This window comes from Martinezella multihospitum (assembly GCF_900094585.1).
Taxonomy (GTDB): Bacteria; Pseudomonadota; Alphaproteobacteria; order Rhizobiales; family Rhizobiaceae; genus Rhizobium; species Rhizobium multihospitium.
The window spans coordinates 56,759-112,913 of sequence record NZ_FMAG01000015.1 but is presented as its reverse complement, the minus strand read 5'-3'; the positions used below and the strand labels follow the sequence as shown (position 1 = coordinate 112,913).

At 59.8% G+C, this 56,155-nt stretch carries 55 protein-coding genes (2 of these 55 cut by a window edge); 19 read left to right on the top strand and 36 right to left on the bottom strand.

Annotated features, from left to right (window positions below; all coding sequences use genetic code 11):
• A protein-coding gene (locus tag GA0061103_RS33750; protein ID WP_092720211.1) for an isocitrate lyase/PEP mutase family protein crosses the window boundary here: on the bottom strand, positions 1–580 show its 5' portion. 167 nt of this gene lie to the left of the window's left edge; 580 of the gene's 747 nt are visible here — the first part of the coding sequence; its start codon is at positions 578–580; its stop codon lies beyond the left edge, outside the window.
• Between the two features lie 662 nt (positions 581–1,242).
• Here GA0061103_RS33750 and GA0061103_RS33745 point away from each other — a divergent pair.
• Positions 1,243–2,382 carry a carbon-nitrogen hydrolase family protein gene (locus GA0061103_RS33745; RefSeq protein ID WP_092720209.1) on the top strand — a complete coding sequence of 380 codons (1,140 nt, stop codon included), beginning with the start codon at positions 1,243–1,245 and terminating at the stop codon, positions 2,380–2,382.
• 174 nt (positions 2,383–2,556) lie between these two features.
• On the opposite strand, the gene GA0061103_RS33740 is transcribed toward GA0061103_RS33745, so the two are convergent.
• A complete protein-coding gene (locus GA0061103_RS33740) occupies positions 2,557–3,198 on the bottom strand; it encodes an FMN-binding negative transcriptional regulator (RefSeq protein ID WP_092720207.1) in 642 nt (213 codons plus the stop codon).
• A 261-nt stretch (positions 3,199–3,459) separates the two neighbouring features.
• Between GA0061103_RS33740 and pdxR the strand changes: the two genes are divergently transcribed.
• Positions 3,460–4,944: a MocR-like pyridoxine biosynthesis transcription factor PdxR gene (pdxR, locus tag GA0061103_RS33730; RefSeq protein WP_092720203.1), complete on the top strand. Its 1,485-nt coding sequence runs from the start codon at positions 3,460–3,462 to the stop codon at positions 4,942–4,944.
• Positions 4,945–4,988: 44 nt separating this feature from the next.
• Here pdxR and GA0061103_RS33725 read toward each other — a convergent pair whose 3' ends face one another.
• Positions 4,989–5,417, bottom strand: coding sequence for a nuclear transport factor 2 family protein (locus GA0061103_RS33725; RefSeq protein ID WP_092720200.1), 429 nt, complete (start codon positions 5,415–5,417; stop codon positions 4,989–4,991).
• Positions 5,418–5,938: 521 nt separating this feature from the next.
• Here GA0061103_RS33725 and GA0061103_RS35520 point away from each other — a divergent pair.
• Entirely contained in the window at positions 5,939–6,124 is a 186-nt protein-coding gene (locus GA0061103_RS35520) for a hypothetical protein (RefSeq protein ID WP_092720197.1), read from the top strand.
• Between the two features lie 87 nt (positions 6,125–6,211).
• On the opposite strand, the gene GA0061103_RS33715 is transcribed toward GA0061103_RS35520, so the two are convergent.
• Positions 6,212–6,544 (bottom strand): WGR domain-containing protein, encoded by a 333-nt coding sequence (locus GA0061103_RS33715; protein WP_092720195.1) that lies wholly within the window; start codon positions 6,542–6,544, stop codon positions 6,212–6,214.
• 638 nt (positions 6,545–7,182) lie between these two features.
• On the opposite strand from GA0061103_RS33715, the gene GA0061103_RS33710 reads away from it, so the two are divergent.
• The 3 genes from GA0061103_RS33710 to GA0061103_RS33700 all read left to right on the top strand — a co-directional run bounded on the left by GA0061103_RS33710 (position 7,183) and on the right by GA0061103_RS33700 (position 9,425).
• Positions 7,183–7,497: a DUF736 domain-containing protein gene (locus tag GA0061103_RS33710; protein ID WP_092720194.1), complete on the top strand. Its 315-nt coding sequence runs from the start codon at positions 7,183–7,185 to the stop codon at positions 7,495–7,497.
• 300 nt (positions 7,498–7,797) lie between these two features.
• Positions 7,798–8,565, top strand: a complete 768-nt coding sequence (locus GA0061103_RS33705; protein ID WP_092720192.1) for a hypothetical protein — start codon at positions 7,798–7,800, stop codon at positions 8,563–8,565.
• 29 nt (positions 8,566–8,594) lie between these two features.
• Positions 8,595–9,425, top strand: a complete 831-nt coding sequence (locus GA0061103_RS33700) for a hypothetical protein (RefSeq protein WP_092720190.1) — start codon at positions 8,595–8,597, stop codon at positions 9,423–9,425.
• Positions 9,426–9,477: 52 nt separating this feature from the next.
• Here the strand turns inward: GA0061103_RS33700 and GA0061103_RS33695 are convergent, their stop codons facing one another.
• The 9 genes from GA0061103_RS33695 to GA0061103_RS33660 all read right to left on the bottom strand — a co-directional run bounded on the left by GA0061103_RS33695 (position 9,478) and on the right by GA0061103_RS33660 (position 18,110).
• Positions 9,478–9,894 (bottom strand): very short patch repair endonuclease, encoded by a 417-nt coding sequence (locus tag GA0061103_RS33695; RefSeq protein ID WP_092720188.1) that lies wholly within the window; start codon positions 9,892–9,894, stop codon positions 9,478–9,480.
• Positions 9,895–9,964: 70 nt separating this feature from the next.
• A complete protein-coding gene (locus tag GA0061103_RS33690; RefSeq protein ID WP_092720186.1) occupies positions 9,965–11,770 on the bottom strand; it encodes a response regulator receiver domain in 1,806 nt (601 codons plus the stop codon).
• Positions 11,763–14,681, bottom strand: a complete 2,919-nt coding sequence (locus GA0061103_RS33685) for an ATP-binding protein (RefSeq protein WP_092720184.1) — start codon at positions 14,679–14,681, stop codon at positions 11,763–11,765. The genes GA0061103_RS33690 and GA0061103_RS33685 overlap by 8 nt, the downstream gene beginning before the upstream one ends.
• Entirely contained in the window at positions 14,678–15,817 is a 1,140-nt protein-coding gene (locus GA0061103_RS33680; protein WP_208603609.1) for a DNA cytosine methyltransferase, read from the bottom strand. Before GA0061103_RS33680 ends, GA0061103_RS33685 begins: the two co-directional genes overlap by 4 nt.
• A complete protein-coding gene (locus tag GA0061103_RS33675) occupies positions 15,814–16,005 on the bottom strand; it encodes a hypothetical protein (protein WP_092720181.1) in 192 nt (63 codons plus the stop codon). The genes GA0061103_RS33680 and GA0061103_RS33675 overlap by 4 nt, the downstream gene beginning before the upstream one ends.
• Before the next feature lie 22 nt (positions 16,006–16,027).
• Positions 16,028–16,387 (bottom strand): helix-turn-helix domain-containing protein, encoded by a 360-nt coding sequence (locus tag GA0061103_RS35725; protein WP_425349580.1) that lies wholly within the window; start codon positions 16,385–16,387, stop codon positions 16,028–16,030.
• A 145-nt stretch (positions 16,388–16,532) separates the two neighbouring features.
• Positions 16,533–16,733: a hypothetical protein gene (locus GA0061103_RS35720; RefSeq protein WP_425349579.1), complete on the bottom strand. Its 201-nt coding sequence runs from the start codon at positions 16,731–16,733 to the stop codon at positions 16,533–16,535.
• 679 nt (positions 16,734–17,412) lie between these two features.
• A complete protein-coding gene (locus GA0061103_RS33665; RefSeq protein WP_092720179.1) occupies positions 17,413–17,847 on the bottom strand; it encodes a hypothetical protein in 435 nt (144 codons plus the stop codon).
• Positions 17,844–18,110, bottom strand: coding sequence for a type II toxin-antitoxin system prevent-host-death family antitoxin (locus tag GA0061103_RS33660; RefSeq protein WP_092720177.1), 267 nt, complete (start codon positions 18,108–18,110; stop codon positions 17,844–17,846). Before GA0061103_RS33660 ends, GA0061103_RS33665 begins: the two co-directional genes overlap by 4 nt.
• Positions 18,111–18,202: 92 nt before the next feature.
• Between GA0061103_RS33660 and GA0061103_RS33655 the strand changes: the two genes are divergently transcribed.
• The 5 genes from GA0061103_RS33655 (at position 18,203) to repC (GA0061103_RS33635) (ending at position 24,483) form a co-directional block, all read left to right on the top strand.
• Positions 18,203–19,294: a hypothetical protein gene (locus GA0061103_RS33655; protein ID WP_092720175.1), complete on the top strand. Its 1,092-nt coding sequence runs from the start codon at positions 18,203–18,205 to the stop codon at positions 19,292–19,294.
• 8 nt (positions 19,295–19,302) lie between these two features.
• Complete coding sequence (locus GA0061103_RS33650; RefSeq protein ID WP_092720172.1) at positions 19,303–20,472, top strand: site-specific integrase; 1,170 nt, start codon at positions 19,303–19,305, stop codon at positions 20,470–20,472.
• 328 nt (positions 20,473–20,800) lie between these two features.
• Positions 20,801–22,003 carry a plasmid partitioning protein RepA gene (gene repA, locus GA0061103_RS33645; RefSeq protein ID WP_092720170.1) on the top strand — a complete coding sequence of 401 codons (1,203 nt, stop codon included), beginning with the start codon at positions 20,801–20,803 and terminating at the stop codon, positions 22,001–22,003.
• Positions 22,004–22,005: 2 nt separating this feature from the next.
• Positions 22,006–23,025, top strand: a complete 1,020-nt coding sequence (repB, locus tag GA0061103_RS33640; protein WP_092720168.1) for a plasmid partitioning protein RepB — start codon at positions 22,006–22,008, stop codon at positions 23,023–23,025.
• A gap of 222 nt (positions 23,026–23,247) precedes the next feature.
• A complete protein-coding gene (repC, locus tag GA0061103_RS33635) occupies positions 23,248–24,483 on the top strand; it encodes a plasmid replication protein RepC (RefSeq protein ID WP_092720166.1) in 1,236 nt (411 codons plus the stop codon).
• 33 nt (positions 24,484–24,516) lie between these two features.
• Here repC (GA0061103_RS33635) and GA0061103_RS33630 read toward each other — a convergent pair whose 3' ends face one another.
• Both GA0061103_RS33630 and GA0061103_RS33625 read right to left on the bottom strand, forming a co-directional pair.
• Positions 24,517–24,903, bottom strand: a complete 387-nt coding sequence (locus GA0061103_RS33630) for a helix-turn-helix domain-containing protein (protein ID WP_245304956.1) — start codon at positions 24,901–24,903, stop codon at positions 24,517–24,519.
• Between the two features lie 89 nt (positions 24,904–24,992).
• Positions 24,993–25,301, bottom strand: coding sequence for a helix-turn-helix domain-containing protein (locus tag GA0061103_RS33625; RefSeq protein WP_092720162.1), 309 nt, complete (start codon positions 25,299–25,301; stop codon positions 24,993–24,995).
• Positions 25,302–25,610: 309 nt separating this feature from the next.
• Between GA0061103_RS33625 and repC (GA0061103_RS33620) the strand changes: the two genes are divergently transcribed.
• Positions 25,611–26,795 carry a plasmid replication protein RepC gene (gene repC, locus GA0061103_RS33620; RefSeq protein ID WP_092720159.1) on the top strand — a complete coding sequence of 395 codons (1,185 nt, stop codon included), beginning with the start codon at positions 25,611–25,613 and terminating at the stop codon, positions 26,793–26,795.
• Here the strand turns inward: repC (GA0061103_RS33620) and GA0061103_RS33615 are convergent, their stop codons facing one another.
• Together GA0061103_RS33615 and GA0061103_RS33610 are read right to left on the bottom strand one after the other, a co-directional pair.
• Entirely contained in the window at positions 26,796–27,218 is a 423-nt protein-coding gene (locus tag GA0061103_RS33615; RefSeq protein WP_092720156.1) for a hypothetical protein, read from the bottom strand. It lies immediately after the preceding gene.
• Positions 27,215–27,922: a ParA family protein gene (locus GA0061103_RS33610; protein ID WP_092720154.1), complete on the bottom strand. Its 708-nt coding sequence runs from the start codon at positions 27,920–27,922 to the stop codon at positions 27,215–27,217. Before GA0061103_RS33610 ends, GA0061103_RS33615 begins: the two co-directional genes overlap by 4 nt.
• A gap of 501 nt (positions 27,923–28,423) precedes the next feature.
• On the opposite strand from GA0061103_RS33610, the gene GA0061103_RS33605 reads away from it, so the two are divergent.
• The 3 genes from GA0061103_RS33605 (at position 28,424) to GA0061103_RS33595 (ending at position 31,972) form a co-directional block, all read left to right on the top strand.
• Positions 28,424–28,852 carry a hypothetical protein gene (locus GA0061103_RS33605; protein ID WP_092720152.1) on the top strand — a complete coding sequence of 143 codons (429 nt, stop codon included), beginning with the start codon at positions 28,424–28,426 and terminating at the stop codon, positions 28,850–28,852.
• Entirely contained in the window at positions 28,849–31,185 is a 2,337-nt protein-coding gene (locus GA0061103_RS33600; RefSeq protein WP_092720150.1) for a relaxase/mobilization nuclease domain-containing protein, read from the top strand. Before GA0061103_RS33605 ends, GA0061103_RS33600 begins: the two co-directional genes overlap by 4 nt.
• Before the next feature lie 181 nt (positions 31,186–31,366).
• Positions 31,367–31,972, top strand: coding sequence for a TetR/AcrR family transcriptional regulator (locus tag GA0061103_RS33595; RefSeq protein WP_208603608.1), 606 nt, complete (start codon positions 31,367–31,369; stop codon positions 31,970–31,972).
• Positions 31,973–32,029: 57 nt separating this feature from the next.
• On the opposite strand, the gene GA0061103_RS33590 is transcribed toward GA0061103_RS33595, so the two are convergent.
• A complete protein-coding gene (locus tag GA0061103_RS33590) occupies positions 32,030–32,545 on the bottom strand; it encodes an SOS response-associated peptidase family protein (protein WP_208603610.1) in 516 nt (171 codons plus the stop codon).
• Positions 32,546–32,601: 56 nt separating this feature from the next.
• Here GA0061103_RS33590 and GA0061103_RS33585 point away from each other — a divergent pair, with 56 nt between their 5' ends.
• The gene (locus GA0061103_RS33585) at positions 32,602–33,192 is read left to right on the top strand and encodes an SOS response-associated peptidase (protein ID WP_092720145.1); all 591 of its coding nucleotides are present in this window, start codon (positions 32,602–32,604) and stop codon (positions 33,190–33,192) included.
• 128 nt (positions 33,193–33,320) lie between these two features.
• Positions 33,321–33,989, top strand: coding sequence for a hypothetical protein (locus GA0061103_RS33580; RefSeq protein WP_092720143.1), 669 nt, complete (start codon positions 33,321–33,323; stop codon positions 33,987–33,989).
• A 116-nt stretch (positions 33,990–34,105) separates the two neighbouring features.
• Here GA0061103_RS33580 and GA0061103_RS33575 read toward each other — a convergent pair whose 3' ends face one another.
• The 10 genes from GA0061103_RS33575 to GA0061103_RS33530 form a co-directional block, all read right to left on the bottom strand.
• Positions 34,106–35,815 (bottom strand): P-loop NTPase fold protein, encoded by a 1,710-nt coding sequence (locus GA0061103_RS33575; protein WP_092720141.1) that lies wholly within the window; start codon positions 35,813–35,815, stop codon positions 34,106–34,108.
• Positions 35,816–35,971: 156 nt separating this feature from the next.
• The gene (locus GA0061103_RS33570; protein ID WP_092720139.1) at positions 35,972–39,232 is read right to left on the bottom strand and encodes an error-prone DNA polymerase; all 3,261 of its coding nucleotides are present in this window, start codon (positions 39,230–39,232) and stop codon (positions 35,972–35,974) included.
• A complete protein-coding gene (locus tag GA0061103_RS33565; protein ID WP_092720137.1) occupies positions 39,229–40,752 on the bottom strand; it encodes a DUF6504 family protein in 1,524 nt (507 codons plus the stop codon). The genes GA0061103_RS33570 and GA0061103_RS33565 overlap by 4 nt, the downstream gene beginning before the upstream one ends.
• On the bottom strand, positions 40,667–41,419 hold the full coding sequence (locus GA0061103_RS33560) for an ImuA family protein (protein ID WP_092720135.1): 753 nt from the start codon (positions 41,417–41,419) through the stop codon (positions 40,667–40,669). The genes GA0061103_RS33565 and GA0061103_RS33560 overlap by 86 nt, the downstream gene beginning before the upstream one ends.
• A gap of 290 nt (positions 41,420–41,709) precedes the next feature.
• The gene (locus GA0061103_RS33555) at positions 41,710–42,354 is read right to left on the bottom strand and encodes an RES family NAD+ phosphorylase (RefSeq protein WP_092720133.1); all 645 of its coding nucleotides are present in this window, start codon (positions 42,352–42,354) and stop codon (positions 41,710–41,712) included.
• Positions 42,351–43,169 carry a hypothetical protein gene (locus GA0061103_RS33550; RefSeq protein ID WP_092720131.1) on the bottom strand — a complete coding sequence of 273 codons (819 nt, stop codon included), beginning with the start codon at positions 43,167–43,169 and terminating at the stop codon, positions 42,351–42,353. Before GA0061103_RS33550 ends, GA0061103_RS33555 begins: the two co-directional genes overlap by 4 nt.
• A gap of 133 nt (positions 43,170–43,302) precedes the next feature.
• Positions 43,303–44,142, bottom strand: a complete 840-nt coding sequence (gene yghU / locus GA0061103_RS33545; protein ID WP_092720129.1) for a glutathione-dependent disulfide-bond oxidoreductase — start codon at positions 44,140–44,142, stop codon at positions 43,303–43,305.
• A gap of 101 nt (positions 44,143–44,243) precedes the next feature.
• Entirely contained in the window at positions 44,244–45,302 is a 1,059-nt protein-coding gene (locus GA0061103_RS33540) for a CE1758 family FMN-dependent luciferase-like monooxygenase (RefSeq protein WP_092720128.1), read from the bottom strand.
• Between the two features lie 54 nt (positions 45,303–45,356).
• Positions 45,357–45,911 (bottom strand): NADPH-dependent FMN reductase, encoded by a 555-nt coding sequence (locus tag GA0061103_RS33535; RefSeq protein ID WP_092720126.1) that lies wholly within the window; start codon positions 45,909–45,911, stop codon positions 45,357–45,359.
• 34 nt (positions 45,912–45,945) lie between these two features.
• Positions 45,946–46,350 (bottom strand): DoxX family protein, encoded by a 405-nt coding sequence (locus GA0061103_RS33530; protein ID WP_092720124.1) that lies wholly within the window; start codon positions 46,348–46,350, stop codon positions 45,946–45,948.
• Between the two features lie 101 nt (positions 46,351–46,451).
• On the opposite strand from GA0061103_RS33530, the gene GA0061103_RS33525 reads away from it, so the two are divergent.
• A complete protein-coding gene (locus GA0061103_RS33525) occupies positions 46,452–47,363 on the top strand; it encodes a LysR substrate-binding domain-containing protein (protein WP_092720121.1) in 912 nt (303 codons plus the stop codon).
• A 320-nt stretch (positions 47,364–47,683) separates the two neighbouring features.
• Here the strand turns inward: GA0061103_RS33525 and GA0061103_RS33520 are convergent, their stop codons facing one another.
• The 4 genes from GA0061103_RS33520 to GA0061103_RS33505 all read right to left on the bottom strand — a co-directional run bounded on the left by GA0061103_RS33520 (position 47,684) and on the right by GA0061103_RS33505 (position 50,245).
• A complete protein-coding gene (locus tag GA0061103_RS33520; protein WP_092720119.1) occupies positions 47,684–47,974 on the bottom strand; it encodes a putative quinol monooxygenase in 291 nt (96 codons plus the stop codon).
• A 69-nt stretch (positions 47,975–48,043) separates the two neighbouring features.
• Positions 48,044–48,772, bottom strand: a complete 729-nt coding sequence (locus GA0061103_RS33515; protein ID WP_092720117.1) for a helix-turn-helix transcriptional regulator — start codon at positions 48,770–48,772, stop codon at positions 48,044–48,046.
• Between the two features lie 248 nt (positions 48,773–49,020).
• Complete coding sequence (locus GA0061103_RS33510; protein ID WP_092720115.1) at positions 49,021–49,560, bottom strand: TetR/AcrR family transcriptional regulator; 540 nt, start codon at positions 49,558–49,560, stop codon at positions 49,021–49,023.
• 133 nt (positions 49,561–49,693) lie between these two features.
• Positions 49,694–50,245, bottom strand: a complete 552-nt coding sequence (locus tag GA0061103_RS33505; RefSeq protein ID WP_245304955.1) for a TetR/AcrR family transcriptional regulator — start codon at positions 50,243–50,245, stop codon at positions 49,694–49,696.
• Positions 50,246–50,461: 216 nt separating this feature from the next.
• Between GA0061103_RS33505 and GA0061103_RS33500 the strand changes: the two genes are divergently transcribed.
• Positions 50,462–51,124, top strand: coding sequence for an antibiotic biosynthesis monooxygenase family protein (locus GA0061103_RS33500; protein ID WP_092720113.1), 663 nt, complete (start codon positions 50,462–50,464; stop codon positions 51,122–51,124).
• Between the two features lie 55 nt (positions 51,125–51,179).
• Here GA0061103_RS33500 and GA0061103_RS33495 read toward each other — a convergent pair whose 3' ends face one another.
• The 4 genes in view from GA0061103_RS33495 to virB10 are tightly spaced (each overlapping or abutting the next) and all read right to left on the bottom strand, a layout consistent with a single transcriptional unit that may run on beyond the window.
• A complete protein-coding gene (locus GA0061103_RS33495) occupies positions 51,180–51,941 on the bottom strand; it encodes a DUF7002 family protein (RefSeq protein WP_141694510.1) in 762 nt (253 codons plus the stop codon).
• Entirely contained in the window at positions 51,919–54,075 is a 2,157-nt protein-coding gene (locus GA0061103_RS33490; RefSeq protein WP_092720108.1) for a type IV secretory system conjugative DNA transfer family protein, read from the bottom strand. The genes GA0061103_RS33495 and GA0061103_RS33490 overlap by 23 nt, the downstream gene beginning before the upstream one ends.
• Positions 54,053–55,111: a P-type DNA transfer ATPase VirB11 gene (gene virB11 / locus GA0061103_RS33485; protein WP_092720105.1), complete on the bottom strand. Its 1,059-nt coding sequence runs from the start codon at positions 55,109–55,111 to the stop codon at positions 54,053–54,055. The genes GA0061103_RS33490 and virB11 overlap by 23 nt, the downstream gene beginning before the upstream one ends.
• A protein-coding gene (virB10, locus tag GA0061103_RS33480; RefSeq protein WP_092720103.1) for a type IV secretion system protein VirB10 crosses the window boundary here: on the bottom strand, positions 55,074–56,155 show its 3' portion. Its footprint extends 268 nt past the window's final position; only the last 1,082 of its 1,350 coding nucleotides appear in the window; its start codon lies off the right edge, out of view — the gene reads right to left on this strand; the stop codon is at positions 55,074–55,076. Before virB10 ends, virB11 begins: the two co-directional genes overlap by 38 nt.

The window sequence follows — 56,155 nt, the reverse complement described above, 5'->3', positions numbered from 1 at the left end:
GCTTGATCAGGCTTGCATCCGTCAAGCCGGGAATGAAGAAGCCGGATGCACCAGCCGCCGCATATGCCTTTTCGCGCCGCAGGGCATCTTCGGGATCGGAGCCGTTTCCAAAAAACACATCGCTGCGGGCGTTGATGAAGAACGGGACACCCTTGTGGTCAGCGACGCGGCGGATCGCCGCGATACGCTTTGCCTGCCGCTCGGGATCATAAAGCCCCTTGCCCTTGACCACGCGGTCCTCGAAGTTGATGCCGATAACGCCGAGCTCGAGGAGCTTGGAGACATTGGACGCGAGCTGATCATCGTCGTCGCTGTAACCGCCTTCGAAATCAACGGTGACCGGGACGTCGACAGTGGCGGCGATCCTGCCCGCGACCTGCTCAGCGATCGCGATCGGCAGATCCTCGCCATCCTCGTATCCTTGCGCCGCCGCGACAGACCAGCTGCTCGTCGCGATCGCCTTCGCTCCCGCCTCGGCAATCGCCTTCGCGCTACCGGCGTCCCATGCATTGAACAAAATCAGCGGGGCGCCCTTGACGTGAAGGGCTGCAAACGCCTTGGCTTTGTCGGCTTGGCTCATTGGTCTTCTCCTATCTCAACCTGTCGGAACCAGCGGTCAAACGCGTGTTGCGCTTTGAAACTGGATTTCTAGCCACATACCTATCTATCGATAGATCGCTTGGACCAAGCTAAGTTCGGCGGTCGGGAATGTCAACGTCTATCTACCGATAGAGTGCGAGGGGACTACAATATATGCCGCGGGGAAAAGAGGGGACAGCAGGCTCCGCTCGGACCCGCCCACCGTCTTCGCGACGAAAAATGCGTGGCCAAATATCCATCAATGGTATCGGCCGGCTGGTGGCGGCTGACAGCTTGGCAAGGCGCGGTTTGTGGGCGCATGCACCGATTCATGCTCGACCGCCTCAATCTGCGCAGCCCGATGCACGACTTGCTTGCTGGGAAGCTGGCCCACTCGGTTTAGCGTGAACTGGACCTGCACTTTAAGCCAGGTTTCGCTTAAACCAATCTGATTGATGAGCCACAGCTCCCGCGAGGCGGGCAAACAGTGGCATCGTCGGCAACGAGATTCGTGAGCGCACGAACGCTAGCAGGAAACACCGAAGAATTTTCAAGCCGGCTCTTCCCGCCGGCCGCCGGAGGCATGGCCAAGCGCCAGGCTCGAAAGCAGTAGCGAGGGTCGCAGGTGACATCGTTATCGGAAACAAGATTAGGAACACGGAGATGGTCTCTTACACTTCGACTTTCAAAGCAGCGGCCGTGCAGGCAGAACCAGTTTGGCTGGACGCGGATGCCACAATCGAAAAAGCTATCAAGATTATGGACGAAGCGGCGAGCAATGGCGCTCAGCTCATTGCATTCCCGGAGGTGTTCATCCCGGGCTATCCGTTCTGGGCCTGGATGGGCGACCAGAAGTGGGGTCTCAAGTTCCTGCTGAAATACCACGAAAATTCGCTCGAACTCGGTGACGAAAGGATGCGGCGCCTCCAGGTGGCCGCTCGACGCAACAACATCGCCCTTGTGATGGGTTACTCGGAGCGGGATGCCGGCAGCCGCTATATCAGCCAGGTCTTTATCGACGAACACGGACAGATCGTCGCCAATCGCCGCAAACTCAAGCCAACCCATGTCGAGCGCTCGGTCTTTGGCGAGGGCAACGGATCGGACATCCTTACCCACGATTTCTCATTCGGTCGGGTCGGTGGTCTTAATTGCTGGGAGCATATGCAACCCTTGACCAAGTATGTGATGTTCAGCCTCGACGAACAGGTCCACGTGGCCTCGTGGCCGCCGATGTCGGTTTTCCAGCCCGATATCGTACAGCTCAGTGTCGAAGCAAATGCGACCGTGACGCGATCCTACGCGATCGAAGGACAGGTATTCGTCGTCGGCGCCACGCAAGTAATCGGTCCGAGCGCGGTCGAAGTCTTCTGCGATACGGAAGAGCGGCAGGCAATGCTGCCGCTTGGCGGAGGCTGGGCACGCATGTATGGCCCTGACGGCAGCGAATTGGCAAAACCGCTGGCACAGGACGCCGAAGGCATTCTCTACGCTGATATCGATCTGAGCCACATTCTTTATGCCAAGGCCGCGGCCGATCCGACAGGCCATTATGCGCGCGCCGACGTGCTCTCCTTAAATTTCGATCCGCGCAACCACACGCCGGTTCGCTATGTCGGCGCCGATGGCCGAAGCGAAATCGAAGCGCGGTCGCGGGTGGAAAACTTCCGTCTCAAACAATTGTCCGAGCAGCACCGCGTGAACGAATTGTCCGCAGTCGGGCAAATCGGCAGCATCCCGATCACGAGGGAGCACGTGCCGATGTTGGCCGCCGTCCCGGTGATAGGCGCCGAAGGCAGGTAAGCCGAGGCTCGGCTAAATTGGAAAGGGACCACCCGCCCATTGGCGGGTGGGTTACGCCAGTTTTCGTACGGTTTGTCAGAGATCTTCTTCTATGGAGAAGACTGCGATAGGGCGGCAATGCGATAAGCTGCCACCTGCAATCTACCTCCTTCCCCGGTATCCTCTGCAAGAAACTCAGCGACTTTCGGGCTTCCGGGTGGCAGCAATCATTGCCTCACCAATCAGCTGCTCGCCTCTCGAGATCAAGACCTCACCCGCGTTGCGCCTGTCGCGCATCTCTCGGTTCTGGCTGAGCTTTGATTTGCCGGTCAGTCGGGTGATCTCGATCTCGATCCCAACAACGGCTTTGATCATGGCATCGATGTAATCCTTGGGGCTGTCGGTCATTCTCCACGGCTTTGGCAGCCTGGCTTCATGATGGCGCGTAAGCCGCGCGACGATTCCCCGAACATACCGCTCGTCGTCGTGCACGGTAATACGCCCGTGCGCGTGTGCGACCATGTAATTCCAAGTCGGGACCTGCTTCTTGAACTCGTGCTTGCTCGGGTACCAGCTAGGCGAGACATATGCATCCCCGGCCGTAAAAATCGCGAGCACTTCGTCGCCGTCGCGGACTTCCTTCCAGATCGGGTTTGCACGGGCCACGTGCGCGTGAAGAACGCCTTCTGCTCTCTCCTCGTTCAGAAGAACGAACGGAACGTGGTTCGCGTCAAGACCGGTGGGTCCCCGGTGTACGAGGGTTCCAAGAGGATTGGCCCTGATCAGATCGAAGATGATCTCTCGGCTTGGTTCTTCGAAATGCGGCGGAATGTACATGTTGGCTCCTTTGCGCCGCCGACCTCACCGTCCGGTCATGTGTCTCGACCAGAGGGGCGACGCGTCTCGCCTGATCGTATCTATGAAGCCGAGTGTTGGTCAGGGCCAGTTCGCCCCAAACTGGTTGGGCCGCATCCTCTTCGCTCTTGAGACCGCGTACACGCGAATGTCCGAAGCGCCCTTAAAGCGTTCCGCGTAGCTGTTCACCAACTGGCCCAGAAATTGCGTGTCAAACGCATGGAAACGACGGGGCCAGTTTCGATGTCAAAGAAAATTTCAGACGTTGGTCTTCCTTCGCTCGGCGCGATCAGCCGCACGCAAGGGCCGATCGGCGAGCAGCTCATTCGCGCCTTGCGCAACTGCATCGCCAAGGGTGAGCTCAAACCAGGAGAGAAGTTACCGTCGACAAGGGCGCTTGCGCGATCGCTGAGGATGTCGAGGGGCACGGTCATGGAAGCCTTCGATCAATTGAAGGCCGAAGGCTATCTCGAAGGCCAAGCTGGCGCGAGCACACGGGTCTCGCTACAGATCGAGCCGCGAGCTTTTGCCGCTCACGGTCACGATGGCTCCGGCGGCAAGGCTTCGGCGCCGGCGCTGCCCGCAAATGTCGAGCGCTTCGAAAGCGTTGCGCGCGCTCTCAGACCTCAAGACCCGATGCCTTTCGCGATCGCGGTTCCAACAGGTGCGATCGCACCGGATGATCACTGGCGGCGAATTGGCAATCGGGTGCGTGGCTCGGCACTCGCGGCGCCATCCGGTTACGGCGATCCGCGAGGCGTGCGTGAGCTTCGCGTTGCGATCGCTGATTACCTTCGAAAATCACGAGCCGTCAGCTGCGATCCGAACCAGATCATCATAACGGCAGGAACGCAGCAAGGGCTCTATCTCAGCGCGTCGGTTCTCTTTAGTCCAGGAGACAGCGTCTGGGCAGAAGATCCCGCCTATCACGGCTTGACCGCGGTGCTGAATAATTTTGATTGTCGTGTTCACCGGCTGACGGTCGACCGCCAAGGCATCGATGTCCAGCAAGGCATCGAGCGCTGCGCTGGCGCGAGGGCAGCATTTGTAACGCCATCACACCAATACCCGCTTGGTATGCCGCTCAGCATGGCGCGGCGAACGTCACTCCTCAACTGGGCGCGCGACAGGAATAGCTGGATCGTGGAGGACGACTACGACAGCGAACTACGTTATGTCGGTCACCCGTTTCCCGCGCTACAGGGCCTCGATCCGGATAGGGTTATCTACCTCGGCACATTCAGCAAAGTTTTATTCCCGTCGCTTCGCATTGGCTATGCAGTCGTTCCGCCGGCATTAGTCGACGCGTTTGTCGGAGCTCGCGCGATCGTCGATCGACACATGCCGATCGCCGAGCAGCATGCGCTCGCCGCCTACATGCGTGAAGGGCATTTTGAGGCCCATATCAGGCGGATCCGCGTCCTATATGCCGATCGTCGAGCGGCTCTGCTAGACGCTCTGCAATCGCAACTACCGAGTTGCGCCCAGGTCGATGCCGCCGATCAGGGAATGCACATCGTCGTGTCGTTACCGGCCGATGTCGAGGATACCGATATCGCCGAGCGCGCTCGTGCAACCGGGCTTACTCTGCGCGCTATTTCGCCAATGTATGCCACCACACCGAGACCGTCTGCATTGATGCTCGGCTTTGGCGGCTTCACATCATCTCAGTTGCGCTCCGCCGTCGAAGTCTTTTGTCGACTGCTTGCGACCTACCGAAACACGTGACCGCTCGAAGATAACTCGGGATTCGGCTGCTTACACGCCGTTCGCTATCGGTCGTGGATCCGAAAGTTTGGCGATCGTTCCCAAAACACCAGTTTGGAGTCCTCGATCCTCAGGATCTCGAAGCACCGGGCGTGTCTTGCGATATCCGGCTCCGACTTGGTAGTCCAGCGAATATCCAGTTCGGTGACGATCTCAGGCTCATCGACAACGCGCGCAAATTTGCGGAGCCTGTACGTTGCGATCGTCGAAAAATTATCCGCAAGCATCCGGCGGATTGCGGCAAGGCCGATGGCAGGATCCTTGTCGATATATTCGACGCGGGATGCTTCAGTGAAAACCTGCAGCATCTGATCGACATCGAGTGTATTCCACAGATCGGCAAGTCCGGAAACATAGGCCTGGCAAGCATCTTTATTGAACTCACCGAGAACCGGCACACTCGGCCGAGCCTCTTTCGTGACCATATCCATCATAGATGTCCCCTGCTGGCTGCAGGAATGAGGATATAGGGAAACCAGCGTGGCGCTAAGGACCAGATCGTCTTTAAATCTAGGCCGCCGACGGGGCCAGAACCTAGCCGCCTTACGAACGACGCATCGCGATCGGCACGGTAAAGCAAGGTTGCCCGACCTGACGAAACCGAAATAATCTCGACCGGCAACAATCAGAGCATGGTCGTAACCGGTGTATTCCCTCTCTCGCCGGCCTGGTTGGTGAGCCTTCACCGGGATTAAAGCGGCTGGCGATTGTGATCACCAGTGGTTCCACTTTAGGGAATGAGCGCGACAGCCGAACCGCTCAACCGCCGCGAACCAATCCCGCTCTCTAGCGATGGCGTCCTGGCCCGCCTCCGGATCTTCCACGATCAACCCGCAAGGGGTCGGCTAGCGAGCTGCCGCCGCTGCGGCTGCGCCTACGCGGTGATCGCGACCGAAGACGGTCTTTCAAGGAGCCATCGAGCGGGAATTGGCCCGCTCCAGATGGAGCCTTAAACATGTCGCACGACCTCTCCCTTGCGCAGAACCACGCCTTCCAGCTCGCCCGCACCCTCATGGTCCCGGTAACGCTCTTCCAAGTCGACGGCGAGTACGGCGTCCTTCCCAGCGACGAGATCGACGACAGCGATGCCCTCGACATCATCCACGAATACAACCCACTCGATCGAAGGTCGGCTCACTGAGCCGGCCTTGCCTCCCTGCGGATGCGTCTTCCGGGAGAGCGTTTTTGTGACGCCGTCTCGACGTCCCTCTTCCTGCCGGCAAGGCGGCTATAGAGTGATCGCCCTGCCCTTCGGGTGATAACCGCGATTGCGCTTCTGGCGCAGCAAGTCGAGAAACAGGTCGACGGCGTCCTCCTCGCGCGGAAAACTGTGGCGCATCTCTTGTCCCTGCGCGCCGATGCGGCCCCAGCGACGGGTGAGGCAGACGTCGCCGAAAAGCGTCGGCTCGATGGCCATGGCGTAAAACCGGGCCATGTTCTTCGATCTGTCCGTGCGCTCGATATAGAGCTGGTAGGGCTGCGCGATCATGGCGATAGAATCCCCTATCGGGGATTCGCCGTCCAATGAGTTTCCTGAATCGCTTCGGGTCGATCGATTCATTTTCTCAATGGTCGGCGGTCTGCGAGGGGCGCTCTTGCCGGCTGGTACCGCCTCGCCGAGCCTCAGTCGCTGGACGCTCACTGAGAGCCCGCAAACGGACCTGCCTTCAGCCTTACCCAGGATGAAAGGCAGATGGAGGCGGGAAGCCGACCGTTCTGAAGGTGACCCGGGAGAAAATGCGAGGCTGTCTGGAGCGTCAGGCTGACGGAGCGTAACATCCGGGCGAAGACTGGCAGTTGCCGGTCTGATACGCGGTGGCGGTGCGGTCGGTGACCGTGATGTTACTGAACAAGAGTACGATTGCGCCTCTGATGTCGTCGTTGAACGTGACCGACGTGGCCCCGGATGCGCGCGTGTCGTCATTCCAAAGCGTTGACGAGAACCACCCCCAAAGCGAACCCGATTGGCAAAGGTCTGTCCGAAGGACAAGCCATGCTGTGCAGGCTCTCGATCTTGTCCCCGCAACATCCTCCGCCGCCTTTTTTCCGCCGCCTTCGGCTTTGCATCGCGAAGCAAAAAAGCCGCCTACGGCCGCCTTTCACTGTGTTTCAGCCCTCCGGGTGCGGGTCGATCGCCTCCCGCCTCACGACCGCCATCGGGTCGCGATGGGCGCGGCCCCGAAACAAAGGAATGAGACAATGGCGAACATCGGCACCTTCACCTCCAACAGTAACGGCTTCTCGGGCACGATCCGCACCCTGACCCTCAACGTCAAAGCTCGGCTGGTCCGCATCGACAACCCCTCGGACAAGGGCCCGCATTTCCGCATCTTCGCCGCAGCGAATGTCGAACTTGGCGCCGCCTGGCAGAAGCACTCCGACCAGACCGATCGCGACTACCTCTCGGTTAAGCTCGACGATCCGAGCTTCCCCGCCCCGATCTACGCAACGCTGATCGAGGTTGAAGGCGAAGAAGGCCTGCAACTGATCTGGTCCCGGCCGAACCGGGACTGATCCAGACGACCAGGAGGCCTTGCTGAAAGGTGAGGCCTTCGTCGTGTTGACACGCGAGGCGTGAGCCATCGGCGTGCCGTAGCGCCTTCTCGTTCGCTTAAGGCGAAGCGCTATTGTGATTACACGCTTCTGTCGGTGTTTTGCTCTTGAAGGGATAGCAACCCGCGGCATTAAAATTACAAAAGTTCCTAGCCGCAAATTAATGCAATAGCATAATCGCCTCGGCCGTGATGGAGGAGTGATTTTGCGCAGAAAGCGGATTGGCGGCTTTCGAGGGTTACTAGGAGAAGGTTTCGGTGGGTGCGAGAAATTGAGGATTTCACTGACGATCGGCTGAAAGCGCGGTGCATCCACTGTGGCGCGGTAATTGCCGATATCGAAAGCAATCGCGACCATGTTCCGACGAAATCGCTCCTGACGAAGACACTTCGAGAACGTGGCGCCGACTATGACGGCGGCGCGGGGGATGAAATGGACTACCTGCCCCAGGTTATCGTCTGTCGGCGCTGCAACTCCAGCTTCTCGCCAGACGAGAACTATTTTCTCTGCGTGCTTCACGCGGTTATGGCTGGAAGTCTCTATCCCGATCCGACGAAATATCCCGAAGCGGCAACCATTCTGCGGAGTAACCGGCACGTAGTCCGATCCCTGAAGAGAAGGCCGGACGGACAGCTTCTTTTGTTCGAGGACCTCGAGCCCTTCACCCTCTTTCCCGACACCGACAAGGTACGGCGCGTCATTGTAAAGAACGCTCGGGGCCACGCCTATCACGAGATCGGCGAGCCGCTGCTCGACTCGCCTGATCACGTGGCATTCCTACCGCTGGAGCAGTTGAGTCGAGAGCAGCGAGACGCCTTCGAGGCTGTCGGTACCAGTACGGAACTCTCAGTCTGGCCAGAAGTCGGAAGTCGCATGACGGTCCAACTGCTCGACGAGGAAGCGATGGTCGGCGGCTGGATTACAGTCGAACCGGGTCGCTACCGCTATTCTATAGACTGGTCCGATGCCGTGACGGTGAAGACTGTTGTATGGGAGTATCTCGCTACCGAGACGCGCTGGGAGCGCTAGACATTAGCACGCGCTTAACGAGGATGGTCATGAAAGCCTACGTGATCGACAGCAATATGCTGCAGTCGGACGAACTCCGCCGCTACTTTACGCAAGAAAGCGGCAATCTCGCTATACTCCCGGATTTCGCGTGGTACGAACTCTACAAGCAGCAATCCTTGGAAGGGCTGAGATTGGGGCTATCTGTCGTCGGCGATCATCCTGAGCAGGTGATCCTCCTTCGGTCCGGCGGCCATATATCGCGCTTGGATCCGGCGGTCGCTGAGGATCTGAACCGATTGGTCTTCGACGGACATGAAGGCGAGATCGGCGAACTTGTTCGCCTTGTAAGATCTGACGAACCAATGGGCGATCTGGCGGCGGCTCGGTTGACCTCGTTATGGGAATGGGCGCGAAGCCTACAACCTTCGTTGACCGAGGGCGCGACGGACATCGCCGTGTCTTTTCCCGAGATGCAAGAGCAAATGTTCAATCATAAGGAGGTTCGAATTATCAGGACGGCCGGCAAATACACCGAAAAGATGATCCTCACCATCTTCGGCGCCGCGCTGCAGATTTGGGAAACTTTGGCAGGCCATTACGAAATCGACTGGAAGAGCCACGACGAATCCGTCGTATGCCGGGCCTATCTCTTTCGGTATGCGCTGGGCATAGTCATCAATCTGCTCTGGTGGATCCGGGGCGGTAGTCAAGCGGTGGTGCGCATGGATCGAATGAGCAATGACCTCATCGATCTCGGTTTCGCTGTGTATGCCACGTACTTCGACGGACTTTTCACTCGTGACGAGAAGGCCGCCTGGGTTCATGCTAATCTCGTCGCGGCAATCACAAGTTTTCGCGACATTCACAGCGCGGATTGAGCCGCCCGCACAGTCTTGTGCATGACAACGATGGTCAACACCGTGTCGACATTCAATGGGCGCCTGTCTGCAGATATCCGGTCAGCCTCTGAGCAAGCTCCTCTCGATTCCTTGTCTCGCATTCCCATATGATCAACGTTGACCATCCCATTTGGTGAAGGGCGTCTACGACGGCCCTATCGCGTGCAACGTTTTTTGCAAACTTGTCCACCCAAAAAGCCACGTTGGTCGAGGGAACTGTCGCTCGGGCGCAGTCGTGCCGGTGCCAAAAGCATCCGTGAACGAAAATTACCTTGCGCTTTGCTCGAAAAACGAGATCAGGATGCCCGGGTAAATCTTCTCCATGAAGCCTAAAGCGAAACCCGAGACTGTGTGCCATCCGGCGAACTACTGTTTCAGGTTTTGTGTCCTTACTTTTGACACGTCCCATCAAAACTGAGCGTGCTTCCGGAGTCAGCTTGTCTGCCATGTCAGCCGTCCTACCAGGCGTTATTTAGAAAGACTCCATCAAGCAACTAAGTTCGATTGATCCAGGGGCTTCAACTGCTTGGCATACTGACAAAATCGAGCCCGATCCGAGATAAATGACTTCCGGCCATCTGCAAGATGCGGGTAGCATTCAAGCCGCGTAGCTGGTCAACGATCTCATAGGTTTTTTCGATCAGAACGCGCTGCGAACCGTCCGCTTGGCCATTTTCGTCAAGGGCCGGTTTTAGACGAGCTGCAGAAAATACTTGTCTGCCATTTTCTTCTCGGACTCGTCCTTCGTTCATTGCGAAAAGGAACTCATATGCTGGCTGCCTATCAGAGTTCTCCAGCTTGAACACCTTTCGTCCATCCTCGGTTTCAAGGAATATGTGTCTTCCCTGCGCTGCAGCGGTCAGGGCACCTCGATGATCCGTTACCTCATGCAGCAGTATAGCGACTACCGATGTCATCGGGTGAAGTGAATGGGCCCACGGCTGCTGCCCGCTCGGCTGGCGCGCAACGAGGTCACAGGCGGGCGACGCAGTGACCCAATAGGTCTGCGTTTCAGCTTCCCTAAAAATTGTGCCAGTGGTGAGATGAGCGCGCCGAAACTTCTCTGTGCTAAAGAAGCTGTTCAACCGGAACATAACGTCGATCTGCTTCTCGGTGCCACTGGATCGGGTCAGCTCGGATGAACCTTTGTAAAGCGCACTTTCACCGCGCTTAGGCCACGTGTCCTTGGTCCATCCTTTGTCCCGCAACTCTCCCAGGAGGGCGCCACTCGCAAGCCGCAGCAGATCTGGATCGCTCGACAGCCGGCGCCGAATACCATCCACGATCTTATCAATTATGCTCATGAGGGGGACTTTTACGTCTGGGTCCCCCGTCAGGTCGAGCTCGCCAAGCGCATCCAGAAGGTAGAACCAAAGAGCCGTCTGTGTTTCCCCGTCCCGGAGGTGCTGATCTTCGGTCGCAAGCGCTTCCAACTCCAGAATATTTTGAATTTCTGATATGAGTATCTGAAAAAGGTTTGGCCTCCAGGCCAGAAGTGCGTTGCTCAGGCAAGCCATAATACCAGCCGGGTCATCTCCATCCTCGCCTATGTCAACTTTCTTCAAAATCGCGACGAAACAATTCCTCGACTGGAGCCAACGGTTCTCGCCTTCATAGCCGCCCGTGGCCAAACGCCGTTCGCTTCGCGCATATTTTCCGGCGCGCCTTGCAAGTTCCCGATGGATCAACCCGGTGATGATTTCGCCGCATAAATTCGGAGGCACACCGAGATCAGTAAGTTCCTTTTGTGCAGCGGCCCGCACTGGGCCTGTTAAGTCACGCAGCTCGCCACGCTTGGCAAATTGCATCACCGCGTCTAAAGAGGCCGTAGGCAAAGTTTTTGCATCACTCAAGCGATCCCAGTGAACTGCAGCATCACCAGTAAGATCCAAGTCGGCGCTCCAACCGCCAGCAAGGCTAGCGATGATTTCGAGCCAAACCTCATCCTGCTCCGGCTTCGAGGTGTACACCACGACGGTGTTGAAATGCTTTGACTCCGCCAAAGCCCTGAGGATGGCGACAGACCGCTCATTGTCGTCCTCGCCTGGTCCAAGATTATAATCAAGTATTATGAGGTCGCTCTTGCGAAAGCGCTCGGTATGGACATCTTTCACGTCGTTCTCGACGTCGCAGATCATGTCGCGCTTTCGAAATCCCTCGTAGAGCGCTAATGCGCGATCGGCTTGTTTGAATTTTTTTGTGTCATCCTTTCCACGCGCAAGGTCGCCAAAGGTAGGAAACTCGTCGTCTATCATCAAGACCGCTCGCAACGGCTTAGTTTCGAACGTCTCTTTAACGGCCGCCTCATAAGCTGCGTCAGGCATTCGTTTCGACCCCTTTGAATTCTAATATAAAATTGGCACCGCCTAAGACCACCGGGTCATTCGCGTCGGCATATCGGATTTTGTGCCCGGCTACCGCCAAATTGGTTCGGCTCAGAAACAGGCCCACCCCACGCCCTGCACGTCTTCTGGAAAAGAACAGCTCAAAGAGCCTCGGAATATCCTCGGGATCTACACCGGGGCCAGAGTCGCTCACAATAACTAAATTATCTTTGAAATCTATTGTAATACGGCGCTCATTGGACTGCGAAGTCCAATAGATAGCGTTATTAATTAAGTTTATGAAGACCGGATATATTCGTGATGGAATATCTCGAAATGATATCTTACGAAATGCCGCCGTTACTGTGAAATCTATTCGCTGGGCCGCAAGGATATTTGAAAAGAACTCCTCTAAATAAGTTGCGATCTGCTCTCCGGTTATTGGCTCACGCGTTCTGTAGCCGCCAATCTTTAGGGGCGCCAAGAAACGCAATCTGTCGGCAAGAGCTAGGTGAGCTCGCATTGCCTGCCTATAGGCATCAGTATCCATGACGGCCCTCGGCAGCTTTGCCAAATTTCGCCTTACCTCAGATTCGAGCGCCTCAAACTCATGGCCGATTATTTCCACGGTAATCCCGACCTGTGCTACGGCCCTGATGTCGCGAAGTTGCTCCTCCAAATCAGCTCGATCGTCTTCCGTAACGGCATAGGCGCCCTCAAGGTCGATTCCATCGACCAGTTGGTCAAGTGTGGTCAGGAACGACTGATATTTTCCTGCGAATGTTTCGCCCAGCTCAGTCCTGTGGACATCGATCAGATTGAGCATGCTCAGTAGGTTGGCCGTGGAAACATTGGCTCCAAGAAGGTGCCCCACGCGATTTGCCATCTCGGCACCGTCCGAGCTTGCATGTTCTCGCCATACGTCTCTTAGCCGAGCCAATCGCTCGTCTATAGAATCCAAGTAGCCGCGAAGCTGCTCCTGGAGGGCGGAACGCTGCTCGTCAAATCTCCGCGCGAGAACCTCTTTAGGTTGCTCACCCTCCATTGCGGCGTCGACTTCAGCTGTCAGGCGGGAAAGCTCCTGAAGCTTGTCCAGTAACGTCTGATAGTCGTCCCTGTAGTCCCGCCACTGCTGCTCAAGATCGCCAAGCCGAGTAGGAGGGACGGGCGGGCGAAGACTTTCACCGACTACGCGCATTTCCTGCGCTCGAGCAGCCAGGACCGTCGCTTGTACCTTGTCCTTAGATTGCAAGGTGTCTTTGGCTAGCCCTACCAGCGCATCGGTGCGTCTGAGCGCGTCTTCCAATGGATTGGCTTGCGTGCGCAGAAATTGACGCATTCCACGCTGACGCCGCTTCCGAGCCTGATCGGCGGCTTCTTTCTGAAGCGCTTTGCGCTCCATGATGCCGGGAAGAACCTCGTCCCGCATCGCAGAGTCGGAGCCAAAATATTTCCGCGCGGCGTCCTTTAGGAATTCTACGACAAGAAGACGCATCTCCCGAAACGCACGATTGTCGACGAGCCCCTCGCGCCCTGCTTTATCCTTTAGCGCGGGGTTTCGAATCCGAGAAACGCCGATCCGACCGAAGCTGCGTCGGTGAGCCCAGAATTCTCGTCCCGCATTTTTGCTCCTCCGTTCCTCCATTCCCAGGAAATCCGCGTCCGGACGCCCATACGGCATCACACGTAAAAAATCCCGGTAGACCGAAACGCCAGCAAATTTTTCTGCTTGCGCCAAAATGAATGCGTGCTGGTGTTCGTCGTGCGTGGAGCGGCGCTCATCGACCTCGAATGTCCCTATCGTGAAATCGAATGCTCCGAGTTTATCCTTACCGCGGGCCGGCGGTGGTCTTTTGGGAACGAAGGTTTTAATGCCGAGGTCTTGACCGAATGCCACGACGCGGCCAGTGAAGGTTCCGCGCTCGTCGAAACTTCCTTCGATATAGTGCTCCAGATCATGTAGCGCATCGATCCCGAAGATGTCGTCGGCCGCCAGAAGCCTATTGCTGTCGCCGCCACGATGAATTACGACCTCATAGTTGAATTCCGGCCGCGCTTCGGTGTAGGGATCTGTAAAGCCCGTTAGCGTTTGACGCAGCCTCTCTTTGACTTCGTCGACCTCTTCGCCCGTTTCATGGGGTCTCACCCAGACTCCCAACTCGTGGTTCAACCCAACCATAAACATAGCGGTGCCATGCCGTGAAGCACCTGTAAACACCGGCCACTCGTCGAGATGCCTGCGATGGAGAGGCATAGTCGCCCAGGCCGTTTTGATGGATGCCAACGTCGGAATGGCCACGCCCTGCCTCGTTTCATAATCGCTGAAACGCGCCCATCCTTCCGCAAGACGCTTGCCACGCTCCGATTTGTCGTCTCCGAAATTGGCGTTTAACGTCAACAGTAGCGGCTCTAAGCCAGCTACCAGCTCGTCTGGCGATTTGAAGCTTGCGACTGGCAGCCGAATATCGTCGAGAGAGATAAAGGGATTCTCAAAAAGCCTCCAATCGACAAGAACGACCACAAATTCGGACGACGGTTTTTTAGAAACGAGAACGGTTCCTGGAGCCAGAAACGCGACGGAAAGTCGCCCAATACCCTTTTCACCTTGCCGCGGTCGGGCGGGCAAGCCGAGCGTATCCACAGGAGCGCTATCAAATTCCTCGATTTTACTTTCTGTCCCGATTACCAGCCATCGGCGCACAACATCGTCTCGGTCCATTCCGATGCCGTCGTCCACGATTGCGGCGATGTCGGGATCTCCATCGAACACATGGAGCGCAACATTTCGCGCATACGCGTCATAAGCATTCTTCCACAGCTCGCTGATTGCGGTGGGAGCGTCGGCGATCTGCCCGCGGCCCAGATGATCGATCGTGCGTGCACGAGTTTGGAATGCGATCCCTTCTGTCATGCCGCAACCGATACGTTCTCGGCCGACCGCAATTGCAGTACGGCGGCTTTCAATGGTGCTAGGAGAGCCTTGGCTAACTCGACTGGGACGGCATTTCCCACTTGAACTCCTCCGGCCATAAGACCGCCTTCGAACGTGAACCAATCTGGGAAAGACTGCAGCCTGGCAGCCTGGCGCAGAGTAATCCCATGATTTTCCGTCGGGTGTACAAAGCGACCTTTCGACGGATTGATGCATGCCGTCGTCATCGTCGGCGCAGGTACCGACGGATCGATGCGGCCATACACATCGTGGTGCCCGACGTGACCCTCATGGCACGGCAGTGTCCGTCCAGACTCTTTACGAGAGCCGCCGTTCGGCGGAGTCTTGGCAAAAGTATCCAAGAGGTCCTTGCCATGGCTCATATGGATGTTGTTCATATCGCTGTCCAAACACTCTCTTTCGAACGCGATCGAGGCGCTCAACCATGCTGGGAGCGCGGAACCGGAGTCTGGAGCTGCATGCGTCGGAGCAGGAGGCCATGATGGAGCCGCCGTCGTTTTACGATCGTAGCCTAGGAGAAAAACTCGGCGTCGATTTTGCGGCACGCCGAAATCTCGGGCGTTCAGTACGACCGGCGCCATAACTTTATAGTCTGCGGCCTCGGCCAGCGAATAGAAGGCCTCGACGAACTTGGCGTGCCGGGGCCAAAGAAGCCCTGGTACATTTTCAACCAAAAAGAATGTCGGACGAAGAACCCTTACATACTCAAAATACCGCAGGAGCAGCGAATTCCGAGGGTCATCGACACCCGTGTTGTTGAGGCGGTGCGCGGAGAAGCCCTGGCATGGCGGGCCTCCAAGTAGAATGTCGCAGTGCTTATCGAGGCCGATTGCCGATTTTAAATCTAAAGGGTCCAATTCGGCAATGTCACCCTCAAATAAATGGGCCTTGGTAAGACCTGTTTTAATCAGATTTGAACGGTACGTATTGCACGCATGACGATTCCACTCCACGGCGGCAGCGACCTCGATGCCGGCTAAAAAAGCGCCGAGCGAAAAACCGCCGGCACCAGCAAAAAGGTCGCACGCAACAACTTTCGGTTCTATAGAATTAGGGTGGGAGTGCGTATCAAGTTCCCGGTCGTCGATCTTCACTTCGGCTTCCTCGAGGCCTGCAACTCCTCGGCGGGGACTTTGATCCCTGCAGCCGCCAGCGCCCGTAGAACGATTATCCGCATCGTTTCACCGCTTTCAGCGGCTTTCATTTTCAAACTCTTCTTGGTGGCGGATGGAACTGTGATCTGCAGGTTTTCCTCAGCCGCAGGTTTGCTCGTGGCGCGCATTCGACGTCCTCATTTCATGAAATCATGATAGCAACAAATTAGAAGAACGCAAGATTTCGATCTTGGGTTGAGTCCAGAAAAATGCAGGTGAAATCTCCCGGAGGCCAAGTTCCAAAACGATCCGTCGCGCCGCCTCCGGCGTCACCTCCTGCGTCTTCGCCATCATCCAGGTCGATACCAGCGGCTTTGCTGCCACCAGCTCCTCCACCGCCGGCAGCCTTGCCGAAACCCGCCGCTCAGTCAGTTTCCGCTCGATTATGTTTCGCGCCAGCGTCAGCCGATCATGCTCCTTCAACCCGATCGCGTCGGCCGTGATGCTGGCGCCGATCGACGGGGATAGTTTTCCAGGCCAAGGTTGATCGCCACCGGGCGCTAATGGCAACGTCACCCTGGCGCAGGATCGAACCGTAAAGCAAACCAGCTAAGCCAGGACGCATGCTGAAGCACCGCCGGCTCGTTCCAAGCGTCGAGGGCGAAGATCGCCTGCAGCACTTCCGGCGGGTGTTCAGCCTCGCGCAGCCGTCGAGTCAGGCATCCTTGTCCCAGTCGAGATCATCAACGAGCGGATCTTTTTCGGCCGCGTCGCCGGCGCAGGAACGGTCAGGCCGTGTGGCGCCTTCGATCGCCGCCTCCGATGGGGCCTGAACCTCATCGACGGCCGCATAGTCGACGCTAGGAAGATTGTCCGCGTCACCATCGTCGTCACCTTCCCCTTTAGGGCCGAGCACTCTGGCGATTCCGGTGACTGCGCTTCTCGCTTCTCTGTCGGGATCGTCTGATGGTCCTGGCCACCGCTGGGTCTGTCGCGGGGGTTCGGATGCCGTCGGTTGATAATGCACTTTCCGCCAAGTGGAGGCGATGTGCCGACGGGTGCGCAACACGCATCTGCGATGATGGGTTTGTGGTTGTTTTGGACGTCGCGAGTCGCGGCGTGTAGGACGAGGTCTTCCAGATAGACGAGTACGCTGTCGATCCACAGGAAGCCCAGGTATCGGCGAATGTTGGCGTTCGATAAAGCCAGCGCCGACGGGTTAGCGGGCAATACCCTCGTCAAAACGCTTGAGGGCGGTCCCAGCCTCAAAAGCTGGTCGCGTCAGACGTCAGAGGGTGTATCGCTGCTTTTTTGAAAGATGGTAAGTGGTTGAAATTATGGTAAATCATTTCTTAAAGGGAATCTATCTCGGTGTTTGGGTTCGCTACTCATTATGATGCCATCAGCCACATCTAACTATCGATAATCACTGCTTATCGATAATGTTGGACACACGGCCGCAAATCAGCGATTCTGAGCGTCCTAAGCCGCGAAATCATCCGCTTTGGGCGTTCGATCGACGAAAGGACATGCTGCTGCCAGCCCCCTCCCCTCTTCCGGATGAGCCTATTCGCCGGCATAACGTCGGCGGGTCATCATTCGGTGCGAGGCACGCGGTGCAGACGGCCGGCTTTCGCGAAGCCGAGCAGCTTCTCCCTTGCCGCCGTCGCAAGCTTCGGCGGCAAGGGTCCGTACCAGATACTCGGCGACGCCTTGCCGACCGCGGCTCGCAAATCCGGACCCGGCCACGCGAAAACGTTTGCCTCGTTGCAGACGATCCAAGAGCGCTGCGCGTCGAGGCCGAGACGGGCCTTCGTCAATGCTGGAATCTCGATCGCGGTTTCCGGGTTGGACGGCGGACTGTGCGTAACCGGCACCACGATCGCAACGATTCGGTCGCCATCGCGGCGCGTCGCGGCGACCAGTGCGCAGGGCCGGTTCTTGACTCCCTCTTCTGCGCCAAGGCCATGCTCGTCGGCCCACAGGTAGCTGTAGCTGAGGAGCCAGCCGACCTTCGGCTCAAGACTCATTTTGCCTCGAGTTCGGCGTCGAGGTGCTCATATCCCGGCGCCATCTCGCTCGCTTCGAGGGCGGCGATGTCGTCCTCGGTCAGCTCCTCTGCCCGCACCGCGCGACGATCGCGCGCGCGCAGGCGCTCGTATTCGTCGTATGACAGCACGACGTTGCGCGGCCGGCCGTGCTTGGTGATCAGGACGGGCTGGCTGAGCGAACGGTCTAACGCCTCGCCGACGCGGTCCTGGAATTCGCTGGCGCTGAGCGTGACAGGTGCCATGAGAAATCTCCGTTTCCGCCAAAATAGCGATTTTCGGGAAAACTTCAAGCGCAGCCACGGTCGTCGGCCGATTGGGCAAAACAGGATCCGCAATGACGCCGACCGCTATCCGCCTGCCAGATGTGGCCTCGCTCGAGACGCTGCTCGCCAGTCTCGACCCGACTTCGGCGGACGAAGAAATCATCCCTGCGCTAACTGCAGCTTTTCCCGATTTCGAGTTCCGCTTCGCCCAGCTCGATGACGATTATTGGCGCGATACGCGCTCGGTCTATCGGGCGGACGGGACCCGCCTCGGCGAGCTGCGGCCTTGGATGGAAGCCGAGCTTGCCAAGGACGCCGGCGACGTCAAAGCGGTCTGGACGCGCTTGCGAGAGACTGATCTGGCGATCACGGAGTGGCGCGGCACCAACGCGTTCGTCTTCGCGCCGACCGGCCCCGCCACCACCGACTACATCCAGATTGCGCTTGGTCGCAAGATCGAGTGGCTCGCGGGTCCGATTGTCAATCGGGACTACCGACCCTGGAGCGAACACGAGCTACTCGATCCAAGTTGGCCGCGGCGCGATCCCCTTCCCGATTCAAGCCGCCTTGCGGGCCCGATCTATCGCTTGCTCGATCGGACCAGCGGCGCTTTCGTCCATGTCCGCAGTTTCCTCGATCGGTGTGGCCGTGTGGAGCGCGAGAAGCGAGAGACGAAGCGGCAAGAGATTGAGCGGCGGGTCGTGCGCGAAGTTGGGCCCGATGGAACGCGCGAGATCCCCTTTCTCGACATAGTGCCGGACTACTTCGAGTTTGTTCCGCGCGAGTTGCGGTTCTTCCGCGACTGGGAGCACTCAAGCGCACGATCGCACCGTGTCTTCGAACACTGGGCGCTTGACGTGCGCGACTATACCTATCAGGGCGATCGCGAGGTCGGGTTCATCCCGCGGCCACTGAAAATGCCTCGCGAGCGTCTGGTGATGACACCGGAGACGTCTGTGCATCAACTGATGGATCGGATCGAAGCGATCGATCGCGACGTCGCTTTGCCCTTTGGTTGGTTTTTTCTGATGACGCATGGCCAGTGGGTGGAGCCCGATGTCGGCCACGCCATCGCGGAAGGTCTCAAGGCGCAGCGTGTCCGCCTGCCCGATTCCGACGCAGCTGTTGTGCTGCGTTGGGCTGAGCGGACCTACGGCTTCTGAGGGGCGGCATGGACGACATCGACAAAAGCCCATCGCTCGACGCAGAGTCCCGACGCGCGCTTCAGCTCGACACCCTCGCGGCAATCCTTCCGATGGAACGGCGCGACCGGCTCGCACAGCTTCTCACAGACGATGACGTCCAGACACTGAAGCATCTCGCGCGTGAGGGCATGGGCGAGAACAGCCTGCGGGCACTCGCGTCCGACTTGGCCTATCTCGAAGGCTGGGCAGCGGCTGCCACGGGAAAGCCTTTGCCTTGGCCGGCGACGGAAGCCCTCGCGTTGAAGTTCGTCGCCCATCACCTTTGGGACCCGACGCAACGTGAAAGCGATCTTCGGCATGGCATGCCGGCGGACATCGCTGCGTGTCTTCACGAGGAAGGCTTGCTGCGGACTGACGGACCGCACGCGCCGAACACCGTCAAACGACGCCTCGCAAGCTGGAGCACCTTGCACCGCTGGAAGGGCATGGAGGGTCCGTTTGGCGCACCGACGGTGCGCGCGGCGGTGCGACTCGCGGTCCGGGCCACGCCGCGCCCGCGCCGGCGAAAGAGCAAACGCGCAGTGACGCGAGACATCCTTGATCGGTTGTTAATGACGTGCTCGACGGACCGGCTCGTCGACACGCGCGACATCGCGATCCTGCTTTTGGCATTCGCCTCGGGCGGCCGTCGTCGGAGCGAGGTCGCCCGGCTTCGGGTCGACCAATTGACCGACGAGCCGGGCGTACCGCTCGATCCTCGTGACCCCGATTCGCCAATCCTGCCCTGCGTCTCGATCCAGCTCGGTCGCACGAAGACCGGTAACGCTGATGACGGGGGCAGGGTGTACCTCGTCGGCCCACCTGTCGATGCGCTTCGGGAATGGCTCAAGCGCGCGGATATCCGGAAGGGGCCAATCTTTCGGGCGATCGACCGTTGGGAAGCACTGGAAGACCGAGCACTCACACCTCAATCGATCAATCTCATCGTCAAGCGACGTTGTGCCATGGCCGAGCTCGATCCCAAGGATTTTGCGGCGCATGGTTTGCGAGCGGGGTATCTCACCGAAGCCGCTCGACAGGGGATCGCCCTGCAGGAGGCAATGCAGCAGTCACAGCATCGGTCGATTCAGCAGGCCGCGAGCTACTATAATGAGGCTGAGCGGGCGCAGGGCAGGGCGGCCCGTTTGGGCATTTGACGATTCTCTAGCGTTGAGTTGTCAGCGTACAACTACTGAGCCATGATCTATCGCGGCGTGCGATTCGGGTTTGTCGCCCGCCGCTCGCCCGATTAGGCGAGGGTCGCCTGCCGATGCTTGGGCGCTTCAGTTGTACGCGTACAACTCGGTAGCGTGTCCAGCTATATTCAGACTCGCCGCTCTCTAAACCGTTTTCGGGCGCGAATACCCTGGGCGTTAACTTCTCGTTAACTTAAAATCGCTTGCGACAACACGAGAATCGGGCATAACTCTGCATCAACACATTTTGGGCTGTTCTGCTCAAAAAACCGCAGATGCAGAGAAAACGATGCCCGCGACCCAAAAAGAGAATGAAAGTTTTCAAGATCTCCGATCATTGATTCACGCCGACGCGGCGGAGCTATCGATGCGACTGCGCGCACGCCAGGTCGCTGATTTTCCGCCCGAGGCACAGAAGACGTTGCGGAGATTTTCCCCAGCCGAAGCCGCGCGGTTCATCGGAATTGCCGAAGGGTATCTGCGGCAGCTCGCGTCTGAGGGGAGGGGACCCGAACCTCTGCCAAACGGTCGCCGGCTCTATTCGATCGAAGATATCGAGCAGCTGCGCCAGTTCCTTGACGGATCTGGCAAGGGTGCGCGCCGCTACACCCCGCATCGGCGCGACGGCGAGGCGCTACAGGTTATTTCAGTGATGAACTTCAAGGGTGGCAGCGGCAAGACCACGACTGCGGCCCATCTCGCTGAATACCTGGCATTCCGTGGCTATCGCGTCCTCGCGATCGACCTTGATCCTCAAGCGAGCATGTCAGCACTTTTCGGACTGCAGCCGGAACTCGACGTCGCAGACAACGACACGCTCTATGGCGCGATCCGCTATGACGACGAACGCCGAGAGATGGCCGAAATCGTCCGCGGGACCTATATTCCCACGCTCCATCTGATCCCCGGCCAACTCGAACTGATGGAGTTCGAACATGAGACGCCGAAGGCATTGATGGACCGTGCGGGGCGCGAGACGATGTTCTTCTCGCGTATCGGTGAGGCTCTCGCTGAGGTAAGCGATGCTTACGACATCGTCGTTATCGACTGCCCGCCTCAGCTTGGTTTTCTAACGCTCTCGGCGCTCTGCGCGGCCACGGCAGTCCTCATCACCGTCCATCCGCAGATGCTCGACGTGATGTCGATGTCGCAGTTCCTGAACATGACAGCGGGCCTTCTCGATGTCGTCGCGAACGCGGGCGCTGCGACCCAGTACGACTGGATGCGCTATCTCGTCACCCGATATGAGCCGAGCGACGGCCCCCAGACGAAACTAGTCGGTTGGATGCGCTCGATCCTCGACGAGCGCGTCTTGACCCATCCCATGGTGAAGAGCACTGCAATCGCCGACGCCGGCTTGACCAAGCATACGCTCTATGAGGTCGATCGGCAGCAGTTCAATCGACAGACCTACGACCGTGCGGTCGAATCGCTCGATCTCGTCAACGGCGAGATCGAGGCCTTGATCAAGCAAGTCTGGAAAAGGACCTGACGATGGCGCGCAAGATCAGCTTCGACTTGCCCGAGAACGAAGAGCGCTCTGTACAAGACTTGCCGGCGCCGGTTAGCGCCAGCAAGGTAAGGCCGCTCCTTGGTCTCGACCGCGGTGTGAAACAACCGGGTGCGCTCGGGGCTATCTCTCAGAGCCTCGGCGATATGTCGGAGAAGGTCAAGCGCGCCGACGAATTGGAGAAGCGACTGGTCGAAGGGCAGACCATCGTCAGTCTCGCTCCATCTCTCATCGACGATTCGTTCGTCCCAGACCGCATGGAAGCCAGCGCCGCCGACGAGGCTGCGTTCCGGGAACTTATTCGCGAACACGGGCAAAACACTCCGATCCTCGTGCGGCCGCATCCCGATCATCCGGATCGCTTTCAGGTCGCCTTCGGTCACCGACGCCTTCGCGCCGCGCGCTCGCTCGGCATTGATGTGCGCGCTGTCGTGCGCCCGCTGTCCGACGAGGAGCTCGTCGTCGCGCAGGGCCAGGAGAACAGCGGCAGAACCGATCTGACCTTCATCGAGCGCGCACGCTTCGCGGCGCGCCTCGAGGATAGGAAGTTCTCTCGCGAGACCATCATGGCCGCACTTAATGTCGACAAGGCGGCGCTCTCGCGGCTCATTGCGATCGCGACCCGGGTGCCGACCGAGGTGATCGATGCGATCGGCGCCGCGCCGAGCTTCGGACGCGTCCGCTGGCAGGAATTGAGCGACCTGCTCGACCGTGATGAAAATCGCCGCCGCGCGATCGCGCACGTCAAAGCCCCCGGCTTCTCGGATCTCGAGAGCGACAAGCGCTTCGAATCGCTCGCCGCCGCGCTTCGCGATGTAACGTCCAGAGCACGGGCCGAAACGTGGTCCGCGAGCGACGGAACCCATGCCGCGAAGGTCATGCGCAGCGGTAAGAAGGTGACGCTGATGTTCGACGATCGCATTGCGCCGCAATTCGGCGACTTCGTCCGCGATAGGCTTCAAAGCCTGTACGACGAATACAAGGCGGTCGATCGAGACCGCTAATCAAACTTGCCCAGCCGGAATGAGCCGGCTGGACCGAGCAACCTGACCGAACAGGAGAAGCGACGGCAAAAGAAAAGGCCCCCGAAACGTCCCCGTCCCGGAAGCCCTCTCATCTCTTTGGCGATTGATAGAGAATCACTTCCGCGAATCGCAGTCAAGTGTCTCATGCGAGACGGCGTCATTTTGGCGAGCAATTTTCCTTTGCCTGCATGAGGCAAAGACATGGAACCGTATCAATCAACGTCGCCCTTTGGGCGGCGATCGCTGACGCTTGCCCATGTGGCAACGCAGATCGCCGTCTCCTCCCGGCCGCCGGAAAAGGTCGTCCACAAATGGCAGATCTTCAAGACGATCTGCACTGCGCGAACGCGCATCGGCGTATCCGAGCGATCGCTTTCGGTACTCAACGCCCTCCTGACGTTTCACCCCGAAACGGCGCTGAGCGGTGATGAGGATCTGATCGTCTTTCCGTCGAACGAGCAGCTTGCTTTGAGGGCGCACGGAATGCCGGCATCGACCTTGCGACGCCACCTGGCCGCTTTGGTCGACGCAGGTCTCATCATTCGCCGTGATAGCCCAAACGGCAAGCGCTACGCCCGAAAGGGCAGGGGCGGCGAGATCGAGCTCGCTTTCGGTTTCGAGCTTTCCCCGCTCGTCGTACGCGCCGAAGAATTCGAATCCCTGGCAGCGGAGATCGAGGCCGATGCTCGCGCGCTGAGGCTCGTTCGTGAGCGCATCACGATCTGCCGGCGCGACATCGCCAAAATGATCACGACAGGGATCGAGGAGGACGTGCCCACCCGAAGGGGAGGGCAGGGGCCTGCTGACTGGGACGAGGTTCATCGAGGCTTCCGCGCGATCATCGACGCAATTCCACGTACCGCGACTTGCGCGGAACTCGAACCGATTGCGGATACCCTCTCGCAACTGGCTGATGACATCCTCAATCTGTTGAGATCTCACATTAAAACAGAGAATCTAAGCGCCAATGAGTCCCATTCCGGGCGTCACATACAGAATTCAAATCCAGATCCCTTTATTGAACTTGAACCTGGCCTTCGAAAAGGCGGGGAGGCGAGGGCGGAGCCAGAACAACAAGCGCCGAGGATGCCGGAAGGGTCTTATCCACTTGGGATGGTGCTGCAGGCCTGCCCCGAGATCGCCGATTATGCCAAGGGCGGGATTGCGAACTGGCGCGACTTCCTGGCGACCGCCGCGGTGGTTCGGCCGATGCTCGGGATCAGTCCCAGCGCCTGGGAGGAGGCGCAGCACGTGATGGGTGAGGTTCAGGCGGCGGTCGTTCTGGCCTGCATCCTCGAGCGAAGTGCGACGATCAATTCCGCTGGCGGCTATTTGCGAGGTTTGACCGCCAGGGCGGCGGCCGGCGAGTTCTCGCTCGGCCCAATTCTGATGGCGCAAATCAACTCGAAGCTTCGCGATCAGAAGCGCCGGGCGTGATGCGCGCTCGGGCTCCCATGGAGGTAGAACCGATCAAATCGGTAGCTTTTTGGATCGAGACTGGCGCGCGACCGCTCGATCGGCGCGGTTCTTCTTTGCGATCGCGGATGCGAGCTCATCGTAGTCGACGCCGTTCTTTTGCAGTGCGCGTTTGGCGTCGGAGACCTCGAATCCGAGGAGCTCGAACACTGTCATGTTCAGGCTCGAGGCGATCTTTTCCATTGTTCTCAGGGTCGGATTCCCGATCCCTCGCAGGATCGTATAGTAGGTCCCACGCGCGAGGCCGGTTTTCGGCAGGAACGCCTCCATTCCGCCGTTCTCCACCTCAAGCTGCTGCAGTCGAATGGCGAGCATTTCGTTGAGGATCGAATGGTCGACAGGTTGGGGTTTGCGAACCGGGGGCATGTTTTCCTGGGCCAAAGAGTAACAATAGCGTGATCATAGCACGTTTCCGAGATCTAGTATATTGGACGTTGGTCCGTTCGCCACCCCCAAGTGGTTGAGCGGACTCATTTCTGCTCGCCCGGCGATTCCGACTGATCGTCCAAAGGTGAGACCGCGGAAGGTGGCGGAAACAATGCTGATGGGTGGACGCCGACACGCTCGGCGATGAGCTCGACCGTGTCGAGACTGGGGTTTCCAGCGTCGCTCATCAGGTGAAAATAGCTCGACCGGGGAATGCCAAGCCGATCGGCGAAAGCGCGACGACTTAGGCCAGTTTCGCGCCGCAACGCCTCCAGACGCGTTTGAAATGCGCGCAAGAGCGAGTGTTCACCCGAAATCCGTTCGGCTCGCGATGTCCTCGTATTGCTCAACATCCTTCATCTCCAAGCTGCGAATAGAAGACGCAACAGGCCATGGATCGAAACGAGCGCGCTCCATGGACGACTCGTCAACATTCAATATAATGTACGGATTCGATTCAACGAGGAGAAGAGAGCCCAGACAAAGAAAAACCCGGCAAAGCCGGGTCTCTCAAGAGGGTAAGCGGTCGGGCGACGGGAATCGCCTGCGACGCCAACAACTGATGACGGCATCATAGATCGCAGCACCCGACAGTTCAAGAGACGTGCGCTTTCGCGCCACGGATTTTCTTTGCCCGCGCTCTTCGAACGAAGAGGTTGCGAATGCAGGAGCTTGCCCAGATTTCATGTAGTCCGTTCGGAAGCAGGCCGCTCTCGTCCGGTATGCTCAAGACCAATGCGCTCGTGCGCGACTGCGCGCCTGGCACACAAGTGCGGAAGTGGAGTGTCTTCCGCGACATCAGCGCCGCAAGACCCGCGCTCGGAATACCAGACCGCGCGCTCATCGTTCTCAACGCGCTCCTGAGCTTTCACCCAGAGGCCACGCTGACTGCCGGCGCGCCCGATGTCGTGGTTTTTCCGTCGAACCGACACCTTTCACTGCGTTCGCATGGAATGGCGGCATCGACGCTTCGGCGGCATCTGGCCGCGCTTGTCGATCATGGCCTGATTCTGAGGCGAGATAGCCCGAACGGAAAACGCTTCGCGCGAAAGTCGGCCGACGGCGAGGTCGAGGTTTGCTATGGGTTCGATCTTGGACCGATCGTCGCGCGGGCGGCGGAATTTAATCGAATCGCGCGGGCGATCGAGGAGCAGGCGCGGCTCCTTCGGAACCTTCGGCAGCGCTTTACCGTCCTGCGCCGTGACATCGTGAAAATGATCGCCGCCGGCGTCGAGGCGAGCATCGCCATAGACTGGGCGGCTCTGCACGCAAAGTACCAGGCGATCGTCGCGCGCGTCCCGCGCACCCCGACGAAAGAAGCGCTCGATCCGATCGTCATCGAGCTCCAGGATCTTGCCGATCACGTCCTCGGGGTTCTGGATTCGCATCTGGGCGAGCCCGCGGTCGCGGCGCCAGATGGCGTGGACGTGGATGCGAGCGCGTCACCTCGATCGCTCACGCTTCACCCGGCGCCCTCGACCGACCCGGATCGCAACAGCTGGACGGACCGGCAGGAGGCTGTCCCGCTACGGGTCGTCCTCGACGCATGCCCGGATATCATCGACTATGCGCGCGGCAAGATCACCTCGTATCGCGCGCTGTTGACGACGGCCGCACTCGTTCGGCCTTTGCTGGGCATCAGCGCGAGTGCCTGGGAGGAAGCGGGACAGATCATGGGTGAGCCGCAGGCGGCGATCATCGTTGCGGCAATCCTACAACGCGGCGTCGCCATCAAGAACCCCGGAGGCTATTTGCGCAATCTCACGCGGCGCGCGGGCGCCGGGCAGTTTTCGGTCTGGCCGATGCTGATGGCGTTGTCTGCCGCCCGGCTGAAAAAGGCGACGTGATCAATCCTCGGGCGGCGGCGGCAATCGGCCGAGCCGCTTAAGACCGTCGAAGAGGATCTTGTCGACGATCCGCAGTGGGTGGGTCCGCTGCTCGGCGGCCATTTGACGAACGACGAGATCGATGGGATCGGGCAGCCGCAGGGCATACGGGCGCGAGGACGAGCGTTCCCCGTATGGTTCGAACGGATTGTGATCGCGCCCGCGCGATTTCGCTTCGCGTTGTCTCTCCCCGGAAAGTTCTTTCTTGCTGCGCATTGCGGCCGGCGCTGCCGTTAAGGCGGGGGAGTCATCATAGGTCGGGGTGACGACGACGGGTGCCGCCGCAGATGAGCCATGCGGGGCGGCACCGGTTCGTTGCGAGCGGAATGTGTCCCGGGGCAGCGCAGGGCGGGTCGCAGGAGACGCGGGATCGTGATCGCTCATGCTTCTGCAGCCGTCTGTTCCTGCGTCGGATTTTGACTAGCGGCCAGCAGTTCGCGCACCACCTGGTCGGCATTGTACCGGGCCTTGCGGACCGACTCGTCCTTGTCGCTCATCTGGTAGAGCGTTCCATGCCCGCTGGTCATGGTCCGGAAGGTCACCCGACGATAAAGCGCGTTCGAGCAGACCGGCACTCGCTCGGCGTCGAGATAGGCGACGACCTCGCGTAGCGGTCGGGTGTTTCGGTCGAGGCTGTCATATTCATTGAACAGGACACGGTGCTGACTCATCGGGAGTCCCGACGCCGTCGCGTGCTGCTCGAGGCTGCGGATCGTGCGGACCACTTGCGAGGCGTCGAACGTGTGCACCTTGCACGGCAAGACCACGAGGTCGGCTTGAAGCGCGGCCTGAACCAGCACGTCGCCGTAGTAGCCCGGCGTGTCGATCACGACGACATCGTAGGACTGCAACTTGTCGACCGCGGCGATTAACGCTCTCTCATCCGGCGCGCGGACCAGGTCGACCCCCTGCGGGCTTACTCCCCTGGCGACGCTTGAGGCGTGCCACTGATAGGACGATCCCTGCGGATCGGCATCGATGATCGCGGCCGAGTACCCGTGCTTGGCGAACTCGCCGGCGAGGATGATGGCGACGGTGGTCTTTCCGCTCCCGCCCTTGGGATTGGCGACTGCGAAGATGCTTGGCATGGCCCCTCCTGATTCCTGTCGTCGCCAAACATACAATATAATAGATATTAGACAATGCCGCATTACTTCCTTCCGGTGGTGTGGCATAACGGCATCGCGTCAATGCGTGGTTCCGGCTTTGCGGAAATGTCGCAATCACGCGATACGGTTATTCGGCGTTGTGGCATAGCGGCAAGTCGCGAATGCTGTATTGGTGAGTTACGGCTCTATGGAATTGCGATATTGCGTGAAAACCGCAGTGCGGTGTCGCCGGTATCGGTTAAGCCTGGTCTGGAGCATCTTGTGGGGTGCTGTGGCGGTCGGTTCCGTGTTGTCTTTTCAGGTACAGTATAATAGATATTAGTTGACAAGATACCGGTTTGTGGGCCAAACCGGGGACGGCAGCTGGACGCAGCCGAGGGGCGCTCACGCGCCTTCGTGGTCATCGCGACGATGCCCACGCCAGAGCTCGAGCCGTGTGGCCGCCGAGCCTCGCAAACGGGAAAAGAAAGGGGAGCGCCGATGGCCCGCTCCGTGAAGACGCCGCGACGTAAGCCCAGGCTTCGGACAGAGCTGTCCGAGCTCGATGAGCAGCGCCTTCAAGAAGCCGTCGTTCTGTTCGGTTTGCCCAAGGCCGAGGTTGTGCGCCGCTTGATCCGCGCCTCGGTTCAGGCCGGTCCCGCGCTCTCGGCCGAAAACACGCGCGCCATCGTCGAACTCGCGGGCCAGGTCCGCATAGTCGGGCGCAACCTCTCGCAAGTTCTCAAGGCGATTCACCGCGGTCAGGCAGTGCGGATCGAGGACACAGAGCCGGTGTGGCGCGGATTGCATGAAATCGTGTCGGCGATCAATGACGAGCTCACCGAGATGACGGTTGCCTATGGATCGAAGTTGAGGCGCGAGGCGAAGCTTAGGTTGCCGGCCGAGCTCGCGGAAAGCGGGTCGGTATGAGTCGCGCCACGCAGATCGCCTGGTGGGTCGAGCAGGTCGAGGCAGCCCGACGCGCCGTCGACGATGCGGGCCACATACGCCGGCGCCCATCATCGGGTTTCGATGACGAGGTGCGGGCTCGCCGCGGTCGGGTCGCACCACTTTCAAAAGCGCCGACCGCTCAAGAGATTATTCGAGGGACGACGATCACCGGCGGCCGAGATGAGGAGCGACTGAGGTTTTTGCCAACCGCGTCGGGCGGCGGAGGAGGCGGTGGAAGTGCCTCAGTAACGTCGGCTTCGAAGTCCGACCAGATCGCCGGGGGCGGTCATGGCGGAGGAGGAGGGAGCGGAGGCGGGCAAGGCGGAGCCGTCGGACGGGCGCGCCAGCTTGCGGCCGGTTACCAACCTGCCGTGATAAAGGTCGTGTCCTATGCCCGCGGGGTGGCGCGAGCGACCGCGACCGGCCAGTATGTGCAGCGTGAGGACGTCGCGCTCGAGACGCATGACGGCCGGATCCTCGCCGATCGTGCGGCGGTCGCCGACGAGATCAAGGCCTGGTCGAACAACTTCGCCAAGCGAGCGGAAAGCCATGACGTCGGCGCCGTGCGCTTGTCCCTGAAGGGTGTCCCCGACACACCCGAGGGCAGGGCAACCTATGAAAAGGCCATCGCCGCGGGATTTGAAGGTCACCGATATGCATATCGCCTCGATCTGACGCAGAAGGGTGAGCTCGAGGCGCGCATAGTTACTGCGATGGCCGGACCGGGAAAGGAGCGTTTCCGGGTTCGAGAGGAGAGCGTCGGAGAGGAGGGCAGGGGCTTCACTCAGAAGCGGCTCGATTTGGCGTCCGAAGCCCGCGCGAAAGAGCGGATGGTGGCTGCGGCCGGCTTAGTACCCGAGGCAATCGGCATAATTCCGGGAGCCACGAGCCATGGTCGAGACGGCGTGACGTATCGACTCAACAAGCTGATCGAGAAAGGACCGGCTATCGACGATCGGGGCAGAACAATCGCTAACGTCGCCGAAACCCGCACCGCAGCGCGCGAATGGGGACCGACGCTCAGGTCGCAATCTTCGCGCGACACCATGCACTTGATCGTGTCTGCCAAGGCGGGCACCGACGTGGAAGCTCTCACTCGAGCTGCCCGTGCATTCCTGCACGATCGGTTTGCGGACCACAAGTTTATGTTCGGGATCCACACCGATAAGGAGGCCGACGGCCATATTCATGTTCACGCTGTCGTAGCTGTCAAAAGCGAGTCCGGACAAAAGCTCCATCCGGGCCGAGAGACCTTCAGCGAATGGCGCCAGGTCTACGCCCAGCATGCACAGGCGGAAGGCCTCAAGATAGTCGCGACATCCGCGCGCGAGCGTGCATCGTCGCAAAGCTACGGGCCGAAGGATAAGGCGATTGTCGACGCGGCGGATCGGCCGCGTCCGACACGCGAGGCGCGCGATCGTGCCTATGCCGCGGATCCCGCCAATCGACGGCTCATCGACAATGCGCGCCACCGGATCGCGGTCGCGCGGGCAAATCCAATTCGCCTTCCCGTGACGGTGCGGGACCTAAAGGTCGTCAACGAGGGGGTTCAAGTGTGGCGGGCGGTTGCGACCGAGCAGCCGGCGAACCGGCAGGCAACAGACATGCTCGAACGCTTGTTGATGGCCCAGACCGTTGGCTCGATCGTGCAGACGATTGGGAAACGCGTGGAGCAGCTAACGAAGGAGAACCCGACCATGGCAGTGACATCGGAGCAGATGGCAAAGGACCTGCGCCTGATGAACGAAGCTGTGTCGCGCACAAGCGACCTGCTTGATAGCGAGACGAAACAGCAGTTTCGTGAGGCATCGTCCCGATATCTCGAAACGCTCGCGAACCGCATCGATCTGCAGCGAGCGTCCGAGCATGGGGTTCAACAAATGACCCGCGCTGAGGTCGAGGCGATCGCCGGTGCCAATGCCGACCGGCTCATCGAGAGGGCGAGCGGAATACAGCGGCGTGAAGAGCGCGAAGCAGCCGACGCCGCGAGATTGGCAGATCGCGCCATCGCCGCCGAACGTCGAGAGGAAGCCACGGCCGGAATCGATCCGACCTCCCAGCGGGAGCTTCGTGCCGAGCGGTCGATCGTTGCCGGTGCGCAAAAATCGGCTGCGCAGGAGGCGCGGGAAGCTGCCGCAGCGCGCGAGGCAGCCGCTTCGCTGGCGCAGCACCCGGCGGATCGCTTGTCGCCGGCGCTGATCCAGACTGACGCGCTGGCGCGGCTCAGAGCCGAGCAGGAGCAGATCATCCGCGAGATCGAGGCAAGTGAAGGCGCGCAGGGTCAGTCGGCAAGGCCACAGCGGATGATCTAACGGAAACGCCCAGCTACGATCTGCTGTCCAAAGCAAAAACCCACCGTGTCGAAAGGTCCGGAGAGCGATTGACACCGGGCTGGGTCGTAGATACACATGATCTATCGATAGATAGGTCTCGCTTTCAGAAGCAGATGCTGAGGGAAATCTGACCAACACTTCATCGGATACAGACGCGAATTTGAAAACAGACGTCGCTACGCACTCTGCCTTGAAGTCGACCCACAAGCGCGGCCGTCCTCGCGAGTTTGATCCTGATGACGCTTTCCTGCAGGTCAGGATTTGCTTTTCGCGGCGGGGATACGCTGCGACTTCTATCGATGATTTGTCCGACGCAACCGGGCTTGCGCGGCCCAGCCTTTATCGCGCATTCGGCGACAAGCGAGCCATGTTTTTACGAGCTCTTGATAGAGAATATGAGGAACTCACAGATCGGCTTGAGCGGGCGAAACTGGTCGGACCGGTGCCTTTGCGACTCTCAGCGTTTTACCAAGCGGCGCGCTCGAGTTATGTCACGACGGGTACGACTCGTGCTGTCGGCGTGGCGTTCGGGGCAGCGCTCGCCGACGCTACAGATGATGTCGACGTAACTCATCGACTTCAGCAGTTTCATTCCGCAATAGAAGCTGCGGCATTCGACATTCTTGGGCCCAATGTCAGCTCTGTGATGGGACAAATGCTCTCGGCGTTGGCAATTGGCGCTTGCGTAAAGGCTCGGGTAGGCGCCGACAGTTTCGAAGAAGCCGATATAGCAATGCTCGCGCGCATCTTGACGACGACGCCGTAGTGCGCTTCGTGCGACTGCGTCGCTTTGCTTATCTGTCGGAAGGCACAGACAGCTTACTCAGAACGTTAGCTCGGCAGGGCTGTAAGCACCCGTGGTGCGAAGCCGGGAAACACTAAAGCATCCGGCAGGAAGTGGCCGAAGAAGCTCCTCCTCCGGGCACGTGGAATCCAGCCATGCCATTCGTTGATCTCGCCGCAGAACGGCCATCTGACGATCATGATGTGGCGAGATGTCGTCATTGGCCGCTGTTGTCAGAACCGCATAAGCCTCAGGCCAATTGCCGGTCGCGGGTCGCCATATGCCAGCGAAATAAAACCAATCGCCGTTAGCGAGCGAAAAGCTGTATTGCTTACCCTTGCTGCGATGCCGAAATTCGGAGGCCGGTACGAGACAGCGATGTGATGGGAAGGATCGGCCTTCGGCACGCACGACGGTGAAAGGTCGGCCACCTGCTTCGCGGGGCTGAAGTCCCCACGGCAGCTTTACCATCTCAACATCGTCGCCGTCTCGCCGTATGATTATACGGAGTTCGTCGAGCGATGCGTCGGAATCGAATGCAGTTGCGCTCATAATCTGCGAACATAACAAGAACGAGGTCGCAAGGCAATCGCGATCGAGACGGAGGGCCGATGTGCAATGACTATCGACTGAAGGTGGACGTCGCTTCGATCGTGGAGGACTTCGCCGACCTCAAGATCAAGATCCGTTTTGGCGAGGGCGCTCCGAACCTAGAAGCGCGCGACGACATCAAGATTACCGATGTTGCGCCGATCATTCGCACGGTCGATGGCGCGCGCGGTGAAGGTGATCTGGTGCAGCGCCGATGGAGCTGGCCCGGCCAGAACAAGCGACCAGTCTATAACTTTCGCTCGGAGGGGCGCGAATTCACCTCGAACCGCTGCCTGATCGTGGCGGACGGCTTCTACGAATTCACCGATCCCACCGAGAAGGGAAAGAAGCGGAAGGACAAGTGGCTTTTCACGAAGCGAGATGAGCCGATTTTCTGCATCGCCGGAATCTGGCGCGAGACGAAGGAAGTCGGCGAGGCTTTCACCATGCTGACCATGGAGCCTGGGCCCGATATCGCTCCGTATCATGACCGGCAGATCGTCATCCTTGAACGCGACGCTTGGGCCGACTGGCTCGATCCGTCTGTCCCTGCGCAGTCGCTGATTAGGCCGCTTGCGGCAGGAACGCTGCAAGTAGGACAGGTCGGCTGATGCAGTGTTGGGACGGACCGGGCGTCCTCCGCGCGAGCGTCCGTTGTCGGATGTCCCCCGATCGCGTAGTTTTCGCGTCAAGATGATGCCAAAGGGCTTGCTTGTGACACCAAGGAAAAGGTCTGGATTTGGAGAACTCAACGCCGACGATTTGGGAAGACGATGATTACGTTTACATTCCCGAGGAACTCTTCAAGCACCTGCCCGACGAATATCGCGACGCCCTTGAGGCGCGCAAGCAGCAAGGTAGCGACATCTTGCAGATCGCAGACAAGGACATCAAAAGCCTCGTCCGACTAGCCAACGCGATCCCGACGACTTCGAGCCTAAGCTATATCTATCACCGCCTGCGGACTTCCAAATTCGATGTGACCGCAGAGGCTGTCATGGAGCAGGAAATGCTGACGACCGCTTTTGTCGTGACGTACTCACGTCTATTCGTCAGCGGAAATGGTGGGAGCGGCGTGTCGAGGGACCAGATACCTGCACATCTTCGTGCGGTTCACGATGACATCCTCGAAATCCGCCACCAGCGCTATGCTCACAATGCGGGACATGAAACGATCGGCAGCGGCATCCAGATTGACTTTGATGATACGGAAGTCCGGGTGAATTTGGGAATGAGTCTGGGCTTTTATGTGGGAGGCCGAAACGAGTGGGAAGAGCTCGTGACTTTCCTCGATGCGCACATGCACGAACGCCTTCAAAAGATCCTCGACCGGCTGAAGGCGAAGACCGGCTTGGAATGGACGTTCCCCGAGGGGCCGGCACCTGATTGGGTGGGTAAGTACGGTTAGTTGAGCAGTCCAATTGAGCCGTCCCGAAAGGCGGCGTGCTAGACTTTGACCTTTGCCTTGCATCAAGACCAGCGGCCGAGACGGGTTTTTGTGATGTCATTGACGCGCAACTAAGATCAGTCCTCTTTACCGTGCGCCATGTCGGCGCCTTGGGCGGGAGGTACGTTCACGCCAAATCGTTTTACTCGACGGGCGTTGATCGCCGACTCCTGGCCAATCTTCATCAGACCTGCGCGTACACGTTGCGGAATCTCCTTCATTTGGTCGGTTGCGTTGCTTATTCGATCGAATTGAAACGCATTCGAGAGCAGACGCCGCAGTTCCTGGCCGGAATGAGCTTTGAAGATTTTTGCATATTCTTCCGGCGACGTCGTTGCAAGGATCGCTATCGCCTCCTCAGTCCACCCGCCCTTGATCGAGGAAAGCACAGCTTTTACGTCATGGGCTTCTGGGGCTTCTGCCAACCGCGCCTCAAACGCGGCGCGGACATCTGGGTCCGTTACGTTATCGGCAAACGGATATTCGTCGAGGTCAAAGAAGCCGCGCGGCTCCTGCCGCTCTTTCATATAATGGTCGACCATTTCTTTCGCTTGGACAGGGCGTCCGAGTTCCTTGAACAGCGCCACCGTCCCGTTGAGGTTCACCGGGCTGATGTATTGAACGTTCTTTATGAACGATGCGTAGATGCCGTCGAGTACTTCATTGCCATTGTCGGCGAAGGAATCGTGATAGGCGCTCCATGCCGACTCGAACGCTCCATCGGCTTTCGACGCGACGACTTTGTCATGCACAACCTTGCCGGCTTTTTTCACCGCTTCTGGATCAAAGAACCCTCGTTTAACCCCATTCATGAGGATCTGATCGAGGTCATCGGTCCAAGCGTAACCGTAGGCCTCGAGGAGTGAATTCCAGGCGGCCTCGTTCGGTGGAACGTCGTTCTGCGCACCCCCGACGAGATCCGGAGCCCTCCTGCGAAGAAATGCTAAAGACGGAGCTTCGCCGGGCTGGTCGCGCGCCCACCCGAAGAGCACAACGGAACTAGTGCCAGTATTGAAGACAGCCGGATCAAACTCCGCCACTATCGGCTCAAGCGCCGCAACGAGTTTTCTTATCCGTTTGATAACGCGAATATTCGTGATGCCGAGGGATATGCACCGCTCCTTGACAAGCTCGTCAGTCTCCGTGCTCCCTTTGATCCCGACGCTTGCGGAGTCGGAGGGGGATGGTTCGAAGACCAGGGAAACGTCGGCGACTTTCTCCAGGTTTCGCTCGAACTCTTGCCGCGCTTGTTCGGTGAGCTGTTCGTCGTTGAGCAAGAGAACGATCTTACAGTTTCTTTGCTCGCGCAGATATGAAATTAGACCCAGGACATCGCTCACGTCGAGCTTTTGCCCCCGCCGCTCCAGGTCGTCTATACAAATGATCTGATCGCGAATCGTCATGAATGACACGAGACCGCCGATCTCGTTGCCGACAAAGTTCTTCACGACGGGGATAGACTGAGCGATCCTTGCCAGCTTCCGCCATGAACCTATTTTCGAGACGTAGGCATCAAGCGTGTCCAGGTCTGCTTTCTTCAGACCGTCGCTGAATGTGATTACATTCTCAAAGATGGAAAGCTTGAGCTCGTCGAGAGAGTTTACTCCAAAGAGCGAAACGTACGAGTATCGAGACAGTTTCACCCTCTTATGGGCATGTGCTGCTTCCAGCGCCGTCGACCAGGTGTATGTTTTCCCCACACCCCATTTGCCGCGCACACATAGAACCTCTGGATCGGTGCGACCGAGAAACTCGGCAATGGCCTGCCTCACAAGTACAATGGACAATACAGCCTCCAGCTAATCCCGCGATATCGATTGAAGATGATGATGCTATGCTTGTTTCAGGCTGGTCAAACTTGAATGATCAAGGCGCCGCTTCCGAACGGGCGTCCGCGGTTATTGCAAGCGTATAGCGGCATGGTCACGCCTTCCTGAAGTTCGCTACCGAAAGTTCCGGCTCTTCACCTTGATGGTGTCGATGTGCAGGTCCGGGATATAGATGTCGCGGGTGCGGAGGCCCTTCGGCGGCAGCTCGCGCGGATCTGGGCCGGCGCCGCCGTTGCGGACCTGGTCGCCGCGGCCGTGCGGCAGCGGAAACGCCACATCACGGTTGCCCACGTTGGCGAGATCGGCCGAGAGATCGGTGATGCGCTGCGCCACCAGGTGGACGACGTCGCCCTCGCGCTGGATTCGGCCGCGCACCGCCATCATGCTGGCCGACAGGACGGCGCGACGGTTGGCTTCAAACACCTTGGCCCAGACCACGAGGTTGGCGATGCCGGTCTCGTCTTCCAAGGTGATGAACATCACACCTTTGGCGCTGCCCGGGCGCTGGCGGACCAGGACGATGCCTGCCGCTTCGAGCCAACGCCCGTCACGGGTGGCCATGGCTTCGGCACAGGAGACGATCTGCCGACGGTGGAGATCCTCGCGCAAAAAGCTCAAGGGATGGGCCCGGAGTGTCAGGCCGACATGCCCGTAATCCTCGACCACTTCGCTGCCAGCGGTCATCGGCCGTAGCTCCACAGTCGGCTCGTTGATCTCCGGTACGATCTTGGCTTCGCGCGCGGATGCGGCGGCAAAGAGTGGGAGCGGCTCGTCCCTCAAAGCTTTGATCGCCCATAGGGCCTCGCGGCGGGCTAGCCGGAGCGCCGGGCGGAAGGCATCGGCCTCGGCGAGCTGGACCAGAGCGGCCGATGGCACGCTGGCGCGCCGCCAGAGATCGTCAATCGACGCGAAGGGTTGGTCGGCCCGTGCGGCAACGATCGCAGCACCATGCGCATTTGCCAAACCTTTGACCATGCGCAGACCCAGGCGAACGGCGAAGCGGCTGTCGTCAGCAGTCTGCTCCAAGGTGCAGTCCCACCTGGAGGCGTTGGCGCAAACCGGCCGGACATCGACGCCATGCTCGATCGCGTCCCTGACGATCTGAGCCGGCGCGTAGAAGCCCATGGGCTGGGCGTTAAGCAGCGCCGCGCAGAATATGTCGGGGTGCCAGCATTTCAGCCAAGCGCTGGCATAGGCAATCAGCGCAAAGGATGCCGCGTGCGATTCCGGAAATCCGTAGGAGCCGAAGCCCTCAAGTTGTTTGAAGGTCGCCTCGGCGAAATCGCGCTGATACCCGTTGTCGACCATCCCCTGGATCAGCTTCTCCTTGAAACCGGAGACGCCGCCCGTGAACTTGAAGGTCGCCATCGACTTGCGCAGCATGTCGGCTTCGCCGGGGGTGAAGCCGGCGCACTCGATGGCGACGCGCATCGCCTGTTCCTGAAACAGCGGCACACCGAGAGTCTTGCCGAGCACCTTCTCCAGCTCGGGCTTCGGGAAGACGACCGGCTCCAGCCCTTCGCGCCGGCGCAGATAGGGATGGACCATGTCGCCCTGGATCGGCCCGGGCCTGACGATCGCGACCTGTACGACCAAGTCATAGAAGGTCCGGGGTTTCAGCCTTGGCAGCATCGACATCTGTGCGCGGGATTCGATTTGGAAGGTGCCGAGCGTATCAGCGCGCCGGATCATCGCGTACGTGCGCGGATCCTCGGCTGGGATCGTCGAAAGGTCGAGGTTGACGCCCTTGTGGTCGGCGAGCATGTCGAGGCCGCGCTTCATGCAGCTCAGCATTCCCAACGCCAAAACATCGACCTTCATGAAGCGCAAGGCGTCTATGTCGTCCTTGTCCCATTCGATCACTTGGCGGTCGACCATCGCGGCGGGTTCAATCGGCACCAGCTCGTCAAGCCGGTCATGGGTCAGGACGAACCCGCCCGGATGCTGCGACAGGTGACGGGGCGCGCCCATGAGCTGGCGCGCGAGATCGAGCGCGAGGCGCAGGCGCCGATCGCCAAGGTTGAGGTTCAACGCTTCGACGTGCTTTTCCTCCACGCCTTCTGACCAGCCCCAGACCTGGCCCGACAGTGTCTTGATCAGATCCTCGGTGAGGCCGAGCGCCTTGCCGACATCGCGCATCGCGCCCTTGGTGCGATAGCGGATGACCGTCGAGCACAGCGCGGCTCGGTCCCGGCCGTAGGTGTCGAACACCCACTGCATGACAATCTCGCGCCGCTCATGTTCGAAATCCACGTCGATATCAGGCGGTTCGCGCCGCTCTTCGCTCACGAACCGCTCGAACAAGAGGTCGTTGCGGCCGGGATCGATCGATGTGATCCCGAGAACGTAGCAGACGGCGGAATTGGCCGCCGATCCACGCCCCTGACAGAGGATATCCCTGGATCGGGCAAACCGCACGATGCTGTTCACGGTCAGGAAGTATGGCGCGTACTGCAGCTTCTCGATGAGGCGCAGCTCATGCTGCAGGGATGCCCGCACGCTGTCGGGCACGCCTTCGGGATAACGGCCTTCGGCGCCTTCCCAGGCGAGCTTCTCGAGCGTTTCCTGGGGTGTTAGCGTCGGATCGTCTCGCTCCTCCGGATATTGATAGGCCAGCTCCTTTAGGTCGAACCGGCAGCGCGCGGTGATTTCGATTGTGCGGGCAACCGCTTCGGGATTGCGCGGAAAAAGCCGGTACATTTCCTTGGGCGGCTTCAGGTAGCGGTCGCCGTATTCACGCCGGTCGCCGAGCTCGTCGATCGTGATGCCATGGCGGATGCAGGTCACCACGTCCTGCAGCATGCGCCGATCGGGCGCGTGGTAGAGCACATCATTGGTGACGACGGACGGCACGCGCATCTGGGCGGCCAGGTTCGACAGCTCGTGGATGCGAAGCTGGTCATTCGGCCGCCGGCGCAGCGTCAGAGCAAGATAGGCACGGTCGCCGAAGGCATCACGCAGCCGGCGCAGGCGGAGCCCGCAGGTTTCGTCGGCCTCTTCGGGAACAAGAATGCCGATCAGACCCTCGCTGTAGGCAACCAGATCGGCCCATTCCAAGATGCACTTCGCCTTGCCGCCGCGCTTCTTGCCGAGCGAGAGCAACCGGCAAAGCCGGCCATAGGCGGCTCGGTCGGTTGGATAGACCAAGATAGACATGCCGTCGACGAGATCGAGACGGCAGCCGACGATGAGGCGCACGCCCGTCGTCTTCGCGGCCTCGAAGGCCCGCACGATGCCGGCAAGCGAATTGCGGTCGACAACGGCGACCGCTTCGATGCCCTGGATCGCGGCCTGAGCAAACACCTCCTCGCAGGACGAGGCGCCCCGTAGGAACGAGAAGTGGGATGTGACCTGTAGCTCGGCGTAGCGGCTCATCCGAACACCCCATGCAGAAACCAGCGCTGCGATCCCGTATTGGGGTCTTCACCGTCACCGGAGCGGAAGATCCAGTAGCGCTCGCCGGCGTCGTCCTCGACGCGGAAATAGTCGCGGACAGCGCTCAGCTCTGCATCGCGCAACCACCATTCACCGCGGATGCGTTCAGGTCCATCGGCTTGCCGGACGCGACGCCGGATGCCTCGCCAGGTGAAAGCTGCAGGCGGGTGATCAGGGAGAAGCGCCATCGTCTCGATCGGCTCCGGGGAAGCCAACAGTCGCGATGGACGTGGCCAGTGGCCGGGCCAACTCGCGCCGGTCTCGGGCGCCATGGGCGGAATTCGCCGCACCGAACGCTCGGGCACCTCGGTTGCGACCGGAGCCGCCCGGTAGAGACAGCGCTCGCCGACCCGGTTGATCAGCGTGTCGACTAGATCGGAGACATCCGGCGCGCCATCATCAATCATGGCTGTGAGGGTTTGCTTCTCCCCGAGCGGCTCGGCCAGTGTCGCGGTCAGGCTGAGGATCTCGATGCCGAAGCCCGGCTCGATCGTCTCGATCTTGTCCGTCAGGAGCCGCGTGAGGCGTTTCACGTCGCGTACCGGCATGGCCGTGCCGACGCGGACCGCCTGAAGGCGACTGTCGACCCGGTGACAGATGAGGTCGAGGCGCTTCGCCCCGAGGCCCTTGGCCTCTAACTCGGCGCAGAGTTGGACAACCAGCTTGCCGATATATCGGGCGATGGTCTCCGCCGCCCCGATGGGCTCCGCGAAATTCCGCTTCACCTCGATCAGTTCAACGGGGCGGATCGGATCGATGGGCTCGCTGAGCAGGCCTGCCGCCTGGTCCAGTCGACGTCCGAGCTGCGGCCCGAACCGGAGGGTGAGCGGAGCGCGCGGCTGCGCGAGGAGATCGGCGACACGCTCGAAGCCGAGGACATGAAGAGCGGCGATCGTATCGGCCGGGAGACGAAGCGCGGGCAGAGGCAGGTCGGCCAGGATGGCGCTACCGTGACCGGACGGCGCGATCGCGATCGGCTTCGGGCCAAACCGCGCCAAGGCGTGCGCAGTTCCCCAGGTATCGGCGATGGCAGCGCGGGCACGAACACCAGAAGCAGAAAGGCGGTCGATCAGGCCGGCGAGCATGGCTTGTTCTCCGCCGTGCAGATGATCGGCGCCGGTGGTGTCGATTATCAGCCCGTCAGGAGCATCGGCCGCGACGATCGGCGCGTAGCGCTGGAGCATCCACAGCGCGAGACGATCGAGCGCCTGGGCGTCGGCCGCCGCGTCGTGGTCGTGGACCACGAGGTCTTGCACGAGCACCCGAGCCTTGGTTGCGGGCATCCCAACGCGCACGCCGGCGGCCTCGGCTGCCGCGTCGATCGCCAGCACCACCTGCCTTCTCCCGTCACGACCAATCAGGGCGAGCGGCGCCTCAGGCGGAGGCGCCGCGTCGCCGGCCTTCCGCCGGAGCCGGTCCGTGGACCAGCTCGGCAGGAAGAGCGAGACGACCCGAGTCATCACATGCCTCCACTTCGAAATCTGCACTTTCGCCCGCCCGGGCGCGGATGAGTTCTAGGAGCCAGCGGTGTCGACCGACGCCAGGCACCGGTAGGGTCGCCGAGGGAATGACGGACACGCGCCATCGGGTCGCGGCGGCCGTCGGCTGGCCGAAATCAGACGCCTCGGTTTGTCGGCGCCAGCGCCGTAGAGCCATGCCGATCGTGCCGCTGCCCTCCGCACAGAGCTGGAGGCGCCGTGACGCGGTCATGTCGAGCCTGCCGACTTCGCCGACGACGGCGCCAAGGCCGCCATGGCGTAGACCTTCCTCGATACAAGCCAGTACCGTCTTGTCATTGCCCGCCTCAACGTAGATCACCCGGTCGGGCGAAAGGCCGGCCTGTGCCAATGCCGGAGCGAAGAGATCCGGCCGGGTAATGACCCAGAGAACCTTGCCCCTGGTTCGCGCCGCGATCCCGGCCGCGAAGAGAGCAGCGGCCGCGCCATCAACGGCGCCGTTGCCGCCGCCGGCAATTTCGTGGAGTGCGCCAAGCGTCAGGCCCCCGCCCGGAAGCCGCGAGTCGACCTCGGCGATCCCGAACGGGAGCACCGATTTCACGCGCCGGCCCCTGCCTTCGATCTTCTCGATCTGCGCGCGCAACGACTCTATGGCGGGCTCGGGCCGCAAATTCCTCGTTGACCTCCGGGGACGGGTTCGACATCATGTTCTCTATTTGTTCTAGTTTTTAATCTGAAGAGTCAAGGGTTCGGATCGATGTATCCGCACATAGCCCCGCTACCGGAGAACAGGAACGAGCAACGGCGCTGATCGAAGGCGATCCATCTGATCTGGGCCGCGATGGCTCTTAGTATGGTTGCCTGGAGACTGGGAGCGATATCGCTCGACGCTTTGATCGCACGATTTTTCGGCGATGCTCGTCCCCGCGACGCCGCCGTCACCGAGCCCGATCGGTAGCGTCAGGATATGATGGTAATTCCGGCGCGTTGACCGAAAGCGCGGATCTCGAGCAACAGGCCAGCGTCGGCTCCCACGGCGATGCAGTCGAGCGTGTCAAGGTCCGTCTCGCGGATCCGATCTTCGAACAGGATCACGCATCGGTCGGGATCGCATTGCCGCGACGTCCAAATCAGCCCGTCGATATCCGGCCTGGCGCGATGAATCGCTTGGGCCCAAAGAACGGTCTGACCGTAGGTGGATTTCGGCGTATCGATGAGCTCGCCGCGCCTGAGCCCCCATGCTTTCAGGTCCGGGGTGAACAAGCCGGCGAGCAGCAGATCTCGCTTCGGCGCGATGCGGCTCACACTGCGCGTCTCCACGACGTCGAGCCGAACGGTCTTAAATGCCGCAGCCGGTTCTATGTCATGGAAAATGGATTCAAAGGCGGCAGCCTCGCGCGACGTCGCCGCATAGAGCGTTGGCACGCATGCGCCCGCCGCATCGTTGAAAGGCGCGAACCGCGTCGGCTGTCCCATGCACGGGTTGAACTGCGCCGAGCGAAAGCCGGCGCCATGCGTCCGATGGAGGACCGTACCTTTCGTGATCGTCTGCGTGTTGATGTCCGGAAAAGGCGAGGGCGGCGGGCTTACGGCTGAGGCGCTCACCCGACAACCTCTTCACTCTCTCGTTTAGCCGCTGCGACGAGCGCCTCGGGATCATCCAGCATGTCGGCGGGTGCCTTGTCGCCGAGCCAACCGTTCGTGGAGACGAACCAGAAGGCGCGGTGCCATGCCGACAGCCGGGCGGGGAGGGCCGTAAGCACCTTCTTGATCGTCGGATGCGGCCGACCCTCACGGAACTGGAAGGCCGGGAAATGCTCCTTGCCACGATGTTGGACGGAGAAGATGTCACCGGTCTTTTTCCAGCGTGCCGCCGTTGCGTAGGGGTTCCTGGTCTTCAGTCCCGCCTGTGCGCCAATCTCGGCACTGGTAAGCTGCGGCACTTCGGCGACGAAACGGTCGCGAAGTTCGAGATTATCGGAAGCCAGCGCACCGCGCGCGTCAGCGAGCTCATCCGGCAGGAGCACCTCTGCGAGCTTGCTAATCGCCGTCTCGAGGCGGCTTTCGTCAAGCGTAGCGCTGACGCGAACCACCATTTCAAGGAAGGAGCGCACAGCGCTTCGATGGCCTTCGTCGAGGTCGGGCTTGAGCTGAAGGACGACAGAACGCCCCAGGACGATGTCAGCGGCCGCTGTTGCGAGATCCGCAAATCTTGTCTCGGTCGCGGATAGCGGGATTGTGCCGGCCGGCGCTGTGTCTTGAAGCGCGCGAAGGATCGCCGTGACGAGAAGTTCGCGGTCTTTGGACGCGGATCGGCTAGAGCGCTCCTGTGCTCGGGTTCCCCCAGTCGCACGACGCTCTGCGACCGGAGCCAAGGGCCGGTCGACCATGAGGAAAGATGAAAAGAGTGCGTCGGACATCGGCTCACGTGAGATTGAGTATGGAAACACTCATATCACGTATGTCACGTCCGCCGCAATACAAGAGGGGCGCGCGTGCGATTGTCCGCTCAGGCTTGGTCCGTGCTCGCGACGGGCAGGGGTCCCGCCAGCGCTAACGGTCGAAATCGCTAGCGTCGTGACGCTCCTGCAATGAACCTGGCCAGTCGTTCTGCTTGCGGTTCACCAGTCGCCCGCGCTGGACGGCCGGACGTTCCGCGATCGCAGCCGCCCATCGCTCCACGTTAGGATATTCATGCGTGCTCAGGAATTCGCGCACATCGTTCGCCCAGCCGAGAACCAAGGCCCCGTACCATGGAAAAATCGCGACATCGGCGATCGTGTAGTCATTACCGGCGATGAATGGTCGGTCGGCGAGGCGCCGGTTTAAGACATCGAGCTGTCGCTTTACCTCCATGGTATAGCGGTCGATTGCGTATTCGATCTTGACGGGCGCATACCGGTAGAAGTGGGCAAATCCTCCTCCAAGATACGGAGCGCTTCCCATCTGCCAGAACAGCCAGTTCAAGACCTCGGATCGACCGTATGTGTCGTCTGGCAGGAAACGCCGGAATTTTTCCGCAAGATACAGAAGAATCGCGCCTGACTCGAATAAATAGACGGGCTTTTCAACACTACGGTCGACAAGGGCAGGGATCTTCGAGTTCGGATTGATCTCGACAAAGCCCGAACCAAACTGGTCGCCCTTCATGATGTCGATCAACCAGGCGTCATACTCGGCCCCGGTCTCTCCGGCTGCAAGAAGCTCTTCGAGAAGGATGGTGACCTTAATGCCGTTCCAAGTGCCTTGGGAGTAAAGCTGCAAAGGATGCCGCCCGATGGGCAGGTCGCTGTCATGTGTCGCGCCTGCGACGGGACGATTGATTGAAGCAAACACGCCCCCGTTGACTTTGTTTGTCCAAACCTTTGGGGGCGTGTAGTTGTCAGCACTCATTATTCGCTCCGTTCGATCGGATCTTGTAGGACAAATTTTAGCACGCGGGACGGCCCAACGCTTCGGCGTTGATCGAACTGTCGCCGCCGCGATCCGGAGCCCTACTGATTTACCGTCGAGGCTCGTTCCAGCTCGCGGGCGTCGGCAACACTTTTGCCGGCCGCACGCAACGTTGGCAGTACATCGGCCGCGAAAAGGTCAATTTGCTCAAGAACAACGTTGAGCGGAGTTCCACCGCCGTCGATGTGGAACAGCTGGCGGTCGTAAGGTCCAAAGTATTCCCGAAAGCTAAGCGTCTTGTCGATAATTTCCTGCGGGCTCCCAACCGTTAGGGCCGTTCCGGAAATCACTTGTTCGAGCGATCCAGCGCCGCGATAGACGCGCATATTCGCAAAATACCGGCGAAACTCCTGCTTCGCGTCCTGAGAATTCTTGCGAACGAACATCTGGCCGCCTGCGCCCACGCGCGGCACTCGACCCGAAGCGGCATGATAATACGCGAACCGCTCTCGATAGGCCCGGACGAGGTCTGCAAAGTGGCTCACAGGCCCAAACAGGTTATTAGCAAAAAATCCATCGCCATAACGCGCGGCGAGATCGGCGACCCGCAGATTGCGAACGGATCCATGCCAGACGTAAGGCGGCGTACCGTCCAACGGGCGAGGCGTTGCCGTGAAGCCCTCCAGCGGCGTTCGGAAATGCCCCTGCCAGTCAACGACATCCTCTCGCCAAAGTCGATGCAGCAGCGCGTAGTTCTCTTCACCAAGGGCATCGCTAGTCCGGATGTCTTGGCCAAACCAGGGATAAACTGCCGGCGTGTTGCCGCGCCCTAGCATAACGTCGACGCGACCATCGGCGAGATGCTGCAGCATCGCAAAGTCTTCGGCGATTTTGACCGGATCGTTCGTCGTGATCAGCGTCGTCGATGTTGAAAGAACAATCCGCTCTGTCTGCGCAGCGATGTACCCAAGCAGCGTCGTCGGCGAGCTAGGGACGTAGGGCGGATTGTGGTGTTCGCCCATCGCGAAAACGTCGAGTCCGGCTTGATCTGCGTGTGCCGCGATCCGAGCGAGACCCTTGATCCGCTCGTACTCGCTGATCGGCTCCATCGTGAGTGGGTTCGGTGGGTTTTCCCCAACGCTAAAAATACCAATTTGCATTGCGTTCCCAAGATTGACGCGCCGATGCGGAAGGGCAGCCGGAGTGGTGCATCGTCAAGCGGCAAAGCGCTTCGCGAAACTGGCGAAACGGTCGACGAAGGCTTGTAAGAAAGCTTTGGTTGTTTCGACGGTCACATCGCGCTCCTCGTCAATAAGCTCTGGTGTGAAGCCGCCGAGATAGGCTTCTCCGCCGAGGAGGTGTGCGCCGAGCGCGCCCAAGATCGTGCGTAGGTGCTGTTGAACGACAGCCGTCCCGATCGCGCCGCGAGCGGCGCCGATGATGGCGACCGGCTTGTCGCGCCATACGCTCTCAGCACCGGGACGCGAGCCCCAATCGATGCAGTTCTTCAGGACGGCGGGGAGGGAACGATTATGCTCTGGCGATACGATCAACACGGCATTGGCAGCACGGACCTCTGCGCTGAAGCGTTTCGCGCTCTCCGGCCAGTCATTCTCGAGATCAAGACTGTAGAGCGGAAGATCGGCGATCGAGATCAGCTTGAACTCGACCGCGTTGACGCCAAGGCGCATCACCGCTTCGGCGAGTCTCAGGTTGATAGATTCCCCGCGCGTGCTGCCGACGATAACGGCGACGGTTGGTTTTGCCATGTCAATGCTCCAGAGTTGGGGGCTGTTTGCACGTTCACGAAGGTGCGTGCCGACGAGCGTCGATGCTCAACGGACCGGGACCGGTCACAGCAAGAAGCAAGAACGCAAAACAGAACATGATTGCGAGGTCGCCGCCGTTTTGGATCGGCGTCAGACCTTTCGACTGATGGAACAGAAAATACGCGAATGCCATCTCGCCCGAGCAGACGACCGCGGCCCAACGACTGAACAAGCCGACGATTAACAGGATCCCGCCGGCACATTCTATCATTCCCGCGAACCAGAGCTGCGAGAACGGCGCGAAGGCGATCGGAAAAAGTGCCGGCCAACCGAGAAATTTGACGAGGCCGTGCTGGAGAAACAGCAGGCCAGCGACAATTCGAAAAACACTCAAAAAATACGGTGTGAGTTGCTCGGCACGCGCCGTCAGTGCGGACATTCGGTCTCCTTTCCTGTGATGAGAAAAGGACTACCCGGTCGACTGTCGTCATAGAAGCTCTTACAACTCGAACATATCGTCCTAGAAACTTGGAAGATCGCATGCTTGATCTGCGTGACGTGCATTTTTTCGTTCAGGTCGTAGACCAAGGCGGCTTTACAGCTGCGAGTCGCAACCTGCGCGTCTCGAAATCGACGCTTAGCCATCGGATCCAATTGCTTGAGGCGTTCCTGAACGTTCGCCTGGTGAACCGCTCCTCGCGTCATTTCGCAATGACCGACGTTGGGCGCGAGTTTTACCAGCGTGCCCTCGTTATGCTGGAAAGTGCAGAAGCTGCCGAAGATGTTGCTCGTCGACGCCTCTTGGAGCCGAGTGGCACGATCCGGATCACGACACCGGTGACGATCGCGCAGTTTGCGTTGAAGGATGTGCTGCCATCGTTCCTAAGAGCGCATCCAAAAGTGAAGGTCGTCCAACTTTCCACCGACTTGCTGCTCGATATCGTCAGTGAGGGGTTTGACCTCGCGCTTCGCGGCCATTCTGCCCCGCTACCGAGCTCGACACTTATCCAGCGAAGGATCGCTGAGGTCCCGTGGTTGCTCTTTGCCAGTGAAGCCTATCTCGCGGCGAGCGGCACACCAATGAGGCCGGATGAGCTCAGTCGGCATGCCATGCTCTCGATGCAGAACGATACACAATCTGCGCTTCGCCTTCGCCACGAAAGTGGGGCGAGCGCGGTCATCCCTGTAGACGCGAGGTTTGTCAGCAACGATATGGTGGTATTGAAACAATCGGCCTGTGCAGGTCTCGGAATCGTCGCGCTTCCTGGTTATGTCTGCCGAGCGGAAATGGCGAGCGGGGAGCTGAAACAGATACTCCCAGGGTGGACGGCGGCCGACTCGTTCATCACCGCCCTAATGCCCTACCGCCAGAGATTACTTCCTGCGGTTCGCGCTTTTATTGATCATGTTGCGCAAGAATTTCCGAAGGCTATCGCGCTCAGCCCGCCGTAATTTGGGAAATCGCATGTCCCCCGACATCATTGGCGTGCTGCCGTCGATCCTCTTCGACAAATCTCGATCCGCTGCCAGATCGCGCTCGCTCATCGCTGTCAATTCCATCCGAAAACTCCCAGGCATCCTTCAGATCCGGGGAGTGTGAGATTCCAACTTTGCAGAAACGGGACATTCTACTTTGCGGCTACACGCCGTGTTCGCATAATAACAATTATGGAACTAAACTATTGATTTTAAACGTTAAAATTTATTTCCACGGGCGATGTGCCGCCGTTTTTCGGCGTGGAGGACACGCGTGTGATGCCGCTCGACATCGGTCAGGCCAAGATCCTGTATGGCACACGTTCTCTGCTCTCGAGCAGTGGCACCGCGCGTTGGAGGACAAGCTCCTTAAAATGCGAGGTTGCCTGATGATCGGTGAAATCCTTCTCTTCACCATAATGTTCGTAGAGCAGAAACTCTTGGGGCCGTTCGACAGATTGGTGCGCGACAAAGCTCCGGCATCCAGGCTCGGTGAGGCACTGCGGCACAAACTCCTGCAGAATGCGCTCGATATCGCCTTGATGCTCTTTTTTTGCGACCCACCGCGCCACGACAATGTAACTCATTGATCCGATCCTTTTCGCTTTGACATCGCCACCGCATTCAAGTTGGTTTTTCGAGGATTTCGCAAACTTTCACCCGATCAGCTTTCGACGCATCGCTTTGACAACCGCGTGAGTGCGGTTCGCGGCATCCAGCTTGTCGCGCGCCGATCGAAGGTGCTTCAAAACGGTCGAGCGTGTGATCCCGAGTATCACCGCGATATCCAGGTCGGTTTTGCCTTCAGCGGCCCAAAGCAGGCAATCCGCCTCGCGCGGTGTAAGATGGACGTCACCATCGAGCGTGGCGCGCGGAACATGAAGAAGCCGCCCGACCGCGTAGCCCGCTGCAAATGTGAGCGCATCCCGTGCCTCCTTGCTGCACTCGGGGTCTTGGCCGCCAAACGAGATCGCGGTCACCTTCCCGTCAAGCGTCGGAACAGGTACGACGTGGCCGTGCACGAGGCCAAACTCAGCCGCCTCACCTCGGATCAGCCGTACGGCACTCAAATCGGAGGAACGGGCGTAGGCGTCATCCCAGCTGAACGGCGTACGCGCCGATTGAAGCTGCTGGACGATCGGGTCGCGGAAAACATAACCCCTGCCGTTGTAGCGCCGCTTCCATTCGTTCGGCAGCCGCTGGACCAAGATACTTGATGAGATCTCGGCTGGCGCCGTCTGCGGCCCAGGAACGACGCCGCCGAAAACCGTCGTGAACCCGAACAAGTGTGCGAGCTCGAGAAGGCATTCCTCGACGCCGGCCGCGTCTTGCGCCTGTTCCATTCGTTCGATGAAATCCCACGTCTTGGCGAGGTGCTCTGTCATCCTCTGCGTCGTCCCTCCCCCTGCGACAAGCCTCGAGAAGAGTTTGGAACTGGCCGTCGATGACGCCGCAGTTTCTCGTTGACGGAGCGAGGGGCGGACCCTCGGCTCGTAACGACAAGCTATTCCAGAAGGACTCGGTCGTAGGAGGGATGTGTTAAACTACCTATCGATAGATCGATTACGACCCGTAGATGCCGCTGTCAACCCGCAACTAAGCGTTGATCGGAGAAGGGCACAGGTTCCTGCGCTTATGATGTCTGCTTCGTTGCCGACGAGATTAATGCGGACGTGGCCTGGTCGAACGCACCGATGTCCCCGTAGGCGCGGGCGAGGATCATCGCGCCTTCGAGTGTGGCGATGATGTGGTGAGCTTGCGCGGTCGCGTCAGGGCCGCTGACGCGGCGTGCAAGATCCTCGATACAGCGACGGAAGAATGATTGCACCTCAGACGTCACTTCCGGGGCCAGAGCGCCCGCCTCTGCACCGAGGATGCCGCAGAGACACATACGTCCGTCGCGCTCGATCGTCATTCTGACCGCCGTTCGATAGGTGCCGATCGCATCCTCCGGCCTCTCGCCAGGCTTGGCTTCGACAGCCTTGAGGAATCGCTTTGCATAGCGGTTGGCCACGGCCGCCGCCATCTTCGCCTTCGTCGGAAAATGATGATGGACGCTCGCGCTCTTGATGCCGGCCTCAGCTGCGAGATCGCGAAAACTGAAGCCACCATACCCGCGATCTCGGATATGGGCCTCAGCGAGATCCATCAAACGTTCGGCTGTTGGGCTCACGAAACTCTCCTGTCTATCGATAGATAGACCACTTTCGCGCGATTAGCCAGAGAAATATCCCGCAGCCCTCTCATCGACGCGAATCATTCGCGTCAGGGTTCCTGGAGGTCTAGCGTTCGAAAGCTCGGCGAGCTTACTTGGCGCGCCGCGCTGCGGTGCTCGCCGGAGCGGGCTTCATGGTTTTGACGAACTCTCGCGTGGCGCTGTCGTAGATGCTCAAGTCGTTCATCGCGTTGGCGACCACCTGTGCGCCTGTGATCGTAGAAAGCAGCTGTGACGCCTCATCCGATGGCAGCCCGCGCTCCACAAGCTTGTCGTGACACATCTTGAAGAAGCGCTTCACTTCTGCGGCGACCTCGGGAGGCAGATCCTGCGACGACCCTCCAAGCACGGCACATGGGCACATCCGGTCCGGGGAGTGAATGGTGACACGAAATGCCTTCACAAAGACCTTGACGGGATTGGCTTCCTTAGCAAATTCGCGCTCGAACATCTCCGCATTCTCTGCGGTATAGCGCTTGATGACCGCTGCAGCGAGGTCTCCCTTGGTCGGGAAGTGGTAGTGCACGCTGGAGCTCTTCACGCCGACGTCGGCGGCGATCTCGCGAAAACTGAAACCATTGAAGCCGCCTCTTCGCATCCGCCGTTCGGCGGCGTCCATGATGGCGGCAGCGAGATCACTCATGGGGGTCTGCTCCGTTGACTATCTCTCGATAGGTAGGGCTTTGATCGGCGAAAAACAATAACTTTAATCTATCTATCGATAGAGCGTTATGCTAAACGAATCGATCGGCATTCGAATACCGAGCGCTTCCGTCTGACAGAGGAATGGCCGAGTGCCATCCATCAGCACCGCGAGGTCTGTTTTCAGCCGAAGCTCAAAGCAAATGGGTGGAGCAAAATGTTTTCTGTCATCTTCGAGGTCCATCCTAAGCCGAGTGAATTCGAGCTCTACCTTGCGCTTGCCAAAGAGCTGAAGCCGATCCTCGAAGGGATCGAGGGGTTCATCGACAACGAGCGGTTCGAGAGCAAGTCGCGGCCGGGCTGGATCCTCTCGCATTCGACCTGGCGCGACGAGAAGTCCGTCGTGCGCTGGCGCACGATCGCAAAGCATCATGAAACGCAGCAGCGCGGCCGTGATGAAGTTTTCCAGGACTATCATCTGCGTGTGGGCGAGATCGTCTCCGATTCGACACCTCCGCAGGGATTGCAGCTCGTCGAGCAGCGATTGGATGAGACGGAGATCGGCGATGCTAAATTCGCTGCGCTTACCGAGATCTCGCCCAATGGTGGTCCTGTCCCCCAGAACCTCACGGACGTCCTGGCGCTAGATCGATACCGCCCTGCCCTGCTCGACCAGGATATCTTCGCCAGCATCTACAATGAAGGCAAACTGGCGCTCCTCACCTCCTGGCGTGACCGTGGGTCGGCAGAGGCGTTCGACGTTAGCCCTCTCGAGAGCGTTGGCTTGGTCAGGCATCGCGTCGTGCGCATCGTGCGCGACTACGGCATGTTCGATCGACGGGAAAGCCCGCAATATTATGCCGAAGTCAGCCGCGCCTGACGCACAGGTGCTCCGCAGCCGACTGTCCTCGATCGACGTGAGCCTTCAACCGCCTTTACATCTCGCGCATCTCAATAAGGTAAGGCGGCTGGACGGGGATCGTGCCCCGGAACAAGAGTTCGGCCGGCGGGCGATAACGTGTTCCGGAAGGCCATCCGTTCGCAAGCCATGTGTCGTATGGCATCAACGTACTCAATCCACGCCGTGCCGGTTTTCGGCGGGCATTGCCGCTATTGATCGGCGACACAAAAGCGTCGGTGCCAAACCTTTCGAGCAGCGCAGGCGCGTCGAACGTCAACAGAACCTGTGGGCGGTCGCCGCATGCGAGGCGCTGGCGCTCCATCCGACCCTCATCGAGCCAGAAGAAAACGAAGTCGTTGAGAAGTGCATACCAGTCACCCGGCGTCAGACCGTCTTCGAGCGCTTGTTCGAGCGCGGAAGGGGGCATCGGCTTCTGATCTCGGATCAGCACTGAGCTCGAAAGATGCTCGCTCTCCGGACGGTGTGAGCGAAGGCGGCCGGCATGATCTGCCTCCGGAATGCGCGCTAACCCAAGCAGGCGCTTCGTGCTCATCAGGCCGTGCTCAAGAATGGACGGGAGGTTCGACGCCTCCGCCAGATGAAAAACCTTTTCTATACGCGAACGCATCGAAACCGAAACTTTCCCTTCCACCAGACAGCCGGTCGCAAAAGCTCCCGCTGCCACGCGCAATTCATCTGGCTGTAGCCAGTTCTCTACCGATCGATCGATATACGGTAGCGCGTGCGAAGTGAAGACTGCAAAGCGAACACGCTCACTCCGGTTCTGAATGTTCACCGAAGGAGCGATTGAGCGATTGCAGCGTGTCTGCGGCAGCCCGCACCTTGGGGCCGGCGTCCGCTCGAAGGACCGTCATCATCGATGCAAAATCCTCATCCTGACCGTCGGCGGCGGCCGCTAGAATTTCACGAACGTCGCAATTCTCGCCGGAAGGCGCGGTCGGCGCCGCACCGAGCGATAGCGTCTTTGTACGCGGACGTGTTGTCGTCGGACGGGCAGGAAGCTCGAGAGGGGCCGGTGTCGAAACTCGCTGCTCGGGCGGCGTCGGCGCCTCTTGCTTTCGCCGGACGGACGGCTTGCGCGGTCGCCGCGGCGCCGGACTGTCCTTGTCGGGTTCGGGCTTGGCCGAAACGGCTTCCTCGGCCTCGGCCAGCTCGGGTTCGGCCCTTGGCGCGATCGCGCCCGATAAAGCCTCGTCCTGCCATTCCTTCAGCCTTGGCAAAGCAGGCGGTGATCCCTTCGCGGCCTCGTACAGCGCCCGGTAGGGCTTATCGAGGTAATGACGGATCTTGGTCAATTCGAACGATGGCGAGTTTTTCACCATCAGGATCGACAGCCGCGCCGACATCTCGCGCAACTCGAGCGGACTGCGCAGTGGCCGGGGCGTGTAGTGCGGTGTCCAGACGCGCGGCGCGAAGATCCCCTGCCCCGGCCGCATAACCGGTGTCTTATAAACTTGGGTGGTCTCGCCAAGCATCTCAGAGACGAATTCGGAAGTGTCGAGGTCGTTGATCTGGATGAAGAGCTTGATCTGCGATCCCGAGACTGTCGTGATGCGCGTGCTCCGGCCGTAAAGCTCGTCGAGCTGTGCGATGTCCTGCATCACGATCGCCATGCGGAACCCGTATCCCGCCGAAATAGTGATCTTCGAGATCAGCGAATCCATCCGGCCGACATGGTAGAACTCGTCGAGCATGAGCAGCACCTGGTGCGGTTCGTCGGCGCCAGGGATCCTTTCCATCAGCAGATCGTGGATCTGCTGGAAGAGGATGCGGATCAGCGGCCGGAAGATCGAGAGCTCGGCGATCGTACAACCGATGAAGATGGTCATGGGAGTGCGGCGAAGCTCACGAATGTCGAAATCAGATGTCTCCGTCGCCGCTGAAATGAGCCCGTTGTTCCACAGGCTCATGGCCATGTTGACATTGAACACTGCACTGTTTCTCGTCTCGGGCTCGAGTGCGATGTATTGATTGAAGCTATCCACGACCCAAGTCGGCAAATGCTGACGTTCCGTCTTCACGATCGCCCTTAGAACCGTCGAGATATCCTTGCCGGTCGTCGTCATGCGCGCGACCGTGCGCATGTGCTCGGCGCCCTTCGTCAGCGGCGATGCCAGCACGTAACCGATCAGGGATGAGAGCAGCAGCCGACCCGCGCCGGCCCAGGTGTCGTCGGCCTTTTCCGGAATAACGAAGGATGCGACCACCAGACAGTCGGTCGCCATGCGCTCGTCGCGGCGGACGAAGTCGAGCGGGTTGTAGCGATGTGTGTCGGGCGAACCGGGCGAGAACATGAAGACTTTGTTGCCCATGGCCCGCCGATGGTTGGCCAACGCATCAAAGTTCTCCCGCTTTGGATCGAAGAAGACCGCCGACCCCTGCCAAAGATATCCGTTGGGAAGAACGAAGCCGGTGCCTTTCCCCGAACGTGAAGGGCCGACGACGAGGATGTGCGCCGGTTCATCCGAGCGGATCGTTGCTCCGTTCAACGTGCCGAGAATGATTCCCTGCTTCTTCGTCAAACCCTGTTTGGAGGCTTCCAGCAGGGTCCCGAACCGGGCGGCGCCGTAAGGCATCTGCCGCCGATTCACGATTTGGAAGATCGCGCCCGCGATCCCAAGCGACAGCACGCCCCCCGCGGCATAGCCGGCACGGACAAGCGCCTCGATCCGCGTCGGCGCATAGAGAACCCGTTCGTAGAAGTGATGCCACGCGACCAGGAGAAAGCCTGCCGAACGATCGGCATTCTGTACGCGAAGCAAAGCCCAACGGCTGGCGCCTTCGCTCGGGAACCGGGCCGGTGCCCAGCGCAAACCGACGACGACCTCGTACGCGAGGCTCCACAGAAGCCAGAATGCGACGACGCCAATCAGCGCGATCGCCAGCCTAAACGCGACGACCCGGGTCATCGTCGCCCCTCCTCCCGTTCCGCTCTGCCCGCCATTCGGCCATCCGCGAAAAGTGGATCGCCGAGGTTCCTCGCCAGCCGCCGATCTTGGTTTGCTGGATGACGATCGGCAGGACGGACTTGATGTAGGCGACGATCTCCTCGCGTTTCAGGCCAAGGCCGGCCTGCATCACCATCAACGCGAGCTGCTCGAAGGCGCCGGTCGGGCTATCGGCATGGATCGTGGTGATGCTCCCAGGATGGCCGGTGTTGATCGCCCGTAGGAAGGAATATGCTTCCGATCCCCGGATCTCGCCGAGGAAGATCCGGTCGGGCCGGAGTCGCAGCGAAGCCTGCAGCAGCATCTCGACCGTCACGCGCGCCTCACCCTGGTCGCCCTTCGAGGCGACGAGCGGCAGATAGTTCTTCTGGATCGGCTTGACCTCACGCGTGTCCTCGATCGTGATAATGCGTTCATCTTCGGGCACCTCTTTCAGGATCGCGTTGAGAAACGTCGTCTTGCCCGAGCTCGTGCCGCCGGAGAGCAGGATCGAGTAGCGATTGACGACGGCAAGGCGGATGAAGTCCTCGATCCTGCCGGCGTCGAGGTGCTCACACAGCTGGCGATCGATATCGGACAGCGCGCCCTCGCCCGAGGTCTCGACCTGTTTGAATGATCCGAGCTTGCGATAATCGTCGAGGCGCATCTCCTTGATCACCTGCTTGCGGATCGCAAAGCCGCCGCCGCCGGTCGTCGCCGGAGGAATGACGCCCTGAAATCGCTCTCCCGTCGGGAGCGCTGCCGAGAGGAGCGGATGCTCCTCGTTGACGCTTTGGCCCGAATGGCCCGCCACGCGCTCGGCGAGGTGGCGGATCGCCTGTTCGGTCAGCTGCTCGACGACGTGACGCTCCATCGCTGCCTGGCCGAACCGCTCGACCCACACTTCACCAGGCCCGTTCGCGCAGATCTCGACCACCTGATCGTCCACGAGCCACGGGCGCACCGGCTCCAGTGCGCGATCAATGAAGACCGTTAGGCTTCTGGCCGGCGCGTTCACGTTTGATCTCCTGGAGGGCTTCCTTCACCGGATCCGGATAGAAGGCTGAAAAGTCGAGGTCACGGCGAACGAAGACGATAATCCGCGTTCCCTGATCGAGATAAAGTGTCGGCGGAATATTGATCGAGTTGCGAAGTGCTTCCTGCGCGATGTTCGTCAATGTTTGCGAGACGTTCTGGGCCGCGATCTGGCGCGCCTGAAGGTTCAGCTGGTTCTGATTGACGCCAGTCTGCGTCTGCGTGATTGCGCCCGTCACCGGATCGGTCGTCGTGATGATGGTTCCGGTGCCATTATTCTCGTTATTCTGACCGTAGGCGCTCAGGAATTGCGCCGCACCGCCGACGACCGAGAGCATGATCGCCGCTCCGAACCGTTCGACATAATGATTGTCGACGACACCGGCATTGCCCGCGCGGCCGAGATCGTCGGCGCCGTTCGAGCCGAGCTGCACGGAGACGCCGTCCGATCGCAGGAGGCGTGTCCAGACGACGAACACACGCGTCTGCCCTTGAGAGATTCCAGACTTGTATTCGCCGACAAGGCGCGTTCCGGCCGGAATAAGGACGCGACGTCCATCGAACGACCATACGTTTTCGGTGACGACAGCGCGGACCATGCCGGGGAGATCACTCTGCACGGCCGTTTCGAGAACACCACGGATCATCGTTCCCTGGGCGACGAGCGCGTCGATGCGAGGATTCTTGGTGGCACGCGCGATATCGACGCCCGCGGCCGATACTGAGGCGAGGAAGCGCCGGTTCGGATCATCGTCCGGCTGCGCGGAATTCGATGATGCGTTGGCATCCGGGTTTTCCGATCCAGAGCTCGCCGCAGCATTATCGGAAATCACCTGCGGTGCACGTAACCGCTCCCATTTGCGCCGCTCCTCTTCTTCCTGCCGTTGGCGCTCAAGCTCCGCGAGCCGCCGCGCCTCGTCATCATTGGGCGGGGCGACCGCCAACGGTGGTTCGGGAGGCGCCGGCGGCTGGATCGTCACTGGCGGTGGCACGGGTGGAGCAGGTGGGGCCTCGGGCGCTTTTGGAA

Excerpts from the sequence above, each read along its gene's own strand:
- GA0061103_RS33745 (WP_092720209.1), top strand. The coding sequence starts at position 1,243 with ATGGTCTCTTACACTTCGACTTTCAAAGCAGCGGCCGTGCAGGCAGAA.
- GA0061103_RS33740 (WP_092720207.1), bottom strand. The coding sequence starts at position 3,198 with ATGTACATTCCGCCGCATTTCGAAGAACCAAGCCGAGAGATCATCTTC.
- pdxR (WP_092720203.1), top strand. The coding sequence starts at position 3,460 with ATGTCAAAGAAAATTTCAGACGTTGGTCTTCCTTCGCTCGGCGCGATC.
- GA0061103_RS33725 (WP_092720200.1), bottom strand. The coding sequence starts at position 5,417 with ATGATGGATATGGTCACGAAAGAGGCTCGGCCGAGTGTGCCGGTTCTC.
- GA0061103_RS35520 (WP_092720197.1), top strand. The coding sequence starts at position 5,939 with ATGTCGCACGACCTCTCCCTTGCGCAGAACCACGCCTTCCAGCTCGCC.
- GA0061103_RS33715 (WP_092720195.1), bottom strand. The coding sequence starts at position 6,544 with ATGAATCGATCGACCCGAAGCGATTCAGGAAACTCATTGGACGGCGAA.
- GA0061103_RS33710 (WP_092720194.1), top strand. The coding sequence starts at position 7,183 with ATGGCGAACATCGGCACCTTCACCTCCAACAGTAACGGCTTCTCGGGC.
- GA0061103_RS33700 (WP_092720190.1), top strand. The coding sequence starts at position 8,595 with ATGAAAGCCTACGTGATCGACAGCAATATGCTGCAGTCGGACGAACTC.
- GA0061103_RS33695 (WP_092720188.1), bottom strand. The coding sequence starts at position 9,894 with ATGGCAGACAAGCTGACTCCGGAAGCACGCTCAGTTTTGATGGGACGT.
- GA0061103_RS33690 (WP_092720186.1), bottom strand. The coding sequence starts at position 11,770 with ATGCCTGACGCAGCTTATGAGGCGGCCGTTAAAGAGACGTTCGAAACT.
- GA0061103_RS33685 (WP_092720184.1), bottom strand. The coding sequence starts at position 14,681 with ATGACAGAAGGGATCGCATTCCAAACTCGTGCACGCACGATCGATCAT.
- GA0061103_RS33675 (WP_092720181.1), bottom strand. The coding sequence starts at position 16,005 with ATGCGCGCCACGAGCAAACCTGCGGCTGAGGAAAACCTGCAGATCACA.
- GA0061103_RS33665 (WP_092720179.1), bottom strand. The coding sequence starts at position 17,847 with ATGAGTCTTGAGCCGAAGGTCGGCTGGCTCCTCAGCTACAGCTACCTG.
- GA0061103_RS33660 (WP_092720177.1), bottom strand. The coding sequence starts at position 18,110 with ATGGCACCTGTCACGCTCAGCGCCAGCGAATTCCAGGACCGCGTCGGC.
- GA0061103_RS33655 (WP_092720175.1), top strand. The coding sequence starts at position 18,203 with ATGACGCCGACCGCTATCCGCCTGCCAGATGTGGCCTCGCTCGAGACG.
- GA0061103_RS33650 (WP_092720172.1), top strand. The coding sequence starts at position 19,303 with ATGGACGACATCGACAAAAGCCCATCGCTCGACGCAGAGTCCCGACGC.
- repA (WP_092720170.1), top strand. The coding sequence starts at position 20,801 with ATGCCCGCGACCCAAAAAGAGAATGAAAGTTTTCAAGATCTCCGATCA.
- repB (WP_092720168.1), top strand. The coding sequence starts at position 22,006 with ATGGCGCGCAAGATCAGCTTCGACTTGCCCGAGAACGAAGAGCGCTCT.
- repC (WP_092720166.1), top strand. The coding sequence starts at position 23,248 with ATGGAACCGTATCAATCAACGTCGCCCTTTGGGCGGCGATCGCTGACG.
- GA0061103_RS33625 (WP_092720162.1), bottom strand. The coding sequence starts at position 25,301 with ATGTTGAGCAATACGAGGACATCGCGAGCCGAACGGATTTCGGGTGAA.
- repC (WP_092720159.1), top strand. The coding sequence starts at position 25,611 with ATGCAGGAGCTTGCCCAGATTTCATGTAGTCCGTTCGGAAGCAGGCCG.
- GA0061103_RS33615 (WP_092720156.1), bottom strand. The coding sequence starts at position 27,218 with ATGAGCGATCACGATCCCGCGTCTCCTGCGACCCGCCCTGCGCTGCCC.
- GA0061103_RS33610 (WP_092720154.1), bottom strand. The coding sequence starts at position 27,922 with ATGCCAAGCATCTTCGCAGTCGCCAATCCCAAGGGCGGGAGCGGAAAG.
- GA0061103_RS33605 (WP_092720152.1), top strand. The coding sequence starts at position 28,424 with ATGGCCCGCTCCGTGAAGACGCCGCGACGTAAGCCCAGGCTTCGGACA.
- GA0061103_RS33600 (WP_092720150.1), top strand. The coding sequence starts at position 28,849 with ATGAGTCGCGCCACGCAGATCGCCTGGTGGGTCGAGCAGGTCGAGGCA.
- GA0061103_RS33585 (WP_092720145.1), top strand. The coding sequence starts at position 32,602 with ATGTGCAATGACTATCGACTGAAGGTGGACGTCGCTTCGATCGTGGAG.
- GA0061103_RS33570 (WP_092720139.1), bottom strand. The coding sequence starts at position 39,232 with ATGAGCCGCTACGCCGAGCTACAGGTCACATCCCACTTCTCGTTCCTA.
- GA0061103_RS33565 (WP_092720137.1), bottom strand. The coding sequence starts at position 40,752 with ATGACTCGGGTCGTCTCGCTCTTCCTGCCGAGCTGGTCCACGGACCGG.
- GA0061103_RS33550 (WP_092720131.1), bottom strand. The coding sequence starts at position 43,169 with ATGTCCGACGCACTCTTTTCATCTTTCCTCATGGTCGACCGGCCCTTG.
- yghU (WP_092720129.1), bottom strand. The coding sequence starts at position 44,142 with ATGAGTGCTGACAACTACACGCCCCCAAAGGTTTGGACAAACAAAGTC.
- GA0061103_RS33540 (WP_092720128.1), bottom strand. The coding sequence starts at position 45,302 with ATGCAAATTGGTATTTTTAGCGTTGGGGAAAACCCACCGAACCCACTC.
- GA0061103_RS33535 (WP_092720126.1), bottom strand. The coding sequence starts at position 45,911 with ATGGCAAAACCAACCGTCGCCGTTATCGTCGGCAGCACGCGCGGGGAA.
- GA0061103_RS33530 (WP_092720124.1), bottom strand. The coding sequence starts at position 46,350 with ATGTCCGCACTGACGGCGCGTGCCGAGCAACTCACACCGTATTTTTTG.
- GA0061103_RS33525 (WP_092720121.1), top strand. The coding sequence starts at position 46,452 with ATGCTTGATCTGCGTGACGTGCATTTTTTCGTTCAGGTCGTAGACCAA.
- GA0061103_RS33520 (WP_092720119.1), bottom strand. The coding sequence starts at position 47,974 with ATGAGTTACATTGTCGTGGCGCGGTGGGTCGCAAAAAAAGAGCATCAA.
- GA0061103_RS33515 (WP_092720117.1), bottom strand. The coding sequence starts at position 48,772 with ATGACAGAGCACCTCGCCAAGACGTGGGATTTCATCGAACGAATGGAA.
- GA0061103_RS33505 (WP_245304955.1), bottom strand. The coding sequence starts at position 50,245 with ATGAGTGATCTCGCTGCCGCCATCATGGACGCCGCCGAACGGCGGATG.
- GA0061103_RS33500 (WP_092720113.1), top strand. The coding sequence starts at position 50,462 with ATGTTTTCTGTCATCTTCGAGGTCCATCCTAAGCCGAGTGAATTCGAG.
- GA0061103_RS33490 (WP_092720108.1), bottom strand. The coding sequence starts at position 54,075 with ATGACCCGGGTCGTCGCGTTTAGGCTGGCGATCGCGCTGATTGGCGTC.